At 35.9% G+C, this 57,671-nt stretch carries 48 protein-coding genes and 4 pseudogenes (1 of these 52 running past the window's edge); 37 read left to right on the plus strand and 15 right to left on the minus strand.

Going from position 1 to position 57,671, the window contains the following annotated elements; all coding sequences use genetic code 11:
• A pseudogene (locus ES676_RS12135) lies at positions 1–215 on the plus strand (transposase); the annotation flags it as partial.
• 221 nt (positions 216–436) lie between these two features.
• Here the strand turns inward: ES676_RS12135 and ES676_RS12140 are convergent.
• Positions 437–1,515: pseudogene (locus tag ES676_RS12140) on the minus strand (IS3 family transposase).
• A 306-nt stretch (positions 1,516–1,821) separates the two neighbouring features.
• Positions 1,822–2,781 carry an NAD-dependent epimerase/dehydratase family protein gene (locus ES676_RS12145; protein ID WP_148370598.1) on the minus strand — a complete coding sequence of 320 codons (960 nt, stop codon included), beginning with the start codon at positions 2,779–2,781 and terminating at the stop codon, positions 1,822–1,824.
• Positions 2,782–2,934: 153 nt separating this feature from the next.
• Between ES676_RS12145 and ES676_RS12150 the strand changes: the two genes are divergently transcribed.
• Complete coding sequence (locus tag ES676_RS12150; protein ID WP_148370599.1) at positions 2,935–3,471, plus strand: hypothetical protein; 537 nt, start codon at positions 2,935–2,937, stop codon at positions 3,469–3,471.
• Positions 3,452–4,039, plus strand: a complete 588-nt coding sequence (locus ES676_RS12155; RefSeq protein WP_148370600.1) for a nuclear transport factor 2 family protein — start codon at positions 3,452–3,454, stop codon at positions 4,037–4,039. Before ES676_RS12150 ends, ES676_RS12155 begins: the two co-directional genes overlap by 20 nt.
• A 13-nt stretch (positions 4,040–4,052) precedes the next feature.
• Here ES676_RS12155 and ES676_RS12160 read toward each other — a convergent pair.
• Positions 4,053–4,979: pseudogene (locus tag ES676_RS12160) on the minus strand (multicopper oxidase domain-containing protein); the annotation flags it as partial.
• A gap of 204 nt (positions 4,980–5,183) precedes the next feature.
• Between ES676_RS12160 and ES676_RS12165 the strand changes: the two are divergent.
• The 3 genes from ES676_RS12165 to ES676_RS12175 all read left to right on the plus strand — a co-directional run bounded on the left by ES676_RS12165 (position 5,184) and on the right by ES676_RS12175 (position 8,478).
• Positions 5,184–7,277, plus strand: coding sequence for a M13 family metallopeptidase (locus tag ES676_RS12165; RefSeq protein WP_148370601.1), 2,094 nt, complete (start codon positions 5,184–5,186; stop codon positions 7,275–7,277).
• 106 nt (positions 7,278–7,383) lie between these two features.
• Complete coding sequence (locus ES676_RS12170; RefSeq protein ID WP_148370602.1) at positions 7,384–8,163, plus strand: alpha/beta fold hydrolase; 780 nt, start codon at positions 7,384–7,386, stop codon at positions 8,161–8,163.
• A gap of 57 nt (positions 8,164–8,220) precedes the next feature.
• Positions 8,221–8,478, plus strand: a complete 258-nt coding sequence (locus ES676_RS12175; protein WP_148370603.1) for a hypothetical protein — start codon at positions 8,221–8,223, stop codon at positions 8,476–8,478.
• A 57-nt stretch (positions 8,479–8,535) separates the two neighbouring features.
• On the opposite strand, the gene thiL is transcribed toward ES676_RS12175, so the two are convergent.
• Positions 8,536–9,582, minus strand: a complete 1,047-nt coding sequence (gene thiL, locus ES676_RS12180; RefSeq protein ID WP_148370604.1) for a thiamine-phosphate kinase — start codon at positions 9,580–9,582, stop codon at positions 8,536–8,538.
• Positions 9,583–9,782: 200 nt separating this feature from the next.
• On the opposite strand from thiL, the gene ES676_RS12185 reads away from it, so the two are divergent.
• The 15 genes from ES676_RS12185 to ES676_RS12255 all read left to right on the plus strand — a co-directional run bounded on the left by ES676_RS12185 (position 9,783) and on the right by ES676_RS12255 (position 24,168).
• Positions 9,783–11,183: a choice-of-anchor B family protein gene (locus ES676_RS12185; RefSeq protein WP_170234458.1), complete on the plus strand. Its 1,401-nt coding sequence runs from the start codon at positions 9,783–9,785 to the stop codon at positions 11,181–11,183.
• Positions 11,183–12,517 (plus strand): hypothetical protein, encoded by a 1,335-nt coding sequence (locus ES676_RS12190; RefSeq protein WP_148370605.1) that lies wholly within the window; start codon positions 11,183–11,185, stop codon positions 12,515–12,517. The genes ES676_RS12185 and ES676_RS12190 overlap by 1 nt, the downstream gene beginning before the upstream one ends.
• Before the next feature lie 4 nt (positions 12,518–12,521).
• On the plus strand, positions 12,522–13,295 hold the full coding sequence (locus ES676_RS12195) for an MbnP family protein (protein WP_148370606.1): 774 nt from the start codon (positions 12,522–12,524) through the stop codon (positions 13,293–13,295).
• Between the two features lie 6 nt (positions 13,296–13,301).
• Positions 13,302–14,366 carry a cytochrome-c peroxidase gene (locus tag ES676_RS12200; protein WP_148370607.1) on the plus strand — a complete coding sequence of 355 codons (1,065 nt, stop codon included), beginning with the start codon at positions 13,302–13,304 and terminating at the stop codon, positions 14,364–14,366.
• A 107-nt stretch (positions 14,367–14,473) separates the two neighbouring features.
• Positions 14,474–14,803 (plus strand): HesB/IscA family protein, encoded by a 330-nt coding sequence (locus tag ES676_RS12205; RefSeq protein ID WP_148370608.1) that lies wholly within the window; start codon positions 14,474–14,476, stop codon positions 14,801–14,803.
• 24 nt (positions 14,804–14,827) lie between these two features.
• Complete coding sequence (gene sufB, locus ES676_RS12210; RefSeq protein WP_148370609.1) at positions 14,828–16,276, plus strand: Fe-S cluster assembly protein SufB; 1,449 nt, start codon at positions 14,828–14,830, stop codon at positions 16,274–16,276.
• Between the two features lie 37 nt (positions 16,277–16,313).
• A complete protein-coding gene (locus ES676_RS12215; RefSeq protein ID WP_148370610.1) occupies positions 16,314–16,676 on the plus strand; it encodes a hypothetical protein in 363 nt (120 codons plus the stop codon).
• The gene (gene sufC / locus ES676_RS12220) at positions 16,663–17,415 is read left to right on the plus strand and encodes a Fe-S cluster assembly ATPase SufC (protein WP_148370611.1); all 753 of its coding nucleotides are present in this window, start codon (positions 16,663–16,665) and stop codon (positions 17,413–17,415) included. The genes ES676_RS12215 and sufC overlap by 14 nt, the downstream gene beginning before the upstream one ends.
• Before the next feature lie 76 nt (positions 17,416–17,491).
• Positions 17,492–18,805, plus strand: a complete 1,314-nt coding sequence (sufD, locus tag ES676_RS12225; protein WP_148370612.1) for a Fe-S cluster assembly protein SufD — start codon at positions 17,492–17,494, stop codon at positions 18,803–18,805.
• Between the two features lie 201 nt (positions 18,806–19,006).
• Positions 19,007–20,221 carry an aminotransferase class V-fold PLP-dependent enzyme gene (locus ES676_RS12230; protein WP_148370613.1) on the plus strand — a complete coding sequence of 405 codons (1,215 nt, stop codon included), beginning with the start codon at positions 19,007–19,009 and terminating at the stop codon, positions 20,219–20,221.
• Positions 20,222–20,827: 606 nt separating this feature from the next.
• The gene (locus ES676_RS12235; RefSeq protein ID WP_170234459.1) at positions 20,828–21,610 is read left to right on the plus strand and encodes an META domain-containing protein; all 783 of its coding nucleotides are present in this window, start codon (positions 20,828–20,830) and stop codon (positions 21,608–21,610) included.
• A gap of 65 nt (positions 21,611–21,675) precedes the next feature.
• Entirely contained in the window at positions 21,676–22,101 is a 426-nt protein-coding gene (locus ES676_RS12240; RefSeq protein WP_148370615.1) for a SufE family protein, read from the plus strand.
• 67 nt (positions 22,102–22,168) lie between these two features.
• The gene (locus ES676_RS12245; protein WP_148370616.1) at positions 22,169–22,495 is read left to right on the plus strand and encodes a DUF59 domain-containing protein; all 327 of its coding nucleotides are present in this window, start codon (positions 22,169–22,171) and stop codon (positions 22,493–22,495) included.
• 151 nt (positions 22,496–22,646) lie between these two features.
• Positions 22,647–23,153 (plus strand): DUF2480 family protein, encoded by a 507-nt coding sequence (locus tag ES676_RS12250; protein WP_148370617.1) that lies wholly within the window; start codon positions 22,647–22,649, stop codon positions 23,151–23,153.
• 85 nt (positions 23,154–23,238) lie between these two features.
• The gene (locus ES676_RS12255; RefSeq protein ID WP_148370618.1) at positions 23,239–24,168 is read left to right on the plus strand and encodes a DUF3078 domain-containing protein; all 930 of its coding nucleotides are present in this window, start codon (positions 23,239–23,241) and stop codon (positions 24,166–24,168) included.
• Positions 24,169–24,332: 164 nt separating this feature from the next.
• Here the strand turns inward: ES676_RS12255 and hflX are convergent, their stop codons facing one another.
• On the minus strand, positions 24,333–25,556 hold the full coding sequence (gene hflX, locus ES676_RS12260) for a GTPase HflX (RefSeq protein WP_148370619.1): 1,224 nt from the start codon (positions 25,554–25,556) through the stop codon (positions 24,333–24,335).
• A gap of 79 nt (positions 25,557–25,635) precedes the next feature.
• Between hflX and ES676_RS12265 the strand changes: the two genes are divergently transcribed.
• Positions 25,636–26,601, plus strand: coding sequence for an endonuclease/exonuclease/phosphatase family protein (locus ES676_RS12265; RefSeq protein ID WP_148370620.1), 966 nt, complete (start codon positions 25,636–25,638; stop codon positions 26,599–26,601).
• 66 nt (positions 26,602–26,667) lie between these two features.
• On the opposite strand, the gene ES676_RS12270 is transcribed toward ES676_RS12265, so the two are convergent.
• Entirely contained in the window at positions 26,668–27,000 is a 333-nt protein-coding gene (locus ES676_RS12270; protein WP_148370621.1) for a single-stranded DNA-binding protein, read from the minus strand.
• Positions 27,001–27,579: 579 nt separating this feature from the next.
• On the opposite strand from ES676_RS12270, the gene ES676_RS12275 reads away from it, so the two are divergent.
• The gene (locus ES676_RS12275; RefSeq protein ID WP_148370649.1) at positions 27,580–27,927 is read left to right on the plus strand and encodes a hypothetical protein; all 348 of its coding nucleotides are present in this window, start codon (positions 27,580–27,582) and stop codon (positions 27,925–27,927) included.
• Positions 27,928–27,945: 18 nt separating this feature from the next.
• On the opposite strand, the gene ES676_RS12280 is transcribed toward ES676_RS12275, so the two are convergent.
• From ES676_RS12280 to ES676_RS12290, 3 genes are all read right to left on the minus strand, one after another.
• Complete coding sequence (locus tag ES676_RS12280; RefSeq protein ID WP_148370622.1) at positions 27,946–28,413, minus strand: CBS domain-containing protein; 468 nt, start codon at positions 28,411–28,413, stop codon at positions 27,946–27,948.
• A gap of 219 nt (positions 28,414–28,632) precedes the next feature.
• Positions 28,633–29,925 carry an aminopeptidase P family protein gene (locus tag ES676_RS12285; protein WP_148370623.1) on the minus strand — a complete coding sequence of 431 codons (1,293 nt, stop codon included), beginning with the start codon at positions 29,923–29,925 and terminating at the stop codon, positions 28,633–28,635.
• Between the two features lie 71 nt (positions 29,926–29,996).
• Positions 29,997–30,581 carry a Crp/Fnr family transcriptional regulator gene (locus ES676_RS12290; RefSeq protein WP_148370624.1) on the minus strand — a complete coding sequence of 195 codons (585 nt, stop codon included), beginning with the start codon at positions 30,579–30,581 and terminating at the stop codon, positions 29,997–29,999.
• Positions 30,582–30,702: 121 nt separating this feature from the next.
• Here ES676_RS12290 and ES676_RS12295 point away from each other — a divergent pair, with 121 nt between their 5' ends.
• The 10 genes and pseudogenes from ES676_RS12295 (at position 30,703) to ES676_RS12340 (ending at position 43,958) form a co-directional block, all read left to right on the plus strand.
• Positions 30,703–33,543 carry a WD40/YVTN/BNR-like repeat-containing protein gene (locus tag ES676_RS12295; RefSeq protein WP_148370625.1) on the plus strand — a complete coding sequence of 947 codons (2,841 nt, stop codon included), beginning with the start codon at positions 30,703–30,705 and terminating at the stop codon, positions 33,541–33,543.
• Between the two features lie 103 nt (positions 33,544–33,646).
• The gene (locus ES676_RS12300; protein ID WP_148370626.1) at positions 33,647–34,321 is read left to right on the plus strand and encodes a succinate dehydrogenase cytochrome b subunit; all 675 of its coding nucleotides are present in this window, start codon (positions 33,647–33,649) and stop codon (positions 34,319–34,321) included.
• Between the two features lie 14 nt (positions 34,322–34,335).
• On the plus strand, positions 34,336–36,348 hold the full coding sequence (locus ES676_RS12305) for a fumarate reductase/succinate dehydrogenase flavoprotein subunit (RefSeq protein WP_148370627.1): 2,013 nt from the start codon (positions 34,336–34,338) through the stop codon (positions 36,346–36,348).
• Between the two features lie 8 nt (positions 36,349–36,356).
• Entirely contained in the window at positions 36,357–37,103 is a 747-nt protein-coding gene (locus ES676_RS12310; protein WP_148370628.1) for a succinate dehydrogenase/fumarate reductase iron-sulfur subunit, read from the plus strand.
• A 77-nt stretch (positions 37,104–37,180) separates the two neighbouring features.
• Positions 37,181–38,275 carry a hypothetical protein gene (locus ES676_RS12315; protein ID WP_148370629.1) on the plus strand — a complete coding sequence of 365 codons (1,095 nt, stop codon included), beginning with the start codon at positions 37,181–37,183 and terminating at the stop codon, positions 38,273–38,275.
• An 18-nt stretch (positions 38,276–38,293) separates the two neighbouring features.
• Positions 38,294–40,306: a CRTAC1 family protein gene (locus tag ES676_RS12320; protein ID WP_148370630.1), complete on the plus strand. Its 2,013-nt coding sequence runs from the start codon at positions 38,294–38,296 to the stop codon at positions 40,304–40,306.
• 82 nt (positions 40,307–40,388) lie between these two features.
• Positions 40,389–40,610 (plus strand): annotated as a pseudogene (locus tag ES676_RS12325) (succinate dehydrogenase/fumarate reductase iron-sulfur subunit); the annotation flags it as partial.
• 94 nt (positions 40,611–40,704) lie between these two features.
• Entirely contained in the window at positions 40,705–41,655 is a 951-nt protein-coding gene (locus tag ES676_RS12330) for a M28 family peptidase (protein WP_246130361.1), read from the plus strand.
• A 13-nt stretch (positions 41,656–41,668) separates the two neighbouring features.
• Positions 41,669–43,438, plus strand: coding sequence for a MutS-related protein (locus tag ES676_RS12335; RefSeq protein ID WP_148370631.1), 1,770 nt, complete (start codon positions 41,669–41,671; stop codon positions 43,436–43,438).
• A gap of 10 nt (positions 43,439–43,448) precedes the next feature.
• The gene (locus tag ES676_RS12340; RefSeq protein ID WP_148370632.1) at positions 43,449–43,958 is read left to right on the plus strand and encodes a hypothetical protein; all 510 of its coding nucleotides are present in this window, start codon (positions 43,449–43,451) and stop codon (positions 43,956–43,958) included.
• Positions 43,959–44,106: 148 nt separating this feature from the next.
• On the opposite strand, the gene ES676_RS12345 is transcribed toward ES676_RS12340, so the two are convergent.
• Positions 44,107–46,197 carry a S46 family peptidase gene (locus ES676_RS12345; protein WP_148370633.1) on the minus strand — a complete coding sequence of 697 codons (2,091 nt, stop codon included), beginning with the start codon at positions 46,195–46,197 and terminating at the stop codon, positions 44,107–44,109.
• A gap of 189 nt (positions 46,198–46,386) precedes the next feature.
• Between ES676_RS12345 and ES676_RS12350 the strand changes: the two genes are divergently transcribed.
• Both ES676_RS12350 and ES676_RS12355 read left to right on the plus strand, forming a co-directional pair.
• Positions 46,387–46,884 carry a hypothetical protein gene (locus ES676_RS12350; RefSeq protein WP_148370634.1) on the plus strand — a complete coding sequence of 166 codons (498 nt, stop codon included), beginning with the start codon at positions 46,387–46,389 and terminating at the stop codon, positions 46,882–46,884.
• A gap of 1 nt (position 46,885) precedes the next feature.
• A complete protein-coding gene (locus ES676_RS12355; protein WP_148370635.1) occupies positions 46,886–47,668 on the plus strand; it encodes a nitrilase family protein in 783 nt (260 codons plus the stop codon).
• Here ES676_RS12355 and ES676_RS12360 read toward each other — a convergent pair.
• A complete protein-coding gene (locus ES676_RS12360; RefSeq protein ID WP_148370636.1) occupies positions 47,652–49,262 on the minus strand; it encodes an Ig-like domain-containing protein in 1,611 nt (536 codons plus the stop codon). The two genes, ES676_RS12355 and ES676_RS12360, sit on opposite strands and share 17 nt — an antisense overlap.
• 97 nt (positions 49,263–49,359) lie before the next feature.
• Positions 49,360–50,037, minus strand: coding sequence for a ComF family protein (locus ES676_RS12365; RefSeq protein WP_148370637.1), 678 nt, complete (start codon positions 50,035–50,037; stop codon positions 49,360–49,362).
• Positions 50,038–50,207: 170 nt separating this feature from the next.
• Between ES676_RS12365 and ES676_RS12370 the strand changes: the two genes are divergently transcribed.
• Together ES676_RS12370 and ES676_RS12375 are read left to right on the plus strand one after the other, a co-directional pair.
• Positions 50,208–51,134: a hypothetical protein gene (locus ES676_RS12370; protein WP_148370638.1), complete on the plus strand. Its 927-nt coding sequence runs from the start codon at positions 50,208–50,210 to the stop codon at positions 51,132–51,134.
• Positions 51,135–51,199: 65 nt separating this feature from the next.
• Positions 51,200–52,741 carry a glycine--tRNA ligase gene (locus tag ES676_RS12375; RefSeq protein WP_148370639.1) on the plus strand — a complete coding sequence of 514 codons (1,542 nt, stop codon included), beginning with the start codon at positions 51,200–51,202 and terminating at the stop codon, positions 52,739–52,741.
• Between the two features lie 87 nt (positions 52,742–52,828).
• On the opposite strand, the gene ES676_RS12380 is transcribed toward ES676_RS12375, so the two are convergent.
• The 3 genes in view from ES676_RS12380 to ES676_RS12390 are tightly spaced (at most 10 nt apart) and all read right to left on the minus strand, a layout consistent with a single transcriptional unit that may run on beyond the window.
• On the minus strand, positions 52,829–54,802 hold the full coding sequence (locus ES676_RS12380) for a heavy metal translocating P-type ATPase (protein ID WP_148370640.1): 1,974 nt from the start codon (positions 54,800–54,802) through the stop codon (positions 52,829–52,831).
• Between the two features lie 10 nt (positions 54,803–54,812).
• Positions 54,813–56,027, minus strand: a complete 1,215-nt coding sequence (locus ES676_RS12385) for an efflux RND transporter periplasmic adaptor subunit (RefSeq protein WP_148370641.1) — start codon at positions 56,025–56,027, stop codon at positions 54,813–54,815.
• Between the two features lie 9 nt (positions 56,028–56,036).
• Positions 56,037–57,671: the 3' portion of a CusA/CzcA family heavy metal efflux RND transporter gene (locus ES676_RS12390; protein ID WP_148370642.1), read on the minus strand. Its footprint extends 2,703 nt past the window's final position; the window shows 1,635 of its 4,338 coding nt (coding positions 2,704–4,338); the start codon falls outside the window, past its right edge; it ends in the stop codon at positions 56,037–56,039.

Genomic DNA, 57,671 nt, shown 5'->3' on the forward strand with positions numbered 1-57,671 from the left:
ATAACGAAGTAGAAAACTCAAATTTTAAGTCCTTCAATACCATTGCAAGGTCTATATAAATTCATTACAAACCAATTTTGAATTATTTTAACAACAGGAGCACCAATGCTTCCGCGGAATCTTTTAATGCAAAAATCAAAGAGTTCAGGTCGATGTTTAGAGGCGTAAGAGATGTTAAGTTTTTCTTGTTTAGACTTACTAAATTATATGCCTAATTTATGTCACTCCCCAAAAATATTCCTTGATCCCATACTATACCACAGGCAACAAAGAGAAAATTGCTGTCGCGAATTGCAGGTTGGTGTCTAATTATAAAGGATTACTGTTTAAGGCGCTTAAAGGGGCCGTATGGACTACCTAGTAAATTTGCGACTATTTTTTTAAGCTACATTTTTAATAATTGCTTAAATTTTATTTCCATTTCTAGTGGTGAGAGCTATCCTAAACTAGAATGTAACCTTTCTGTATTGTACCACTGAATATAGTCTTCAATGGCAGCATATAATTGATTATACGATGTGAATTTAAATCGATGTAGCCATTCGTATTTAATTGTCTTAAAAAAAACTTTCAGCTACAGCATTGTCCCAGCAATTCCCCTTTCTACTCATACTTTAAGTTACAGAGATTTGTCATTTTGTTTGAGGCATACTGAACTCCTCTATCCGAGTGAAAATTAAAGTTATTACTAATATTTCTTGTTTTTCGAGCTTCAATCCAAGATTACTGTGTTTTGAGTGGTCATATCTTCACTCAGAGACCATTCAATAATCTCTCTGTCAGCGAGATCTATAATGGTTGTTAAATAACTCCAGTCGTCATTAACTCGAATATAAGTGATATCAGACACCCATTTTACTCCTAATTTTAGACTGTAAAAACCTCTATTTAATTCATTTTCAGCAATTAAGTAGTGATGGTTAGAATCTGTTGTAACTACAAATTTTCTTTTTAAAACACTTCTTAAACCCATTTCTTTCATCAGTAATCCGATGTAAGAACGGGAGTAAATCAAGCCTTCTCGTTTTAGTTTTTTTTGAATACTACAGCTACCATAAACTTCTCGACTATGCTCAAAAATAATTTTAATCCTTTCTTTTAGGCGCGTTCTAGGCGTTTTACAAAACAGAATGCTTTTGTTTTTAAACTAATAATAGTAACCGTTTTTGCTAACTTTCATAGATTTACACATCTTTTCAACTGGATATATATCAATATTATCTAAAATGAATTGATATCTTATAAGTCGCTCTTGGAGATTTGATATTAAGAGGAGAAAACATCGTTTTCTGGTTATTTGCTTATCGCCTTTTTTAAGATGTCACGCTCCATTATTACATTCTTTAATTCCTTCTTTTTTGAAAAATCTCCGGATTTCAACTTGTATTTGCGTTTCCAACGTCCAACGATACTCAGACTTAAACCTTAATCCTTACTAACTTGTTTTGTCTTAATGCCAGAATTTAATAGTTCTACTATCATAACTTTAAATTCATTATCATCCTTTTTTAACATAAATCAACTATAAGTTCATAACCTGATAAAAAACGTCACATTAAACGTAGACACTCCAGTGCTGCAATTAACAAAATGAAGCGCTCAGCCAGAGCCTAATTAAAGAGTCATTTAATAGTCTATTTCGATTTAAAGAACATTTATAGAGGGCTCTAAATTTTCACACACACACACACATCAAACACCCCAAACTTAACTAATGAGAAAGATCTCTCGCGGGCACATAAAACACGTTCACTATAAGGCAAAAAAAAAGATGATTCTTTCAAATCATCTTTTTCGTTATGTTATAATAAGGCGTGCCTTTTAAGCTTTTTCGCTAATAAGCTTTTTAAGCTGCATTAGCATCTCTTTAGTGGTCGCATCTAAATCAAAACTGTGATTCCAGTTCCAGTCTTCGCGAGCAGACGAATCGTCGATGCTTTTTGGCCAAGAATCTGCAATTTGTTGTCTGAAATCTGGTGAATAACTTATGGTAAACTCAGGGATATGTTTTTTAATCGATTCTGCCATCTCTACTGGAGTAAAAGACATCCCAGCTAAATTATAAGACGAGCGTATTTTTATCGCTTCAGGTTTAGCGTCCATAATGTCTATGGTTGCTTTTATAGCGTCTTCCATATACATCATTGGTAACTTAGAGGTTTCATTCAAGAAACAATCGTACGTTTTATTTTCTAAGGCTTTATGGTAAATTTCAATAGCATAATCTGTAGTTCCTCCGCCAGGTAATGTTTTCCAGCTAATTATACCAGGATAACGGATGCTGCGCACGTCTACACCATATTTTTGGTGATAGTATTCACACCAACGTTCGCCAACTTGTTTGGTAATTCCATAAACAGTTGTTGGTTCCATAGACGTGTATTGTGGCGTGTCTTCTTTTGGCGTTGATGGCCCAAAAACAGCGATACTAGACGGCCAAAATACTTTATTAATAAATTTAGCTTTCGCTAAATCAAGCACATTAAAAAGAGTTGTCATATTTAAATCCCACGCTTTGTTAGGGTACTTTTCTCCAGTAGCACTTAACATTGCTGCCATTAAATAAATCGTGTCGATAGCATGTTTTTCTACGCAAACATTTAGAGAGGCGTAATCCATAGCATCTACAATTTCAAAAATCCCAGAATTAACCAATTCAACATTACTGTAGTTAATGTCGCTAGCAATAACATTATCATCGCCGTGAATTGCTCTCAGTTTATACGTTAACTCAGATCCTATTTGGCCACAGGCACCAATAATTAATATTTTTGAAGGCATAGTTTAAATGTTATGTTTTAGGAGTGCAAAAATACTAAGATTATTATTCATGATAAAGCGGTTTAACAATAAAAGATGCTCTTAAAGTTTTAGTAAAAAAAGAAACTTAAACTTATGAATGCAATATATTTGTAAATCAAAACAATACCCAGAATGAAGTTTTTATATCCGTTATTTTTTTTTGCTATCCTATTGTCTTGTAACTCTAAAATAGAGCAGACAAATAATCTAGAGGCTACTCAAATCCATACGACTGCTATTACCACGCAGGATATCACGGCTCTTAAATATGTAGATTACGGTGTCGATAAAAAGGCGAAAACTACTTTAGATTCTTGGCAGGCGTACAGCGATGTGTCTCGGGCGATTACTCAAGTTAAAATTGCCGACGTTTCTTTTTTTACTGCCGATGAGGCGTTATTTATGTCTACTGTAAAAGAATTAGTATCGACGATTCCAGAGCAAATAAACACCGATCCCATACAAGCAAGGATTCTAGCGCTTACGACAAAAATGTACAAGTTAGAAGAAATGCTAAGCTTAAAAACAACGCTGAAAAAAGATAAATTAACCAGTTTAAAAGAGGTCCTGCAAGCCTTCTCTTATTTAACACTTCAGGTGAATAAAAAATATGAAAAGGAAGCGCAAAACATCATAAAACCAGTTTTTAATGAGATCGAAACGGAATAATAAAGTAGCGCTATTAGCGATTTTACTCCTAAGTTTTTCTTGTAATAAGGAGGTTAAGACAGAGGTCGAAAATCAAAATGAGGAAAGAATTCAACGTACAACTGAAGTTTCCGAAGTAACAATAAAAGAAACCGTAAATACAACCATAAACTTATGGCATAAGGCCGCTGCTGAAGCTAATTTCGATGCCTTTTTTAATGTAATGACTTCAAATGCTGTGTTTATTGGTACCGATGCTTCCGAAAATTGGCAAGTAAAGGGCTTTAAAGCGTACGCAAAACCACATTTCGAGAAGGGTAAAGCCTGGAGTTTTACACCTATAGAGCGCAACGTTTACGTGTCTAAAGACCAACAAACCGTTTGGTTTGATGAATTGTTACACACGCAAATGAAAATTTGCCGTGGTTCTGGGGTGTTAACACGAGAGGATAACCAATGGAAAATTGCACATTACGTGCTGTCTATAGCTATTCCTAATCCCATAGTAAAAGACGTTATCGCGCTTAAAAAAGAGTCGGATAGTTTATTGGTTAAGCGATTACTAATTAATAAATTAAATGCGAGATAATGCGTCTTTGTTGTTAAAATCGGGCTGAAAGCCCTCCGCCGGCTCCAAAACGGTTATCGTAGCTTGCCATCAATGAAAAGTTACGCGATAAGTAATATTCAAATCCTGCACTCCAAGTCGTTTCATTTGTAAAACTGTCTTCCGCCGCAAGGTTGTCCACCCAGCCAAAATCAACTTGGTACTTATAGGTGCCGAAAACAGCAGTTCTTGGTAAAATGAGTATTTCACGACTTAAACTAATCTGGGGCCTTAACTTACTGTCCATACGAACATCAAGGTTAAAAAGATAAGGGGTTAAATATCTAATTCCTGCAATAGCAGTTGTAGACACTTCATCTAAGCTATCTTCCGTTTCATTTTCAATAGTAACACCGCCAAAAACCCTTAAATAATCGTGTAGATATCTCTCGTAAGTGACTTCAGCTTCAAGATTTTTGTTCCATCCATATTCTGCTCCCACATTAAATTGGTTACGAATATTAGAAGCTGTAAAGTTAAACGCACTCATATGTGACGCCACATCCAATATGGCCCACGAATAATACTTATCAGCTTCCGAAATTAAATGTTTTAAAGGATAGTCGTCTAGGCGTTCATCTCGTGGTGTATCGTAACTAATAACTCTAGCCATTCCGCTCATCATATGGTAAAGGACATGGCAATGAAAGAACCAATCGCCATATTCGTTACCATAAAACTCTATCGTAACTTCTCCCATGGGTGGTACATTTACGGTATGCTTCAAGGGCGAATAGTCTCCATTCTTATTAAGGACTCTAAAAAAGTGACCGTGCAAATGCATCGGGTGATGCATCATCGTAAGGTTGTTTAAAGTGATTCGTGTTATCTCTTTTTGATTAATTTTTATTTTATCGGTTTCTGAAAGTGGTACACCATTAATACTCCAAATATAACGGTTCATATTTCCAGTTAGGTTTAGTGATTTATTTGCAGAAAATTAAATATTTTTTCTTGATGTATTCTCAGCTAATTGATATAAAGTAAAGGAAAAAGCAAAGATGATGCGTAATTAAGACTTGTTTTTTTGTTAAAAATAAATCCTTTCGTGTTAATTCATTGCATAATTACAAATTTACTAAGTAGATTACAGGCTTATAAACCAATACGGAAACTTTTAATAATTATGAAAAAACTTACTCTATTAAGTGCTGTCGCAATTTTTAGTGTCGTGGCGTGTAAAAACGAGCCCAAGAAAGAAGACACAAAAGATTTAGCGAAAGTTGAACAAGTACCGGGAATTAATCTAGATTTTATGGATAATTCTGTAAAACCAAACGATGATTTCTTTACTTATGTAAACGGAAAATGGATTGAAAACAATGCTATTCCAGACGACAGAACCACTTGGGGAAGTTTTATGGAGTTACGTCAAAAAACGGACGAAGATGCATTAGCAATCTTAAAATCTGCCATGGCTGAGGATAGCGATCCAAATAAAATTGCAGTTACTGCAGGATCAGATCAAGAAAAGGCGGTGTTTTTGTTTCAAACAATAATGGATACAAAATCTAGAGACAAGCAAGGTATAGCGCCTGTAAAGCCAGAGTTAGAACGTATTGAAAAGATTAAAAATATCAGCGATTTAGAAGCTTATTTAATAGAAATGGAGCCTCAAGGTGGTGGTGGTTTCTTTGGTTTCTATGTGTATGCAGATGCTAAGGATAGTAATAAAAACGCGGCGTATTTAAGCCCAGGGAGTTTAGGACTTCCTGATCGTGATTATTACGTAAAAGACGATGCAGATTCTAAAGAAAAGAGAGAAGCTTACGTTGCTCATATTACAAGAATGTTACAGTATTTAGGAGATACAGAGGAACAAGCGAAGCAGCAAGCTGAAAGTATTTTAGCTTTCGAAACACGCCTTGCAGAACCAAAATTAGATAAGGTAGCCTTACGCGATAGTCGTAAAACATACAACCCAACGGCAGTTGCCGATTTACAAAAAATGGTGCCAGCAATCAATTGGGATACTTATTTTGAAGGTATTGGAGCTAAAGAATTAGATACGGTAATTGTTAGAGAGACTAAATACATGAAAGCGCTACAAAATGTGCTAGCCGAAGAAAATGTAGACCAGTGGAAAGCGTATTTAAGATGGAATGCTTTCAATGGCGCGGCAGGAATGCTAAGTACAGAAATTGAAAAAGCAAATTGGGACTTCTATGATAAAACGCTTAACGGTGCTAAAGCGCAACGTCCATTAGAAGAACGTGCCTTAGGAACCATTAATTGGACTATCGGTGAAGCGTTAGGAAAGTTGTATGTTGAGAAAAAATTCCCTGCAGAAGCGAAAGTAAAAGCAGAAAAAATGATTAGTAATGTTATTCTTGCTTTTGAAGAGCGTATTAAGAATTTAGACTGGATGAGCGAGGAAACAAAAACAAAAGCCATCGAAAAATTACAAGCAACTACGGTTAAAATAGCCTATCCAGATGAATGGAAGGATTATTCTCAGTTAGAAGTAAAAAGTGTTGAAAACGGTGGTACATACTTAACAAATATGAATAACGCATCTACTTGGAGCTTTAAAGAGAATTTAGATAAATTAGGAAAGCCTGTTGATAAAACAGAATGGGGAATGGCGCCACAAATTGTAAATGCTTATTTTAATCCAAGTTATAACGAAATTGTTTTCCCAGCGGCGATCTTACAACCACCATTTTATAATTATACTGCAGATGATGCTGTGAATTATGGTGGTATTGGAGCCGTAATCGGACATGAGATTTCTCATAGTTTTGATGATTCTGGGGCGCGTTACGATAAAAATGGAAACCTTAATAACTGGTGGACAGACGGCGATTTAAAGCAATTTGAAGGTTTAGGAAAAAGTTTAGCTGATCAATATAGTGCTATCGAAGTGTTGCCAGAAACGTTTATTAATGGTGAATTTACTTTAGGTGAAAACATTGGTGATTTAGGTGGTGTTTTAGCGGCTTACGATGCTATGCAAATGAGCTTTGAAGATAATGGAAGACCAGAAAAAATTGATGGTTTTACAGCAGAACAACGTTTCTACTTAAGTTGGGCTACCGTTTGGAGAACAAAAATGAGAGACGATGCCTTAAAAACAAAAATTAAAACCGATCCGCATTCTCCAGGAATGACAAGAGCGGTACAACCGTTATTAAATGTTGATACGTTTTACGAAGCGTTTAATATTAAAGAAGGTGATACAATGTACATTGCACCAGAAAATCGCGTTAGAATTTGGTAAAATGCAACAATAAATATAAGAATTTAAAAGCAGCTCGTCGAGCTGCTTTTTTTATGTTATACTTTTGTCGTAAATAGGTTTACATTTTGAAAATTATAAACAACGTATGACTATAAATTATAAAGGCGCTGCTCTCTACTTTAAAGTGGAAGGACAGGGTAAACCCATTGTTTTGTTACACGGTTTTTTAGAAGATAGTTCTATGTGGGACGATTTAATTAAACCCGCATCAAAAACCAATAGGGTAGTGGCCATCGATTTATTAGGACACGGTAACACCGATTCTTTAGGATATATACATACAATGGAAACTATGGCTGCGGCCGTAAAAGCAATTTTAGAGTATTTAGAAATTAAAGAAACGGCGTTTATTGGTCATTCTATGGGAGGGTATGTTGCTTTAGCCTTCGCTAAATTATATCCCGGGCACGTAAAAGGGGTGTGTTTGTTAAATTCAACTTTTCAACCGGATAACGAACACAGAAAAGCCTTAAGAACCCGAGCAAATAAGATGGCTCAACAAAATTTTGAAGCCTTAATAAAAATGAGTTTTGCGAATTTATTTAGTGCAGAGAGTAAGATTGCGCTCGGAGTAGAATATAAGAAAGCTTTAAAAACAGCTCTAAAAACATCGCCTCAAGGGTACATGGCTGCCAACGAGGGCATGAAGTGTCGCGAAGATTTTTCGGTGTTTTTTGCTAAAGCAACGTTTAAAAAACAAATCGTATTGGGAGAAAAAGACACGCTTTTGGACCTCAATTTTATTTTAGAATATGCTAAAAAGAACACTATTGATACCGCTGTTTTTTCTGAAGGACATATGAGTCATATAGAAAATAAGGTCGAATTTCTAATAAAATCAATGCATTTCATCGAAAATATATAGCTTTTTGCCGATTATTTGCTTCCATTTACTTAGTTTTAAAGTCCCAAAACTAACTAAATGAGCAATTTACACCGAAAAAAATATTTTGTACCGCAATTGTATTGTAACCTTTTTGGACATCGCTATCAGGTGTCTAAGCAAATCACAGCGTATGTTAATGAGTACAAATGTTGCCACTGCAAAAAAGAATTAACCACAAACTCGAAAGGAGGCTTAACCGAATTAACTTCAAAATTTAGAGAAATAAATTCCGTTTTAGAAAATATTCACTACAGGCGTCAATTAAAATTAAACCAGACACCTGTAGATAAATAGAAGGAATTCTTCGGGCTGCAAACTAGCAAGATTGTACAAACGTAAAAGGCATTATAATTATTCCTTAAAGGTCTTCCATCCTTGAGCTTGAAGTTGTATTTTAGTTTCTCCACGAGTTACTAAATGCGCCCCAGCACTTTCTTCGGTGATATAACCAATAACTGTTAAATTAGGATTGGCTTTAATTTTTGGATAATCTTCCTGAGAGATGGTCATTAACAACTCATAATCTTCACCGCCATTTAAAGCAATAGTTGTGCTGTCGATATCAAATTCTTCACAGGTAGAAATAACTTGTGGATCTAAAGGTATTTTATCTTCATATAAATCGCAACCTACTTTGCTTGCTTTACAAAGATGTAGAATTTCTGAGGATAAACCATCGCTAACATCAATCATAGAGGTGGGTTTAACGTCTAAATCTTTTAATAAATCAATAATATCTTTTCGTGCTTCCGGTTTTAATTGACGCTCCATAATATAAGTGTAAGCATCTAAATCGGGTTGGTTATTTGGGTCCACTTTAAACACTTCTTTCTCGCGTTCTAAAACTTGTAGTCCCATATAAGCGCCACCAAGATCGCCAGAAAGCACTAATAAATCGTTTGGTTTTGCGCCACTGCGGTAAACTTCTTGACCTTTTTCGACTTCACCAATAGCCGTTACAGAAATCATTAATCCAGAATTAGATGATGTTGTATCGCCGCCTACGACATCGATATTGTAAATCTTTGATGCGGTTTCAATTCCAGCATATAGCTCTTCTAAAGCTTCCAATGGAAAACGATTAGAAACGGCAATCGATACCGTAATTTGTGTTGCTTTTGCATTCATAGCATACACATCAGATAAATTTACAACAACGGCTTTATATCCTAGATGCTTTAAAGGCGCATAGCTTAAATCAAAATGCACGCCTTCAACTAATAGATCTGTAGTAACAACAATGTTTTTGTTTTCAGGATTAATAACTGCCGCATCGTCACCAATACTTTTAACGGTAGATTCGTGTTTAACGTCAAAATTCTTAGTTAAATGCTCGATTAAAGCGAATTCTCCGAGTTCACTTAAAGGTGTACGTTGTGGGTTTTTGTCTTCTATCATAAACGCAAAAATAATAAGCCTATATTTAAGTAGCGCCTATTCTTGTTCTTTTTGTGAATTATTTAATGTATTAGTTATTAAACGGTTGTCGATTTTAACATAAATTCTAATTAAGTAACCTTTTTAAAATATTAATTTCGCAATAGTCACGCCTAAAAACAGTTAAAAGAGTAGCTAATTGGCGTTAAAACAAATAAATAATGAAATACGGGTATAGATCTTTATGTTTTTTAATGCTTTGCGTAGCTTTTGTAACGCTCGAAAGCTGTTCGGACGAATCAACGGATGCTTTGGTAGAAACGACTGGTATTAACACTGGTAGTGATGCCGATAGCGATAATGATGGCATTGCCGATGCTGAAGATAATTGTCCTACAATCGCAAATCCAGATCAAACTGATGCCAATAATAATGGTGTGGGAGATGTTTGTGAGTCGTCTGCTGAATCGTTATTTCCTTGCGAGAATGGTTTTGCTGGCATTTATCCGTGTAACGATTACGATTTATTAGCGCATATAAGTACGGAAATACTAAGTGGAGAGAGTGATATTGATGGAAGTGATATTTGGGGCTGGACAGACGCTACAACAAATAAGGAATATGCTTTAGTGGGTCTCGAAAACAGTACTGCCTTTGTAGATATCTCTATTCCTACAGCACCCATTTTTTTAGGCCGATTAAATTCTAATTCAGGAACAAATTTTTGGAGAGATGTAAAAGTCTTTGATGATTTTGCGTTTATAGTAGCCGATGGTGTGGGAGATCATGGTATGCAAATCTTTGATTTATCCAGATTAAGAACGGTTACCAATCCCCCAGAAACATTTACGGCCGATGCTATTTATACCGGTGTAGGCAGTTGCCATAATATTGTTATTAACGACAGTGAGGGCGTAGCGTATTTAGTAGGGTGCAACTCTGCCAATGGTGGCGGCCCTATTTTTGTGGATGTTTCAAATCCATTAAATCCTACCTTTTTAGGCGAATATACTGCTTCAGGTTATACACACGATGCGCAAGTAATAACGTATAACGGGCCAGATACCGATTATTCTGGCAAAGAAATTTTAATTGCTAGTAATGGAACTAGTGGCAGCGGTACGAATAAAGTGGTGATTGTAGATGTCAGCGATAAGACCAATCCGGCATTAATTTCAGAGATAACGTATCCGCAAGCTGCTTACACCCACCAAGGTTGGTTTACCGACGATCAACGCTATTTTATTTTAGGTGATGAGTTAGATGAACAAAATTTTGGAGTAAACACGTCGACCTTTATTTTCGATTTTGCAGATCTAGATAATCCTGTATTGTCTTCAAAGTATACCGCGCAGTTTGATGCTATCGATCATAACGGTTATGTTAAAGGCAACGAATTTTACCTCGCTAATTACCGTGCGGGATTGCGTGTTTTTGATATTACCAATATTTCTTCACCTACAAACCCGATGACCGAAGTAGGATATTTCGATACCTATCCCGATAACAATAACACGGGGTTTAACGGCGTCTGGAGCATTTATCCATATTTTAATAGTCAGAATATTATTATAGGTGATATTGAAGGGGGCTTATTTATTGTGAGAAAAAGTAGTTTATAATGTGTTTAAAAAAAATAGTGTTTTTATGTGTTGCGTTAGGGTTTATAATGAGCTGTTCTAAAGATAGCGACATCGTAAAGGGCGCACCCAATACCGTGTCTGAGATTTTTGCCGAAGTAACCACAATTGGAGGGTCTAAAAATGAAAGCGGCCAAAGTGTAATTTCTACCTCCGATGGCGGTTATGCTATTCTAGGATTTACCCAAAGTATGGATGGGGATGTAATAGGAAAGCAAAACGAAAGTTACGATTATTGGGTATTAAAATTCAACGCTAATAGTGAGTTACAATGGCAAAAAACGTTTGGTGGAAGTAATGGAGATAAAGGCTTCGATATTATACAAACGCAAGACGGCGGTTATGCGCTTATAGGGTCGAGTTTTAGCAACGATCAAGATGTGTCTGTAAATAACGGGGCAGAAGATTTTTGGTTCGTAAAACTAGAGGCTTCTGGCGCTTTATCGTGGGAGCAATCTTATGGTTATTCGGGTGTGGATTCTGGGTTATCCGTGATAGAGACCACCGATGGCGGATATTTTATTACCGGCGTTTTAGATGTGTCAGCCTCTGGTGGCGAAGGGAATTCGAAAGGGATTCAGCATGCCGGAGGTGATTTCTGGGGATTAAAACTAAATGCCTCGGGAGTGGTGGAATGGCGCAAATATTATGGCGGATTTTTTACCGATACGCCTTACGGTGTGGTCCAAACGGATGATAACGGTTTTATACTTGTTGGTTCTAGCGATAGTGCAGATACGGATATCTCAAATAATATAGGCGATTACGACTTTTGGGTGGTTAAAATTTCTGAAACTGGCGTTTTAGAATGGGAGAAATCTTACGGAGGTACAGAGATAGATGAAGCGCGAGCCATTGTGAAAACACCCGATGGTAATTATGTAATTGCTGGCGATACCCGAAGTTTTAATACCGATGTATCGAGCAATAATGGTCTGGCAGACCTCTGGCTTATTAAAATAACACCTAATGGAAACTTACTTTGGGAAAACACCCTTGGTGGTGGTAGTTTCGATGTCGCTCGCGATATTAAAAACACAGAGGACGGCGGATTTTTATTAGCAGGAAGCTCACGAAGTTCCGATGGAGATATTACACAAAATAATGGGCAAAATGACGCGTTAGTCGTAAAAGTAAATAGTCAAGGGCAATTACAATGGCATAAAACTGTGGGTGGTAATAATATCGATTTTGCCTATGGTGTTGCCGAGTTAAATAATAAGACTATTATTGTTGTTGGTGAATCGTCAAGCAGCGATCAAGATATTAATGAAAACAAAGGGTTTACCGATCTTTTGCATTTTAAAATAGATTAAAAAAATGAAAAACAGTTATACTTTATTGTTATTGGTTTTCGTCGTCTTTTCTTCTTGCGGAGATGATTTAGATGATAATTTAAAAGCTTCAGCAGCAACGCAATTTAAGTTCACTCATCAGTGGAACGCGCTTACTGTGAGTAGTGCCGATTTCAATACGTTACAATTCATAAATGCCAATGGCGAGGAGTTAAGTGTTGAGCGGTTACGTTATTTAATTTCAGAAGTCACATTTACAAGAGGGAATGGAGAGGATATCGTAATCGACGGTCATCATTTAATAGATGTTACTGAAGATTCAGGGTTAACCTACACGCCCGAATTAGAAATTCCGACAGGGTTTTATACAAACGTTTCCTTTACGTTTGGTTTAAATAATGAAGCTAATATGCAGAATTATATTGATTTAAATTCGGTATCTTTTAACGTGCCCGAGATGCTAGGTGGAGGTTACCATTATATGCAAATGGATGGAAAGTTTGTAAATTCGGCGGCGGAAGAAATGGGGTATAATTACCACGCTATAAGGGCGGTAGATAATGTTGGGTCCAACCCAACGTTTCCACAAGACACTTTTTTTACCGTCAATTTAGGGGCGGTAAACATTGCAAGTGAGACTATTGTTGAAGTTAAAATGAATATTGCAGAATGGTTTAGAAACCCGAATGTATGGGATTTAAACGTATTAAATTCGGTATTAATGCCTAATTCTGAAGCGCAAATACTAATGAGTGAAAACGGACAATCTGTATTTTCTCTAGGAACTGTAACACCCTAAATAAAAATGAAACGTTTAAGTGTACTTGTGTTGTTAGTTTGTTTAGCGTGGTCTTGTTCTAAAGATGATGCAGCGGCGTATGAGGCTGTTTCAACACCATTGCCCTTAAAAATACCACCTGTATTTAAGGAAAACTTACTCAGCCCGATTATTCCAAATAGCAATCCGCAAACTATAGAAGGCGTTGCTTTGGGCAAAAAATTGTTTTTCGACCGCATTTTATCGGGAGACGAAACACAATCGTGTGCGACGTGCCATTCGCCGCAACACGCGTTTTCAGACAGCACACCAACAAGTGCAGGAATAGATGGTGATTTTGGTACGCGTAATGTAATGCCGTTATTTAATTTGGCTTGGAATTACGGCGAACGTTTCAATTGGGACGGTAGCGAACTCAGTATCGAGCGTCAGGCGTTAACTCCCGTTCAAAATCCTATAGAAATGCATAGCAATTGGGACGACGTCGTTTCGAAATTAAGTAATCATTCGGAATATCCTACTTTGTTCGAAAACGCGTTTGGTGCTTTTCCTATTACAAAAACGCTAACTACAAAAGCATTAGCACAATTTGAACGCACATTGATTTCAGGAAATTCAAAATTCGACAAATATCTTTTAGGTGACGCTACTTTAACGCCGCAAGAACAAAATGGGCTTCACGTTTTTATGGACGAAGCCCGAGGCGATTGTTTTCACTGCCACGGGAGTCCTAACAATCCATTATGGACTGATAATATGTTTCATAACAATGGATTAGATTCTAGTTTTGCCGATTTAGGTTTGGGGGCGACTACTGGAAATCCTAGTGATAATGGTAAATTTAAATCGCCTTCCATTCGCAATTTGGCCTACACAGCTCCCTATATGCACGATGGTCGTTTTGAAACTATCGATGAGGTTATAAATCATTACAGTCAAGGACTTCAAAATTCTTCATCTATAGATCCCTTAATGAAAAAAATAAATCAAGGTGGCGTGCAATTAATACCTCAAGATAAAACCGACTTAAAAGCCTTTCTTCTCTCGCTTTCAGACCCTTCTTTTCTTAATAATCCGGAGTTTATTAACTAATAAGTTTTGCCTATTTGCCCATAGGCTAATATAATGTTACTAAGTATTGTAACGCGGGACATATATCGTATATTTGTAGCCTATTTAGATTAATTCTAATACAAATTATGATAAAGGTTTCTGAAACAGCTAAGAAAAAAGTCGTGCAACTAATGTCGGAAGAAGGTTTTGACTACACAAAACATTACATACGTGTGGGTGTTAAAAGTGGTGGTTGCTCTGGTTTATCATACGATTTAAAGTTTGATAAAGAGCAAATTGAAGAGGATAAAGTATTTGAAGATAACGGCGTAAAGATTATCGTCGACAAAAAAAGTTTTCTATACTTAATCGGGACTACACTGGAGTATTCTGGAGGTTTAAATGGAGCAGGCTTCGTTTTTAATAATCCGAATGCGAACCGAACGTGTGGTTGCGGAGAATCATTTTCATTATAACATTTAAAAAAGAAAGATTGAATTATGTCGAAGTATACTGAAGACGATTTAAGAGAAGAATTAAAAACCAAGGAATATGAATATGGTTTTTATACAGATATAAAATCTGAGACGTTTCCTGTTGGCTTAAATGAAGACGTTGTACGCGCTATTTCTATGAAGAAAGAAGAGCCACAATGGATGACTGATTGGAGACTGGAGGCTTTTAGGGTTTGGCAAGAGATGGAAGAACCAGAATGGGCTAACGTGCATTACGAAAAGCCAGATTTTCAAAACATTTCGTATTATTCAGCGCCAAATAGTAAGCCTAAATACGATAGTTTAGATGAGGTAGATCCTGAGTTGTTAGCTACTTTTGCTAAGTTAGGAATCTCTCTAGACGAGCAGAAAAAATTATCTGGTGTTGCTATGGATGTGGTGGTAGACTCAGTGTCTGTTGCTACAACATTCAAGAAAACTCTAGGAGAAAAAGGTATTATATTTTGCCCGATTTCTGAAGCAATTAGAGAGTATCCAGAACTAGTAAAAAAATACTTAGGAACAATCGTTCCGCAAAAAGACAACTTCTATGCGGCGTTAAACGCTGCAGTATTTAGTGATGGCTCTTTTTGCTATATACCAAAAGGGGTGAAATGCCCAATGGAATTATCTACGTATTTTAGAATTAACCAAGCCGGAACAGGCCAGTTTGAAAGAACTTTAGTGATTGCCGACGAAGGAAGTTATGTGAGTTACTTAGAAGGTTGTACGGCGCCAAGTAGAGATGAAAATCAATTACACGCTGCGGTTGTAGAGCTTATTGCTTTAGACGATGCTGAAATAAAATACAGTACGGTACAAAACTGGTACCCAGGAAATGCCGAAGGTAAAGGGGGTGTTTTTAACTTTGTGACCAAAAGAGGATTATGCGAGAAAAACGCAAAAATTTCTTGGACACAAGTAGAAACAGGAAGTGCCGTGACTTGGAAATATCCAAGCTGTATTCTTAAAGGGGATAACTCGATAGGAGAATTTTACTCGATAGCAGTAACAAACAATTACCAACAAGCCGATACCGGAACAAAAATGATTCACTTAGGTAATAATACTAAGTCGACTATTATTTCTAAAGGAATCTCGGCAGGTAAATCTCATAACTCCTATCGTGGTTTAGTGCAAGTGAGCCCAAGAGCACAAAATGCCCGTAACTTTTCACAATGTGACAGTTTATTAATGGGTAATGATTGTGGAGCACACACTTTTCCGTATATAGAAGTTAAAAATAAAACGGCGCAAGTAGAGCACGAGGCAACAACTAGTAAAATTGGTGAAGACCAGCTGTTTTATTGTAACCAAAGGGGTATCGATACAGAAAAAGCCATTGCATTAATTGTTAATGGGTTTAGTAAAGAGGTGCTAAATAATTTACCAATGGAATTTGCTGTAGAAGCGCAAAAACTATTAGAAATTAGTTTAGAAGGATCTGTAGGATAATAACGGGCAAAACAAGTAGTGCTTAAATAGAAATACAATGAAAAAAATACTTCTTTTATTTATAGGTCTTGCTTTACTAAGCTGTAAAGAAACGACATTGTTTGAAGGCGAGTATATATATTATGCAGATGCAGCCGTGTTACAAGTAGGAAATAATGCTATTTACGGGGTTATTTTAAACGAAAAAACAAAAGAGTTAAACGCGCAAGCTAAAAGCTTTAAAGAGGCACCTACCGATGGCGTTTTAGTGCAAGTAAGAGGATACATTGTACCAAAGCCGGAGGGTGAAGAAGGCTGGCCAAATAGCATAGAAATTAAAGAAATAATTAGCGTTAAGAAGCAAAATTCAGATCTTAACAAAGCAGTAATTTTAGAACAAAAAGGATATGTTGAAGATTAAAGACTTACACGCAAGTGTTGAAGGTAAACCTATATTAAATGGTATTAACTTAGAAGTTAAGACTGGAGAAGTACATGCTATTATGGGACCAAACGGTTCTGGTAAAAGTACATTAGCTTCAGTGATAGCTGGTAAAGAGGAATACGAGGTAACTAAAGGTGAGATTATTTTAGAAAACGAAGATATCGAAGAGCTTTCAGCAGAAGAAAGAGCGCATAATGGTATTTTCTTATCTTTTCAATATCCAATAGAAATACCGGGTGTTTCTGTAACAAACTTTATAAAAACAGCCATCAACGAAACACGTAAAGCTAAAGGCTTAGGCGATATGCCAGCAAAAGATATGCTTAAAATGATTCGTGAAAAATCTGAGCTTTTAGAAATTGATAGAAAATTCTTATCACGTTCTTTAAATGAAGGGTTTTCTGGAGGTGAGAAAAAACGTAACGAAGTGTTCCAAATGGCAATGTTAGAGCCAAAATTAGCCATCTTGGATGAGACGGATTCTGGTTTAGATATCGATGCGCTTCGTATTGTAGCAAATGGAGTGAATAAATTAAAATCTAAAGATAATGCCGTAATAGTAATTACGCACTACCAAAGATTGTTAGAGTATATCGTTCCCGATGTTGTACATGTATTATATGAAGGTAGAATCGTGAAATCTGGAGGAAAAGAGCTAGCGCATGAGCTAGAAGAAAAAGGTTACGATTGGATTAAAGAAGAAGTAAACGCGTAAAACTTAGTGCGTAGTTATAGAGTAATGCGTCCTTAAAACGACTGCAAACTGAACAACGACTAAAGACATAACAACAATGGATTTAAAAGAAAAATTGGTATCATCCTTTTTAGCATTCGAAGAAAGTATCGATGCACATTCGCCTGTGCACGATATTAGAAATGAAGCTATAAAGACCTTTGAAACCCAAGGCTTTCCTACTAAAAAAGAGGAAGCTTGGAAATATACGTCGTTAAATGCTATTTTAAAACACGATTATAGCCTGTTTCCAAAGCAAGAGAATGCTATAGAGTATAAAGACATTAAAGAGTACTTTTTAGACGATATCGATACGTATAAAATTATTTTTATCGATGGTAAGTACTCCTCTCATTTATCGCAAACAACGCATGACGGAATAGATGTTTGTTTAATGTCTTCGGCATTAAATAAACCGAAATACAGACAAATAATCGAAAACTATTTTAATAAAATAGCTACGAAAGATAGTTTAACGTCTTTAAATACAGCTTTTTCTAGTGAAGGAGCCTATATTCATATTCCTAAAAATAAACTGGTAGAAAAGCCAATTCAAATTATACACTTTTCTACGGGTAACGAATCGGCATTAATGTTACAACCACGTAACTTAATTGTTGCGGATGAGAACTCAGAAGTACAGATTTTCGAGCGTCATCAAAGTTTAACCGATAACCCTGTGCTAACTAATAGTGTTACAGAGATTTATACGGCAAAACGTGCAATTGTAGATTATTATAAACTACAAGACGACAATAGTAACGCCTCGTTAATTGATAACACATTTGTAAACCAAAAAGATCAAAGTCACTGTTTAGTACATACCTTTTCTTTTGGAGGAAAATTAACGCGTAACAACCTTAATTTTTACCAAAATGGTGAGCGTATAGACTCAACGATGAAAGGCATCACTATCATCGGTGATAAGCAACATGTCGATCATAACACATTAGTGCATCATATTGAACCAAACTGCGAAAGTCACCAAGATTATAAAGGTGTTTTCGGAGATAGTTCTACGGGTGTATTTAATGGTAAAATTGTAGTTGAAAAGCGAGCACAAAAAACCAATGCGTTTCAATCTAACAATAACATTTTGCTCAGCGATAAAGCGTCTATTAATTCGAAACCGCAACTTGAAATTTTTGCAGATGATGTAAAATGTTCTCACGGATGTACTATTGGACAATTAGATGAGAGTGCTCTATTTTATATGCGATCTCGTGGTATTCCAAAAAAAGAAGCAAAAGCTTTATTAATGTATGCGTTTAGTAATAATGTTCTGAGTTCGGTAAGGATTCCAGAATTAAAACAACGTATTACAAATTTAATAGCTAATAAATTAGGTGTAAATATTGGTTTCGACTTATAAAAAACACTAAATAATAGTATTTAAAAAAGCCGTTTCTATTCTATAGGAATGGCTTTTTTTCTTTAAAAATGAAATTCTTAATCAACGAGGCGATATTGCCTAAAGGATCTGAAAAGATGAAAAACGTTTCGTATTTTTGTATAAACGTTAAGACTCACGCTTCTTTAACGGCAATTAAACAACGTATTACACATTAAAGTTATGCTAAAAGTAGACCACATAAGAAAAGATTTCCCAATACTTTCACGTCAAGTAAACGGTAAACCTTTAGTTTATTTTGATAATGCTGCAACGTCTCAAACGCCACAACAGGTTATAGATGTTATTGTAGATTATTATAGCAACTACAATGCTAATATTCATAGAGGCGTACATACTTTAAGTCAAGAAGCAACCGATAAATACGAGGAGGCTCGTAATACGGTACAGCGCCATTTTAACGCAAAACATAACTACGAGATTATACTTACTGCGGGTACCACAGAAAGCATCAATTTAGTGGCCTATGGGTTTACTACATTGTTAAGTAAAGGCGATGAAATTATAGTCTCAGCTTTAGAACACCATAGTAATATCGTGCCTTGGCAAATGCTTTGCGAGCGCACAGGAGCGATTTTAAAAGTGATTCCAGCGAACTTGGACGGTGAGTTAATCATGAACGCCTATGATGATTTATTGTCAGATCGTACCAAATTAGTCCTTGTTAATCATATTTCTAATGCCTTAGGAACGATTAATCCTATTGAATATATTATTAAGAAAGCCCACGATTTCGGAGCAGCTGTTTTGATCGATGGGGCGCAAGCGTGTCCGCATCTTATACCCGATGTTCAAGCTTTAGATGTCGATTTTTACGTTACCTCTGCGCATAAAATGTGTGGTCCAACGGGAGTTGGGATGCTTTACGGTAAGGAAGAGTGGTTAACTAAATTACCGCCATATCAAGGTGGTGGGGAGATGATAGATCAAGTAAGTTTTGAAAAAACCACGTATGCTGGATTACCTCATAAATTTGAAGCAGGAACACCAAATATTTGTGGTGTTATCGCTTTTGGAGCCGCCATCGATTATATGAATGCGATTGGTTTTTCAGAGATTGCAGAATACGAACACGAATTACTGGATTACGGAACTAAAAAGCTTTTAGAAATTGAAGGCTTAAAAATCTATGGAACAAGTAAAAATAAGACGTCTGTTATTTCCTTTAATTTAGAAGGTATTCATCCCTACGATGTGGGCACTTTATTAGATAAAATGGGGATTGCTGTAAGAACGGGGCATCACTGTACGCAGCCTATTATGGATTTCTTTAAGATTCCAGGAACCGTAAGAGCGTCGTTTGCGTTTTATAATACAAAATCAGAAATTGATGTATTAGTGGAAGGTGTAAAAAAAGCAAAAATGATGTTGATGTAACCTTATTTATAGTTTAACTAAATATTGCTGCCGTTTACAAAAAGGATTCTTCTTCCTTTGGGAGATAAAGTCGAAATCCTAGACTATTTTCTGTTTTACTAGCTTTAAGTGGGGTCTTAAACGTATCTCTTCTAAAGATTAATAGACGAATAATTACAACCAAATCTGTTTAGAGATGATTATACCTGTATTGAATTACAATCGGCTTAAAATCAATAATGTGAGTCTCATTAGTACGTGGAAACGCAAATAAACAGTAATAAAGCGTCTGCCTTTATTTACGGAGGTTTTTATTGAATCACCCACGATCTTACTGTTTTTCTTTAATATGCTCGTTGTAAAATTTAGTAATTCAGCGGAGAAGGACTTAACAATTTTGTCTAAAGTTATAGTCAATTTGGATACTATAGTGCATAGTAAAACAAAACCTAACCACTATTTATGTAATTATTTTGAACTAAATTTAAATTTTATCTTTAATTTTAGCTAGACAAGGTTTAAAACGACATCATACGTAATTTTAGCCTTTCTAAGTTATTTAAGGAATCTGTGAACTGTGGCTTTGTTTTTGTAATGTTATATACTATTCATCAAACACTAAAAACTATGAAACTAATAACTCTATTAATAACTGTTTTTCTACTTAATTGTGGCGGAGCGAATAACGGAACGGTAATGGCCGAAAAAACGAATAAATTAACCTCAGGACCGTTTACGGTTTCTAAAGTAAACGGCGACGCTTATAGCAATTTAACCGTAGAGTTCGATACTCAAACCCAAAAAGTTTCAGGATTTTCTGGTTGTAATCGATTTTTTGGAGACTATACTGTAAATGGAAACCAATTAAATTTTGGTGCCTTAGCTACTACTCATAAAATGTGTAGCCCAGAAGACAACATTAAAGAGCAGCATTTGCTTAAGGCTTTAGCTGAAGTAAATGCGTTTGATATTTCGGGCACTACTCTGCAATTAAAAAATAATGAGGCCACCGTGTTAGTTGCAGAGCAAAAAAGCGACAATAAAATAGCACAAAGTGAAAACCCTAGTGTAGACTATTCTGAGGTCTCTAGAGGTAGTTATAAAAATATAGCTATCGATAATAAACGGCTATCTTGGGTCAATGAGCGCAATGCGAAAGCACAGACCTTAACGCTTAACGATACAGAATGGGCGCGAGTACTAGAATTAGTAAATGCTATAGATTTAAGTACGATTCCGGAGTTAGAAGCGCCAAGTAAAGCACACCAATACGACGGTGCCGCAATTGGAAGTTTAACGGTGATTAAAAATGGTAAAACGTACCGTTCTCAAGCGTTTGATGCCGGTAACCCGAATACCATTCTGGCCGCTGTTATTGAAAAAATGATAGGGTTAACAAATAACAAATAATAGGAGTTTTACAATTGTAATGCTTAATTTTGTAATCTATAAGTACGAATATTTAATCGATAAAAATGCAGACTATTAAAGAAATACAAGAAGAGATTATTGATGAATTTTCAATGTTTGAAGATTGGGAAGAACGGTATCAATATATGATTGATTTAGGTAAAGATCTTCCGTTAATTGAAGCGCAATATAAAACCGAAGACAATATTATAAAAGGATGCCAAAGTAAAGTTTGGGTACATGCCGAATTAAATAACGACACGATTGCTTTTACTGCAGATAGTGACGCTATTATAACTAAAGGAATTATAGCCATTTTAATTCGTGTGTTTTCAAACCAACATCCAAGTGCCATTCTTGAAGCCAATACCGATTTTATAGATGCCATAGGTTTAAAAGAGCATTTATCTCCTACGCGTGCTAACGGATTGGTGAGTATGATAAAGCAATTAAAAATGTATGCAATAGCGTACCAAACACAATTAAACTAATTTATTTTAATTACCACAGATATATTAAATACTGCTTTCAAAATTACGGAAGTTTAAAAAGAGAATAATGAGCGAAACAACTATAGATACCCAAGAATTAGGAGAGAAAATTGTAAAGGTTATAAAAACCATTTACGATCCTGAAATACCAGTAGATATTTACGAACTGGGTTTAATTTACGATGTTTTTGTAAGTGAAGATTACGATGTTAAAGTTTTAATGACATTAACCACGCCGAACTGTCCAGTAGCCGAATCATTACCAATGGAAGTGGAAGAGAAAATAAAGTCTATAAACGAAGTGAAAGATGCTGAGGTAGAAATTACTTTCGACCCGCCTTGGACTCAAGAATTGATGAGTGAAGAAGCAAAACTAGAATTGGGGATGCTTTAATGTCAATGCAATCTTAAAATAATGCAATACGTCGCGCTATAAATAAGTTAAGCGTATTGCTTATTTATTACATAAAAGACTTAACAACAAACAGAGTTTAATTTTAAAATAAACGTTTACAATATTACGTTATTTTAACTCATACTAGAATATGGCAGAAGAGATTATTAACCGCGTGGCAAATAGTAAGTTGGTAGTATTCGATTTAGAAGATTACTACCCAAAAGGAAAACGTACACTTTTCGATATTAAGGATTGGTTGTACGAAGGGTTTGTGCTTCGTGAAAAGGAGTTCCGTGAATCTGTTAAAAATTACGATTGGGCGCAGCACCAAGACGAGTATGTTGGCCTTATTTGTTCTAGCGATGCTATTGTGCCAGCTTGGGCATTTATGCTTATGACTTTTGCTTTAGAACCTTTTGTAAAACGAACAGTTTTAGGAGACTTAGACGCTTTAGAAACGCAATTATACCAGGATATTATTAAAGATATCGACGTGGAAACGTACAGAGATCAGCCTATAATTATTAAGGGGTGTTCTAAAAAACCAGTACCAACCGCAGCTTATATTATGCTCTCTCAAGCATTAAAACCAGTAGCAAAGTCTATATTATTTGGCGAGGCGTGCTCGTCGGTTCCCTTGTATAAAAGAAGATAATTTTTAATTGGGCACTTTTTTTATTAAATTTAGTGGATTAAGCGAACTATAAAAAGTAGTTTTGTTCCTTCAAAAAACTAAAAAGATGAAAAAATGTATTCTATGCGCAGCATTTGTATTTGGAATGGCTGCAATGCAGGCTCAAACTAAAGAAGACTTAAAATCGCAAAAATTTGAAAAACAAGCGGGAGCCAATGCGTTACAAGCAGAAGCTGATGCTTTACAAGCTCAAATTAATGCGCTTCCAGGATGGCGTATTGGAGCCTTTGGAACCATTGGTGGGAGTTTTTCTGAATTTAATAATTGGTATTCTCAAGGGACTCCAAATAACAGTTCGGCGAACTTAGGTTTTACTGTAAACGCCTTTGCCAATTTAAAAGAAGACACCTTTTTTTGGAGAAATGCTTTAAATGTAAATTTAGCGTGGGTAAAATTAGACGATAAGGACGACCCAACCGATAGTAGCGAATTTAGGGAAGCAACCGATGTTTTTAATGTTTCATCTTTATACGGCAGGAAGCTAAGTGAAAAATTCGCAATCTCAACTTTAGGAGAATACCGGACAACTTTACTTAACAATTTTAACGATCCTGGGTATTTAGATGTGGGAGTTGGGGGTACTTGGACGCCGATTGAAAATTTATTTGTTGTTATGCATCCTTTAAACTACAACTTTGTGTTTAGCTCTGGGGATACTGTTTTCGAATCGTCTTTAGGGGCTAAAATTGTAGCAGATTATACGAGACAGATTGGTAAGATTAACTTTAAGTCTAACCTCTCTTTATTTTATAGCTATAAAGATGCTGATTATTCTAACTATACTTGGATTAATTCTTTTTCTTACAAATTATGGAAAAAGATTGGCCTTGGTTTCGATTTTGGTTTAAGACAAAACAAGCAGGAAGCTTTAAATTATGCGCTTGCTAATGCGGTTGCTCCAGCGAGTCCAACGTTCGATACCGTGGATAACGAATTACAAACGTATTGGTTATTGGGTTTGAGTTATGCTTTTTAAGTAGAACCAAATTATAATAAAACGACATTAAAAAACGCGATACCTATTTAAAAGTATCGCGTTTTTTATATGCGTTAAGGATGGAGGCATTGTTGAAGCTCTCCCGATTTTTATCGGGAAGCGACTGCCGAGAGCCTGACCTATAGGGTAACGCCCAACGTATTTTATTCTTCTTCCTCTGAAGCTTCGTAATCGGGATATAGAAAATGATTGTATGGAAAACGCGTTACGTGAATATCGCGAACTTCGTCGTAAATACGTTTCTTAAATTCTTCGATATTGCTTTTGTTTAATGCAGAAATAAAGAGAGCGTTATTTTCGCCCACACGATTCATCCACGTGCGTTTCCATTCGGCTAGCGAGTAGTGCTCTTCGCCACGCTCTGCAATAAGATCGGTCTCATCGAAAGGTTCTGCAGTATATGCGTCAATTTTATTAAAGACCATAATAATAGGTTTATCGCCACTGTCAATTTCTCCTAAAATTTTATTAACAGAGGCAATATGCTCTTCAAAATTAGGGTGAGAAATATCAACCACGTGCAATAATAAATCGGCTTCGCGCACTTCGTCTAGCGTACTTTTAAAGCTTTCGATTAATTGCGTTGGTAGTTTTCTAATAAAGCCCACAGTATCGGTTAATAAAAACGGTAGGTTTTGTATTACCACTTTACGAACCGTCGTGTCTAGGGTGGCAAAGAGCTTGTTTTCGGCAAATACTTCGCTTTTACTTATGGTATTCATAAGTGTAGATTTCCCAACGTTAGTATAACCTACAAGGGATACACGCACCATTTGGCCACGGTTACCACGTTGTACAGACATTTGCTTGTCGATAACTTTTATCTTGTTTTTTAATAACGAAATACGGTCTCTTACAATACGTCTATCGGTTTCGATTTCTGTTTCACCAGGACCACGCATTCCAATTCCCCCTTTTTGTCTTTCGAGGTGAGTCCACATTCCTTTTAGTCGTGGTAATAGGTACTGACATTGTGCGAGTTCAACTTGTGTTCTTGCATAGCTGGTTTGTGCGCGCTGAGCAAAAATATCTAGTATTAAATTGGTACGGTCTAAAACTTTGCAATTTAATATTTTACTAATATTTCGTTCTTGGGCTGCCGATAACTCGTCATCGAAAATAGCAGTACCCACATTGTTGTCTTCAATAAATTGTCTAACGGCTTCCATTTTACCAGTTCCTATAAAGGTTTTAGGATTTGGTATTTCCATTTTCTGAGTAAAGCGTTTTAACACCTCACCACCTGCGGTATACGTTAAGAATTCTAACTCGTCCAAATATTCTTGAGACTTATCTTCGTCTTGGGTTTTGGTAATTACTCCTATTAAAACTGCTTTTTCTAAAGCGATATCTTTTTTTTCTAACATATATTAATTTAAAGTACAAAGTTACGTAAATGAAATCAGATTAATTTCTCTATTTTTAAAGCCAATAAATACCCGTCTCTTGAGATTAAACGCTTTTACAACTAAATTAAAGAAATATACCATTGCATTTTACAATATTGAAAACTTATTCGATATTTACAACGATAAGGTCACGCGAGAGAACGATGCGCTGCAAAATGCAACCCGTCGTTGGACTGTTAGAAGATACCAAAATAAAATTAGAAAACTGTCGTTTGCCATTTCTAATATTGGTAAAGAAGAAGCCGGAATTCCACCAGTAATTATTGGTCTCGCCGAGGTTGAAAATGAGGCGGTTATAAACGATATGGTTTCCTTAGAGTATTTAAACGGATATAACTATAAATGTATACATTACAATTCTCCCGACGTGCGTGGTATAGACGTGGCATTGCTTTACAATGCAGACATTTTTAAAGTGGCGTATACCAAAGCCTATAGTTTAACGCTTATCGATGATTTAGGGATGCAAGAATATACGCGCGATATATTGTTGGTTAGTGGGTTACTAGATGGTTTAGAGTTGCATTTAATTGTTAACCATTGGCCCTCGCGACGATTGGGCGATAAGAGTAGCGAATATAAACGGGTTATTGCCGCTAATAAAGTAACGGAGATTATTTCGGAATTAAAAGAAAAAGACCCTAATGCAAAAATAATTATAATGGGCGATTTTAACGACGACCCCTCATCCAAAAGCATTAACCAACTGGTAGAAAGCCATAATTTGTACAACCCTATGGATACTTTGTTAGATCTTAATCGCGGAACAACTATGCATTATGATGCTTGGAATTTGTTTGATCAGTTTTTAATAACGCCGAATTTATTCGAACGTAAAAAGAATGCTTTACGTTTCTATAAAGCCAATATTTTTGATGCCGATTTTTTAAAACAACAGCAAGGAAAAGACGAAGGTAATCCGTTTAGAACCTATGCCGGTAAAAGATATTTGGGCGGTTATAGCGATCACTTCCCAGTGTATATGACATTAACAAAAACATAAGAAAAGCCAGTTGTTATAAACGGCTTTTCCTATGGAATTAAATAATGGAGTTAATAGCAATGGAGGTTATTTACCAAGTAGTAAAAGCTCATTGCAAACCACTTCTGTGGTATAGCGTTTTACGCCTTCTTTATCTTCCCAAGATCGGGTGGTGAGCTTACCTTCTATAGCGACTTCTTTCCCTTTTTGTAAATATTTTTCGGCTATCGCGGCTACATTTCCCCAAGCAACGACATTATGCCATTGGGTATCTGTTGCTTTTTCGCCCTTCGCATCTTTATAATTCTCGTTGGTGGCAATGGAGAATTTAGCAAGCATTTTTCCGGATTCAAGATTAATAATTTCTGGATCATTTCCTAAGTTACCAATTAACTGTACTTTGTTTCTTAACGTATTCATAAGATAAGGTTTTATATATATTGAATCTCATTAGTTCAATTCAACACTGCAAAGATGCGACGCCATCACAGTGTTAATCGGTAATTACTTAATTAATGTCGGTTGTAAATGTTTGTAGTCGTTTGTAAACGAATAAGTTGTATATTTAATTATGATAAAATGCTTGTTTTAGAGTGTCAATAAATTGCTGATAACCCAGATTCAAGAAAAAAGTTTCAGGTGGTTTTTCAAAATTTATTCAGAATGACAGTGAACCGACATAGTATTTTATATCAAAGTCTAAATGAAAACGATATTGAAATTATTAGAAATTTACACGAGAGAATGGATTTGAAAAAATAGAGGGATCATAAGAGCCATAAATTTCACGTTTTTATTTCAACTGAAACACCATAAACCCGGCTTTGAGGTCAGGGAAGGAATTGATAGATACAAAACTGATTAACATAATAAAGAACCACGTTTCTTTTAACGGCTTTACATTTGAGAGTATTAGCGATAACCAATGAATATATATGTGGCTATAGACAATAATAACACAACTGAAGAGGATAACTTTAATTATAAAAAGCGATAATGATGACCAAATTATGCCCGGAATGCGGAGATAAAATAGTAGGTAGAATAGATAAAAAATTCTGTAGTGACGGTTGCCGGAATGCCTACAATAATAAAATGAATAAAGACGGGAAGAACTTAATCCGGAATATTAATAACCGATTGCGTAAAAACTGGCGTATTTTGGAAGAGTCTAACCCCGACCAAAAAACAAAAACCACCAAAACTAAATTAATACAAAAGGGGTTCGATTTTAATTACTTTACTAGTATTTATACCACGAAAGTGGGTACCGTATATTATTTTGTTTACGACCAAGGCTACTTGCCGCTAGATAATGATTTTTATGCGTTGGTAAAAAGAAAATAAAAGCGGAGGCGCTATCTTCTATTTATAGTTTTGCCCTTTTAATTTAATAGCAGCTTTTAAAATATCTTTCTGACTTATTTGTCCGACTAACTTACCCTCTTTTACAATAGGAAACCGTCTTCTCTTAGAATCTAGAAATTGTTTGGCTGCGTCAAATACATTTAGGTTGCCATCTATCGTTTCAATGTTTTTAGCCATATATTTTTCAATACTATCTTCGGTCATTGGTAAATTATGGTAGCGACTTTCACTTATTTGTTTAATGCAATCCCCTTCAGAAATAATACCAACAAGTTCATAGTTATCGTTAACTACAGGGCCACCAGAAATTTTATATTTAATTAAAATGTCGATAACCTCCTCCACAGATTGGCTGGCTTTAAACGTAATGAGATCTGTCGTCATAAAATCACTCACTTTAAACAACTCTTTTTCTATATCTTGATTCTGATCTTTTCTAACACCTTGAAAACTTTTAATACCCATAATGTTTTTTATTTTTAGAATTAACTAAAGCTACTAATTTATTAATAGTTATCCTAATATATTAAGAGTATCGCATTAATAACGCTTTAAGACGACGCTTTTCTTTGTTCTGAGCCTTTAATAACCGGTTTTATAAGGGAGCTTGCTAGTTACTATTTTAGGTATAGGGCAAAAAAAAAGCGAGCGTTTAGCTCGCTTTTTTAAACTATTAGTAGTGTTTTATTTGTTCATTAGCTCTTCAATTTCTTCAGCTTCAATAGGAATATTACCCATTAAATTAAATGGTTCACCACTTTTTTGAACTACAAGATCATCTTCTAAACGAATACCAAAACCTTCTTCAGGAATATAAATTCCAGGCTCTACAGTAAAGATCATATTCTCTTGCATTGGCTCTGCCAAAATACCATAGTCGTGCGTGTCTAAACCAATATGGTGAGAAGTACCGTGCATAAAGTATTTTTTATACGCTGGCCAATCTGGGTTTTCATTCTTTACATCGGCTTTGTCAAGTAAACCTAAACCTAGTAATTCGCTAGTCATTAAATGGCCAACTTCAACGTGGTATTCTGCCCAAAGTGTTCCAGGAACTAATAATTTGGAGGCGTCCTTTTTTACTCTGTTCACGGCATCGTAAACTGCACGTTGTCGTTTTGAGTATCGACCAGAAACAGGAATCGTTCTACTTAAATCACTTGAATAATTAGCATATTCTGCAGCAGTATCAAATAAAATTAAGTCACCATCTTTACACTCTTTATTATTTTCTACATAGTGTAAAACGTTGGCATTGTTACCAGACGCAATGATTGGTGAGTAAGCGAATCCTTTAGATCTGTTTTTTAAAAATTCGTACATTAATTCTGCTTCAATTTCGTGTTCCCAAACTCCAGGTTTCACAAAATTTAAAACACGTCTAAAACCTTTTTCGGTAATGTCGCAAGCGCGTTGCATCAAATCAATTTCAATTGGATCTTTAACCGCGCGTAAACGTTGTAATATCGGGTTGCTTTTAGCAACACGGTGCGCCGGATATTTGTCTTTTAGCCATTTTGTAAAGCGGTCTTCGCGCGTTTCTGTTTCCACATTGGCTCTGTAATGTTCGTTTGTATTGATGTAAACAGTGTCGCACTGTGTCATCATTTCGAACATTATTTTTTCCATATCTTTTAACCAGTATACGGTTTTGATGCCACTAGTCTCTAGAGCGGCTTCTTTGGTTAGTTTTTCACCTTCCCAAACGGCAATATGTTCGTTTGTTTCTGTTAAGAATAAAACCTCGCGATGTTTTGGATTTGGACAGTCAGGGAAAAGAACAAGAATACTTTCTTCTTGATCGACACCACTTAAATAAAAAATATCGCGGTGTTGTGCAAATGGCAATGTGCTATCGGCACTAATAGGGTAGACATCGTTAGAATTGAAAACCGCTAAACTACTTGGTTGCATTTTTGCAGCAAAGTTTTTACGGTTTTTAATAAAAAGGGCGTTGTCTATTTGATGGTATTTCATAAATAATGTGTTTTTTCTATTAGCTTTCCAAAATTAAAGAATCGAACACCAATAAACGACGCCATTTGGCGCTATCGTGTATTTTTTCTTATCCTACTCATTTGTCGCGACGAAATCCCTAAAAAGGAAGCGAGATAATGCAGCGGTACTTCTTGTAATAAATTGGGCTCATTGTGTAGTAGTTTTTGGTAGCGTTCTTCGGGCGTGAGTGTTAATAAATCGATGCGGTAATCGTCGATACGGTAAATTTGCTTTTCAATAAGTTTATAATAAAAAGCTTTAAACGCACTATTATTTTTTAATAACGCCGAAAAGTTTTCAGAAGTAATAACCCATAAATCACAATCGCTAATCGCCTTTATATTTTTTCTAGACGGCACGCTGTTCATAAAACTATTTAATGCAGAAGTGGAAGCATTTTTAAGTCCTAAATACGTTGTTTTTTCTTCGCCCAAAACCGTAATAGAATGTTGTAAAACACCAGTATTAATGTAGCAGAAGTATTTACAAATGCGACCTTCTTCTACAAAAAATTCATTTTTTTGAAGCTTTAAATTGGTGAAACATTCTAAAATATCCGGAATGTGATGCTCTAATTCTGAAGCATTAATCACACTTTTTAAAAAGATTACTAGATTATTTTGTGAAGAGTTCATTGTTTAAAGGGGCGTATTACAACTGCTAATAACAAAAATAGAACTATAAAATTAATCTCTATGTTGTTTTTAGCGCAGTTTTTTAAATATTAAGTAATTTTGGTGCTTAAACTATAAAGTTATGATGTTTAGGATATTTTTAATGTTTCTTTTTACAAGTATGTTTAGTGTTTCGGCACAGCAAGTACCAACGACTGCTGATGCTGTTAAGGAATCTTTAATTCAAAAAGAAAAGTTACATAAGCAATCATTAGTCAAAAATTTAGCGTTCGAAACTATCGGACCAAAAGTGATGAGTGGTCGGGTGGTAGATGTAGAGGTGAACCCAGAAAATAATAGTGAGTTTTATGTAGGTTATGCGTCGGGAGGCGTTTGGTACACTGCAAATAATGGGTCTTCTTTTAAGCCTGTTTTAGATTCGGCACCGACTCAAAATGTGGGTGATATTGCTGTCGATTGGAAAACGAAAACCATTTGGGTAGGGACAGGCGAAAATAATAGTTCGCGTTCGTCTTACGCTGGCATTGGTATTTTAAAATCTACAAACCAGGGGGTAACTTGGGAGAATATGGGGTTGAAAGAGTCGCATCATATTGGGCGCATTATTATTGATTCTAATCATCCGGAGACCGTAATCGTTGGTGTAACGGGGCATTTGTACTCCAATAACAAAGAGCGTGGTATTTATAAAACTACGGATGGCGGTACGACTTGGGAACAAAAACTATTTATTAACGATTCCACAGGAATTATTGATATCGATAGTCCTTTAAATAATACAAAGATTTTATACGCCTCGTCTTGGACGCGGGATCGAAAAGCATGGAATTTTAGCGGAAGCGGTACCGGTTCGGCCATTTATAAAAGTAATGATAGTGGTGAAAACTGGAGTAAGGTTACTGTAGCAAATAGTGGGTTTCCTGTTGATGATGGTGTGGGAAGAATAGGTTTAGCGGTTTTTAATGAAGATATCGTGTATGCGTTGCTAGACAATCAAAACCGTCGTCCGCCTGGAGATGCAGATATTAATAACAATAGTTTTAATACAATGGGGCCAAAAGCGATGCCTGGTGAAGATTTTTTGAAATTATCTGATAAAAAAATTAATGCATTTTTAAAAACAAATGGTTTTCGCGAAAAATACAGAGCCGAAAATGTAAAGCAAATTATTAGAAGCGGATTGGCGAAACCTTCAGAATTGACCAATTTTTTAAAGACAACAAATGCGATGCTTTTTGAAACGCCGGTAATTGGTGCTGAGGTGTATAAAAGTATTGATGGTGGAAAATCGTGGGCCAAAACACATAATAACTATATCGATGATCTGTATTACAGTTATGGTTATTATTTTGGTGAAATTAGAGTCGATTTGCAAGACGAAAATGGCATTTATGTACTCGGCGTTCCTATTTTAAAATCTAAAGACGGTGGCAAAACTTTCAAAAACATTAGTCAGGAGAATGTGCATGCCGATCATCAAGCGTTGTGGGTAAGCCCAAATAAACAAGGGCATTTAATTGATGGAAATGATGGGGGCTTGAATATGAGTTACGACGATGGTGCGACTTGGGAAAAGCTAAATGTAAATGCTGTGGGACAATTCTATGCTATTAACGTCGATAACCAAACGCCGTATAATGTGTATGGTGGTTTGCAAGATAACGGGGTTTGGTTTGGGCCGCATAACGCGAAACACGACAGAAGCTGGAACCAAAGCGGACATTATCCTTGGGAAGGCATAATGGGTGGTGATGGAATGAAAATTGAAATCGATAATAGAAATCCAGATATTATTTACACCGGCTATCAGTTTGGGAATTATTATCGAATCGATCGCGAAAAAGAATCGCAAACGTATATTCAGCCCAAACCTGAAGAAGGTGGAGAACCGTATCGTTTCAACTGGCAAACGCCAATTTTATTATCGCAGCACAATCAGGATATTTTGTATTTCGGCGGGAATAAAGTGATGCGTTCGTTAAATCAAGGAACGGATTGGGACGTTATAAGCCCAGATTTAACGCAAGGTGGGAAAACAGGAAATGTAGCTTACGGTACGCTCACAACGATGAGCGAATCGCCTTTTCAGTTTGGACTGATTTATACGGGTAGCGACGATGGTTTGTTACACGTAACTAAAAACGGAGGGGCTACTTGGAAACTTATAAATAATACGTTACCAAAAGATCTTTGGGTGAGTAGAGTGGTGGCTTCAAAATATAAAAAAGAACGCGTGTATGCGACTTTGAATGGTTATAGATTTGATGATTTTAAAAGTTATGTATATGTCTCGGATAATTACGGGGAAACGTGGAGCGCCATAAATAGCAATTTACCAGTGTCGGCGGTAAACGTTATTGTTGAGGATGAAAACAGTGCGTCTATAATTTATTTAGGTACCGATAACGGTGCGTATGTAAGTTTTAATACCGGAGAATCTTGGGAAGCATTCGTAGAGAATTTACCTGCCGTTGCTGTGCATGATATGGTTATTCATAAAGAATCTAATGATTTATTACTGGCTACTCACGGAAGGAGTATTTACAAAACGAATGTTAGTCAGCTTCAAAAAATGACGGCGGACAGTTTACAAAATGAGGTGGTTATATTTCCTTTTAAAACGGTTAAACATTCGCCACGCTGGGGCGATTCTTACAGTCAGTGGTCCAATACAATCACGCCCGAATTAGAGATTGCTTTTTATTCCCATGAAGGAGGTGATAAAGCGATTACTATTTCTTCAAAAGGAGGAAAAGTAGTAAAAACGATATCTAAATCAGTAGATAAAGGGTATAATGTGTTGACTTATAATTTAAGTATTTCAGAAAAAATAAGAGCGAAATTATTGAAAAAAGACACGTCAATATCTATAGAGAAAGCAAAAAATAACTATTATTATTTACCTAAAGGAAACTATGTTGTGAAGATAGATGGTGCAAAGGAGACCTTTGTAATCGAGTAGTTTCTTACTTAAACCTATTCTAAATAATATTTTAAAGAGAATATAAATTTTTATACTTCTCGATGTACCTTATCTTTGTATAACAAATAATAACTTCAAAATAATGAGCGGGATTTTAAATTCGTCAATAGGAAGAAAGTTTGCCATGGCACTTTCGGCATTCTTTCTAATGGTCTTTTTATTACAACATTTTACAATTAATTTACTATCTGTTATTAGTGAAGACACTTTCAATAACGTTTCTCATTTTATGGGAACATTCTGGTTGGTACAATATGTATTACAACCAGTTTTAATTTTTGGTGTGATTTTTCACTTTATAATGGGTTTTGTTTTAGAGGTAAGAAACCGTAATGCGAGACAAATTAGCTATGCTAAAAACAATGGAAATGCAAACTCAACTTGGATGAGTAGAAATATGATTTGGAGCGGGTTAGCTATTTTAGCTTTCATTGGTCTTCATTTTTACGATTTTTGGTTGCCAGAAATAAACACAAAGTTTATTGAAGGTGATATGTCTGGACTACTTCCAAATGGGGAGTATAGATATTTTGAAGAGCTTCAGCATAAGTTTGTAGATGTTTGGAGAGTAGTATTATACTGTATCGCGTTTGTGTTTTTAGCATTACACTTACTCCACGGGTTTAGTTCTGCATTTCAGTCTACAGGAGCAAACAACAAATACACAAAAGGATTACAAGGTTTTGGAAAGGCCTATGCAATCATAATTCCGTTAGGTTTTGTATTCATAGCATTATTCCATTATTTTAATCACTAAAAACTCATCTAAAAATGGCTTTAGATTCAAAAACACCTCAAGGTCCAATTGCAGATAAATGGACAAATTATAAAAATCATATTAACTTGGTTAACCCAGCTAACAAGCGTAACATAGATGTTATTGTTGTTGGTACAGGTTTGGCCGGAGGTTCTGCTGCTGCAACTTTAGCAGAGCTTGGTTATAACGTAAAAGCATTTTGTTTTCAAGATTCTCCACGTCGTGCGCACTCAATTGCAGCACAAGGGGGGATTAACGCAGCAAAAAACTACCAAGGAGATGGAGATTCTACTTACAGATTGTTTTACGATACTGTAAAAGGAGGTGATTACCGTTCGCGTGAAGCTAACGTGTATCGTCTTGCTGAGGTTTCAGCAAATATTATCGACCAATGTGTGGCGCAAGGGGTTCCTTTTGCCCGCGAATATGGTGGTTTACTAGATAACCGCTCGTTTGGTGGTGTTCTTGTTTCAAGAACATTTTATGCTGCTGGACAAACAGGTCAACAATTATTATTAGGTGCTTATTCTGCTATGAACCGTCAAATCGGTCGTGGTAAAATTAAAATGTACAACCGCCACGAAATGTTAGACGTGGTTGTTGTCGATGGAAAAGCACGTGGAATTATAGCACGTAACTTAGTTACTGGAGAAATTGAACGTCACTCTGCACACGCAGTTGTTCTTGGAACTGGTGGTTATGGTAACGTATTCTTCTTATCTACCAATGCGATGGGAAGTAACGTAACAGCAGCATGGAAAGCGCACAAGCGTGGGTCTTACTTTGCAAACCCGTGTTACACACAAATTCACCCAACATGTATTCCAGTCTCTGGCGATCATCAGTCTAAACTAACGTTAATGTCTGAGTCGTTAAGAAATGACGGACGTATTTGGGTGCCAAAAAACATGAAAGATGTCACAGCAATTCGCGAAGGCCGTTTAAAGCCAACAGAAATTGCTGACGAAAATAGAGATTACTACCTAGAGCGTCGTTACCCAGCATTCGGTAACTTAGTACCTCGTGATGTAGCCTCTCGTGCAGCCAAAGAACGTTGCGATGCCGGTTACGGTGTTAATGCTACAGGTGAAGCGGTATATTTAGATTTTGCAACGGCAATACAACGTTACGGAAAAGAACAAGCGACAGTGAAGCATTTAGATGCTAACGATAAAGCGCTTATTAAAAAATTAGGACAAGAAGTTGTAAAAAATAAATACGGAAACTTATTCCAGATGTACGAGAAAATCGTAGATCAAGATCCGTACAACACACCAATGATGATTTATCCTGCGGTGCATTATACAATGGGTGGTCTTTGGGTAGATTATAATTTAATGACTACCGTTCCTGGATTGTACGCTATTGGAGAAGCTAACTTCTCTGATCACGGAGCAAACAGACTTGGAGCTTCAGCATTAATGCAAGGTTTAGCCGATGGTTACTTCGTGTTACCGTACACTATTGGAAATTATTTGTCTGATGATATTCGTACCGGACCAATTTCAACGGAAACACCTGAATTTGTGCAAGCTGAAAAAGAAGTGAAAGAGAAAATTAATTTCTTTATCACTAATAAAGGGAGCCATTCTGTAGATTATTTCCATAAGAAATTAGGAAAAATCATGTGGGATAAAGTTGGGATGTCTAGAAACGTTACAGGTTTAACAGAAGCGATTTCTGAAATTAAAGCCCTTCGTGAAGAATTTTGGAAAGAAGTAAGAGTACCAGGAACTAACGAAGAGTTTAACGAGCAATTAGCAAAAGCAGGTCGTGTAGCAGATTTCCTAGAATTAGGAGAATTGTTTGCAAAAGATGCTTTAGATCGCGAAGAATCTTGTGGAGGTCACTTTAGAGAAGACTCTATAGAATTAAGCGGAGAACAAAAAGGAGAAGCAAAAAGAGACGATGAGAATTATGCTTACGTTGCGGCTTGGGAATACAAAGGAGAACCAAGTGCTGCTGTATTACACAAAGAAGAATTAGAGTTTAAGGATATCGAATTAAAACAAAGAAGTTATAAATAAGGAAAGCTATGAATTTAACGTTAAAAATATGGCGTCAAAAAAACGCTAACGATAAAGGAAAAATGGTCGATTATCAAATTGGCGATATTTCTGGTGATATGTCTTTCCTTGAAATGTTAGACTTATTAAACGATCAATTAATAAATAAAGGAGAAGAGCCCGTAGCATTCGATCACGATTGTCGTGAAGGAATTTGTGGTATGTGTTCTCTATATATAAACGGTGAAGCGCACGGACCAGATAGAGGTGTAACAACTTGCCAATTACACATGCGTATGTTTAAAGATGGCGAGACGATTTTTATCGAGCCATTTAGAGCAAAAGCATTTCCAGTAATAAAGGATTTAGTTGTCGATAGAAGTGCTTTCGATCGTATTCAACACGCAGGGGGCTTTATTTCTGTAAATACCTCTGGTAACACGATTGATGCTAACACGATCCCTGTTAATAAACACGATGCCGACGATGCCTTTAGTGCAGCGACTTGTATTGGTTGTGGTGCGTGTGTAGCAAGTTGTAAGAACTCTTCAGCGATGTTATATCTTGGAGCAAAAATATCTCAATTTGCTTTATTACCACAAGGTAAAATTGAAGCCACAGACCGTGTTTTAAACATGGTAAAACAAATGGACGAAGAAGGTTTTGGTAACTGTACCAATACTGGAGCTTGTGAGGTAGAATGCCCGAAAGGAATTTCGTTAGAAAATATTGCACGTTTAAATCGTGAGTATTTGTCAGCCACTTTAAAAGGGTAAATTTTATTTTTTGTTGTAGTATATTTTTCATTTAAAATATATAAATTTCTTATATTGTGTTAGAAATTTATATTAAAATGAAAAATATACCAACATTAAAGTTAATTATTCTTTATTTTTTAACTGTTTTATTATCATGTTCTAATGATGAAAGCAGTGAAAATTATACGCCTTCAGTATCTCCAGTAAACTATAATTTGGAGGCCTTTCCGTACAATACCTTATCCGACTATAATTTATTTGAAGGGGATTTACAAAATCAAAAGCCAGTCTTAGGCGTTATACCTTACAAACCTATTTCCTCTCTTTTTACCGACTATGCTAAAAAGAAAAGATTTCTTTGGATGCCAAATAACACCTCCGCAAATTTTGTTTCAGATTATGAGATTTTAGATTTTCCAGTTGGGACAATTCTTGTAAAAACATTTTATTACAATAACGTATTACCTTCTAATACTACCAAATTAATAGAAACTAGACTTTTAATTAAAAAGCCGTCAGGATGGATTTTTTCAGAATATGTCTGGAATGAAGATCAAACAGAAGCCTTTTTAGATAACACAGGAAGTACGGTTAATATAGAGTGGCTAGAAGAAGGTGTAAGTAAATCTACAAATTATAGACTCCCTTCAGAATCAGAGTGTAGAACATGTCATAAAATTGGTAATGTACCTTTTCCTATAGGTGTAAAGCCGCAAAATCTAAATTCAGCGTATCCTTATCCACAAGAAGGAGCGATAAATCAATTGCAAAAGCTAATAATTGAGGGCTATTTAAACCCTGTAGATTATTCAAATGTAAATACAGTGGTGGATTGGAAAGATTTATCTAAACCACTTCAATTAAGAGCAAGGTCTTATTTAGATATTAATTGTGCACATTGTCATTCAGAGAATTCTCACTGTTCATACAGACCAATTAGGCTTTCATTTCACGACACCGAAACTTCTGAAGCTAATTTAGGAATATGTGTTGTACCAGATGAAGATGTAAATAGCACCTTAACACATGTTATTTCGCCAGGGAGATCTGAAAGATCTGTACTCTCTTATAGAATGAACTCAACAGAAGAAAGCACCAAAATGCCGCTTATTGGTAGAAATTTAGTAGATGATCAAGCTATTAGTTTAATAAATGACTGGATAGATGAATTAACACAAACCTGTGAATAAAGACTAACCACTATAATTATGAAAAAAATCACTTTACTCTTAGCCCTGATTTTCAGTACTACTATTTACTCTCAAGACAGCTGTTCTAGTCCACAGGCAATTACTTCTGGATTGTATACTGTAACTGCAATAGACGGTACAGAAGGTGTAACGTTAGTGTGTACAGGTGGCCAAAATGCTGTAAATGCGGAATGGTTTACCTATACGCCTTCAAATAACTACACGGTAACAGTAACTACAGACTTAGCAATAAATACGGGAGGAGACACAAGGTTTCACGTTTATACAGGAACTTGTGGCGCACTAGTTTGCCACTCTGGAGACGACGATGGAGGTTCTGGTTTCTTGTCCGTAGCATCATTTAATGTTCTCGCAGGAGAAACATACTTTATAGTTTTTGATAACCGATGGGAGTCTGATGGTTTTGATTTTCAATTAACCGAAGCGCCTTATATAGAACCCTTAGTTTCTTTTGTGTCAACCCCAATTGCAAGTACGGGTACTTATAGAAATTGTGTAGTAGATATGAATGGTGATTTCTTGGACGATGTCGTTGCGATTAGTGAAACAAACATAAATATTAACTTTCAACAAGCCTCAGGAGGATTTACAGTTCAAAATTTCACAACTACAAACGCCAATTTTTTACCAAGCTGGAGCATTGCAGCAGGAGACATAGACGATAATGGCTATAACGATTTAATGTATGGCGCGGGGAGTGGTGTAACCTTTATGAAGGCTAATAGTGATGGAACAGGCTACTTAGAAACGTCTGGACCAGAATATGTTTTTTCTCAACGAACAAACTTTGTAGACATTAATAACGATGGTTATTTAGACGCTTTTGTTTGTCACGATGTTGGACCAAATCAATTCTATTTAAATGATGGAAATGGTAATTTATCTCATAATCAAGGTGGTTTAGGGGATTCTCCAAGTGGTGGGAATTATGCATCTCTATGGACAGATTACGATAATGATGGGGATGTAGATTTATTTATTTCTAAATGTAATGGAGGGGGAGCGTCTGCATCTGCAAGATACAATCAACTACATCAAAATGACGGTTTTGGTAACTTTACAGATGTAAGTGTTGCCGCTGGCTTGTACGATCCCATTCAAACATGGTCTTCGGCTTGGGGAGACTTTGATAACGATGGCTGGATGGACGTTTTTGTTGGTGCTAGTACTTTTGTAGATGGCGCACATAAATTAATGCATAATAATCAAGATGGAACGTTTGCAGATATTACAAGTGGTTCGGGTATAGACATATTTACCGATACCGGAATAGAACATATTACTCACGATTTTAATAATGATGGCTATTTAGATATTTTCTCGGCTGGAAATAAAATCCTGATTAATAATCAAGATTTAACTTTTACCGAAACAGATGTTTATTTTTCTGTTGGCGCAGTGGGCGATTTAAATAACGATGGTTTTCTAGATGTTTTTAATAGCAATGGTAACTGGTATAGGAACGAAGGGAACTCCAATAATTGGATAAAAATCAACACGCAAGGAGATGTAAATAATCCAACAGGAAGTAATTTAAATGGTATAGGTGCAAGAGTAGAAATACAAAGCGCATTAGGTACACAAATTAGAGAGGTTAGATCGGGAGAGGGTTTTAGATACATGAGCTCACTAACAACACATTTTGGTATAGGCTCAGATACGGCAGTTACACAAATTAAAGTAACATGGCCTTCTGGCTTGGTAGATGTGGTAGTTAATCCTGCTATAAATACTACAATAACACTCGTTGAAGGCACAACTTTAAGTGTAGATGAATTTTCAAGCAAAGACATAGTTGTTTATCCAAATCCAACAAAAGAGGAAATTTTTGTAAAAAACCATAATTTAAGTGATACTAAAGTAATTATTCATAATATCAATGGGCAACGTGTTTTTAATTTTAAGAAAGAGAAAAACAGTATTAATATAAAGAATTTACCAACAGGCACCTATATTTTGACCTTACAGCAGGGTGCTAAACTATATCAACACAAAATTATTAAGGAATAATTTGTACTATTTTTTTTATGTATTATGTGTTCTATCCAATACCAAATTATATAGTCAGAATATAGATTTGCATAATAGTTGAGTATTAAATGTTGGTACAAAAGTATCTCAGTTTGCTTTATTACCAAAAGGTAAAATTGAAGCCACAGACCGTGTTTTAAATATGGTAAAACAAATGGACGAACAAGGTTTTGGTAACTGTACCAATACTGGAGCTTGCGAGGTAGAGTGCCCGAAAGGAATTTCATTAGAAAATATTGCACGTTTAAATCGTGAGTATTTGTCAGCCACTTTAAAAGGGTAATAATTATTGGGTAACACCACCATTTTGAAATAAAAAACCCTAAGCATTTTGCTTGGGTTTTTTTATTTAATTTAGCAATTATTAATTTATCACTATGAAGACTCTTAAACTTTTTATGGCACTTACCGTAAGCGTTATTGCGCTGTCGTGTCAATCGCAAACACGAGATCAACAGACAACGACGGTTCAGGAATTGAAACCAATAACAAACTATGGTTTTACTATCGATTCAGTATTAAAACACGTTAAAACACTCTCTTCTGCTGCTTTTGAAGGCAGAAGAACAGGAACGCCTGGCGCTTTAAAGGCTAAACAATATATTATAGAAACCTTTGATGCGTTAGATGTAAAACCTCTTTTGGAAGATTTTGAGCAACCGTTTACATTCACAACGGGGTCAAAAACATATAATGCTGTCAACGTTTTAGGACTTATAGAAGGAACACAATACCACGACAAATACGTTGTAATATCTGCACACTACGATCACGAGGGCATTAAGAATGGAACCATTTATAATGGTGCCGACGATAATGCATCTGGTGTAGGTGCTTTATTTGCTTTCGCGGAATATTTTAAAACTAATCCACCACAACACAATGTTATTTTGGCTGCTTTTGATGGTGAAGAACTCGGGCTAAAAGGGGCTTACTATTATGTCGATAACCCTATTATAGAATTGAATAATATCGTACTAAATTTAAACTTTGATATGATCTCTCGTAGTGATAGTCACGAATTATTTGCCGTCGGAACACGCTATTCAGAAGTATTAAAAGAGACGGTAGAATCTTTTGAAAACCTAGGCAAAGTCAATTTGGTTATAGGACACGAAGGTTTAGATAGTACAGATAATTGGACGAATTCTAGCGATCAAGCAGCTTTTCATAATAAGGGAATTCCGTTTATATATTTTGGCGTTCCAGACCACAAAGATTATCACGAGCCTACCGATGTTTACGAAAATATAGATCAGCAATTTTTACTAGATGCTGTTCAAACCCTATTATCTGTTTTTACACAATTAGATACTAAACAGTTATAACTTTATTAAGATTATGGTACACGACAGCACATTTTATACTACTAATTTAGAAACTTATAAAGCGGAGGTTTCGTCGCTTTATAAAAAACTAACGGCGTTAAGTACGGCGCGGTTACTGGTGTTTATTGCCACAGGAATTGCTGTGTATTTTACGTTTGGTATGTGGCAAGTATCAGCAGGAGTCGCCATTTTAGGCCTCGCTATATTCTTATTTCTGCTTAATAAACATAGCAATCTTAAAACGCAGCACCACTTAAAAAAAGCATTAGTTGCTATAAATAAAAACGAATTAAAGATAGCTTCGGGCGATTTTTTTGATAAAAAAGAAGGTGCTGCATTTCAGGATACGAACCACCAGTACAGTTTAGATATCGATTTGTTTGGTCGCGGTTCCTTTTTTCAATTTATAGATCGCACGTCGACTCCCGATGGGGCGTTAACATTAGCAAACGCATTAAAAGCAAATGTTATTACAGACATAACTAATCGACAAGACGCTGTAGAAGAGTTAAGTGAGAAAGCGCATTGGCGACAACATTTTCAAGCCACAGCACAGCTAATTAAAACAGAAACCGAACTGTCTACCATAAAGCACTGGTTACATAGTCAGCAGTCCTTCTTACCTAAAATAATGCGTTGGCTGCCTAAAGCCTTTTTATTAGCTTCTCTTATTATTTTTGGGTTAGCTTTTACAGGAGTTATTGGTATTCAATTCATCGGGTATTGGTTATTTGCGGGTTTGATTGTAACTGGTAAATATTTAAAAAAGATTAATGTTTTGGCTTCAAAAGCCGATAAAATAAGAGATACCTTCAGGCAATATTCGGTATTGTTAAAAGCTATTGAATCTGAAACGTTTACTTCAGATTTACTTCAACAGAAACAACGACAAATTCGGTTAAAAGACGAAAAAGCGTCTGCTATTTTAAACTCTTTTTCAAAATCTCTAGATGCTTTAGATAATAGAAATAATCTTATTTCGGCAATTTTTGGGAATGGTTATTTTATCACCGACATAAAAAACAGTTATGCCATAGAGAGTTGGTTAGAGAACTACAAAGGTTTGGTCGACGATTGGTTTGAAGTGGTCTCGTTTTTTGATGCTTATAACAGTTTAGGAAATTATGCGTTTAACCATTCGGGGTTTGTATTTCCTGAAATCGTTAGCGAAGAAAGGACAACGAAAGTGGCGAATTTGGGTCACCCAATGTTAGATGATAAAAAACGTGTAGATAATACGTTCGAGATTACTAACGAGCAGTTTTTTATTATTACCGGAGCGAATATGGCCGGAAAAAGCACGTTTTTAAGAACGGTTTCTCTACATATCGTTATGGCGAATATGGGCTTACCGGTTTGTGCGGAGTCTAGTCGTTATGTACCGGTAAAATTAATTACGAGTATGCGTACTAGCGATTCGTTAACCGATGATAGTTCTTACTTTTTTTCTGAATTAACACGCTTAAAATACATTGTAGACGCTATCGAAACCGATAAATATTTTATTATTCTGGATGAAATCTTAAAAGGAACTAACAGTACGGATAAAGCGATTGGTTCGCGAAAGTTTGTTGAGAAATTAGTAGCTAGTAATGCCACAGGAATTATTGCTACGCACGATTTAAGTTTATGTGAAATTGAAAAAACGCTACCTGAAGTTAAAAATTACTATTTCGATGCGCAAATTATAAACGACGAGCTGTATTTTGATTACACCTTTAAAAAGGGGATTTGCCAGAATATGAATGCGAGTTTTCTATTGAAGAAAATGGAAATTGTCTAAAAATTAAATTATGAAAAACATATTCGTTTTAAAATTAGTAACACTATTTGCTGTATTGTTGTTTCTTTCCTGTGGAAGCAAAGAGAAAGTAATTACTCCAAACGGCATAGTGTATGAACTAAAAGGAAGTAAATTCTATAGCAATGGAGAAGAGATAACGGAGGAGTTATCGCGGGAAAAGAAATCAGAGATTAATGAGATTCTAAACAATAGAATTGAGTTCGAGAAAAAGGCTGAAAAGTTAAAAAAAGAATTGGAAGATGCGCAAAATAAAGCTGCAAAAGCATTAAAGAAAGCAGAAAAAGAACAGAAAGCGCTAGCTAAAAAAGTGAGAAGAAAGGACGATGCGAGAAAAGACTTTTTTAAAGTAAGAGATAAGCTAAAAAAGCAAAATGAAAAATATCAAAGACTAATAGGCAAAGGTAAATTGTCTCCCGATGATATTAACGGATGGGAAAAAACTATAAAAAAGCTAGAGAAAAAAGTGCAAGATGCAGAGCAAAAATTAAAGCGCTACTAATAAAAATGAATGAAGTATACCAAAGAGACAGAAGTTATTAAAAATTTCTAGGAGTTGTAAGTAAGTATTAGTTAAAAGCAGCTAGTAGAGAATAATAGGATAAAAAAATGGGCTAACGTTTAACGCTAGCCCATTTTTAATTTAATCTTTATTTTTTCTTTGGGTGTACCAATTTCATTTCGTCAATTAAATGTTTTGCGCCAGCAAATTTGTCAATTATAAACAGAATGTAACGCGCATCTACCATAATATTTCGACAAATTTCGGGGTCGTAATTCATATCACTCATTGTCCCTTCCCACACGCGGTCGAAGTTTAAACCCACTAAGTTTCCTTCGGCATCAATAGCAGGACTCCCAGAGTTCCCTCCAGTAGTATGGTTTGTTCCTAAAAAGCAAACCGGTACTTTTCCGTTTACGTCTGCGTATTGTCCGTAATCCTTAGCCTCATATAATTCTAATAATTTTTTGGGTACATCAAACTCATAATCTCCAGGCACAAATTTTTCAATAACACCATCTAAATAGGTTACAGGCTCGTAATACACGGCATCTCTTGGCGAGTACCCTTTAACTTGACCATAAGTAACTCGCAATGTACCGTTCGCATCTGGAAAATAACGTGCGTCTGGCAGCGCTTCCATTAAGGCCGTCATATATTTTGTTTGTAACGCAGAAATCGCTAAGTTTTTTTCTTGGAACTCAGGGTCAATCGTGTTGTAAAATTCTTCAATAAGTGGCTTAGCATATTTGTAAGCGGCATCTTTATTTAGTTTTTTAAGAACGTCTTTTTGCTTTCCGTTTAATAATTTTAACGCATCATCTAAATTGGTAAATGCTGTTTTATCATAAATGGAGGCGGCAACGGTAGTCGTGTAAAAAGGCATCACGTTTTCAAAAACACCTTTATCTACAGCAACGTCGTAGTTTTTATGAATGCCTTTTAAGGTGCCTTCTAGAGATTCTTTTGCTTTGTCAAAAAGTGCTGGTTTTTCGATAATAGCACGTTCAAATTGATACGCTCTAAGGGTCATTTGCATTAACTCGTTAGTCACGATAAACACTTCAATAAAGTTTCTTCTTTTAATATTTACTTCGGCGAAATCGTTATATAATTTCTCGAATTCAGGTAAAATTGTAGCATATTTACTTTCTAACGCTTTTTGTTTTAAAGCCGCTGTAAATTCAGCTTCAAACTCACGCCTTTGAGAAATGGCGTTACTTTTTTCAATTCCTAAATTTTCACCAACCCACTTTTTCCAAGCATTGGCAATACGTGCTTGCTTAGAAGCATATTTTATTCTTACCTCATCGCTTTCTTGCATTTTAGCATCGATAACTTCTAATGCTCCTTCGCGAATTTCAATATTACTCGGGTTAAATTCTTTTGTAATATGCGCGATAGCAACTGACGGTAAATACTCGTTGGTACGACCAGGGAAACCAAAGACCAATGTAAAATCACCTTCTTCAACACCATCTAAAGAAATTGGTAAAAAGTGTTTTGGTGTGTAGGGCTTGTTGTCTTTGCTGTATTCTGCAGGACGATTATTTTTGTCAGCATAAATTCTAAATAGAGAAAAATCTCCTGTATGTCTAGGAAACACCCAGTTATCTGTATCACTACCAAATTTACCAATACTTGTTGGTGGCGCACCCACTAAACGGATATCGTTAAAACGTTCTGTTACAAATAAAAAGTACTGATTACCTTCGTAAAACGACTTGATTTTAGTGTCTTGCCAGTCTTCTTTTGCGACTGTTGCTTCGTAGGTGTTACTATTTTTTGAAATAGCCGATTGTCTTTCAGTAGACTTCATACTATCGGTTACGCCAGCCAAAACTTGCTCGGTAACATCCTCAATTCTTACAATAAACTCGATATATAGACCTTCGTTAGGAAGTTCTTCATCTAAATTCATTGCCCAAAAACCATCTTTTAAATAATCGTTTTCTAAAGTCGAGTGCGACTGAATTTGGCTAAAACCACAGTGGTGATTCGTTAATATTAAACCTTGATCGGAAATAATCTCACTGGTACAACCACCATTAAAATGACCAATCGCATCTTTTAAGCTCGAATTATTAACATCGTAAATATCTTGAGCAGAAAGTTTACTACCAAGATTCGTCATTTCGGTTTCGTTCATCCCTTGTAAAAGCGAAGGAATCCACATTCCGCCTTGTTGAGCAGACACTTGAACCGTAATAAAAAGTAAGAGGAATTTTAAGAATTTCATTATATATAGATTTAAAGTATCAAATATAAAAAATGAAGTCATCATTCTCATCCTTTTTGCTATATTAAAAGGTGTAAAAGCCAGTTAGAGTCCTCTTTTTATCGAAGAACTTTAAAATGGTAATTAAAATCAGACTCTTATTTAGTGGGATTTAAGTAGTAAATTTGATAATAACTAAAATTAAAACGTATGAAATCTTTAAAAATTATAATAATTATGCTATTTCTATGTGTTGTAAATATAGGTTTAGCACAAGAAGTAGAACACAACAGAGAAACCTATGTTGTTTCTGGAGGGGCTGTATTTAAAGCGGGGATAAATGTAACTGAAACCTTGTCGGAGGTCGATAAAAAGTCTATTTTCTCGCAATTAAAGACTAATAAAAAACGCATAAAAAAGAACGAAAAAGCAAGAGGTAAAGCGGCTAAGCAAGCAAGAGCGACCGAAAAGAAATTAAAACAAAGTGAAAAAGCGTTAAAAAAGGAACAGAAATTAATTAAAGCGAAAGAAAAAGCCCAATCGAAATTAAAGAGCGTTCAATCGGATTTGCAAAAACAACAAAAGAAATTCGATAGACTAAAACGTAAAGATAAACTCACTCCGGATGCGACTATGAAGTTTGAAAAAAAACTTTTAAAATTGAAGGAGAAAGTGCTCAAGGCGCAATCAAAATTGAAAAGGATATAAAATGTCTGACACTTTAAAAATAGTAACGATTCAATCGGATTTGGTTTGGGAGAACCCCGAACAGAACCGAGAACAATTCGGAAAAAAAATAAAGGCCATTGCCGAGTCTGTAGATATTATTGTATTGCCAGAAATGTTTACGTCTGGTTTTACAATGCATCCCGAACACGTGGCCGAAACAATGCACGGTAAAACTATAAAATGGTTGCAAGCGTTGGCAAAAGATAAGGACGCTGCTATTACAGGTAGTTTGGTGATAAAAGAAACCGATGCTTTTTACAATCGCATGGTTTTTGTGCATCCCAATGGCGATATTGAGATTTATAATAAACGCCACACGTTCACTTTGGCTGGCGAAGAAAAGGCGTATTATAAAGGCGAGAAACAATTGATTGTCTCTTATAAAAATTGGCGCATTTGCCCTTTGGTATGTTACGATTTGCGTTTTCCTGTGTGGGCAAGAAACACGCAAAATTACGACGTTTTAATTTACGTTGCGAATTGGCCAAAAGTAAGAATTAAGGCGTGGGATGTTTTATTGCAAGCGCGAGCCATAGAAAATATGAGTTATTGCGTGGGCGTTAACAGAGTTGGGTTCGACAATAAAAATAATGAATACTCTGGTCATACGGCGGTCTATAACGTGCTAGGTGAAAAACTATCTGAAACCTTACAGAATATAGCGACCACCGAAATGGTGACTTTATATAAATGCCACATCGAAAAAAACAGACGTCATTTAGGCTTCTTAAAGGATAGAGATAACTTTAATCTAATAATGTAAACGTTACAATTTCGTCCCAACCCGATCGTCCTTCAATAGGCTTGTCGGAATAACTTACACGTTCTGGTTGTATGCCTTTTAAGTAATTTCCGGTGTCGTATATGCCATTTTTATTACGGTCGTAAATGGCACGCAAATAATAGGTGTTCGCGTCTAGAAATTCAAAATCTACAGGTTTAGGCTCCGCAACATAAGCTTCAGCTTTTACGTCGCCTTCTTTGTTGGTTAGTTGCAGAATAACAGGGTACTCAGCGTTAATTAAATTCACCCGAATATTGGCATATTTATTCACTGAAAGTGTTCGCAAACCGTAATTTAAAGTGTCGTTTTTGTTGTCGAAGAAATCTGTAATGGCTCCCGGTAAAATTTCCACTATGTATTTATTGTCTTCTGTTTTATCGAAACGGAAACTATACTTATTTTGCAAACTGTCGAAAGATTTTTTAAAAGGGACAACTACCGAATCCTTATCGCGAATAGTCATTTTTTGTTCATCGAAATTTGTAAACGGAATAGTTGCAGATACGCTAAAATCTTCGTTATACTTAATAACATTCTTTGGGAACGAAGAGACAACAAGTGTATCTCGGCTACTGTCTCTATTTCTAACAGTAAAAGTGTCGACAATCGTCTTGTTGGTGATTGTAAAGACTAAAGAATCGAGTTCTAATTTCGGATTGTAAAAATAATTTAAGGTATCCTTACCTTCTTCTTTAAAAAAGCGCGACTGGTAAGTGTCAGGCACATTAGTAAGTAGCGCGATGTCTACATCGTTGTAATCGCCTTCAAAACCAAAGATTATTTTCTCACCCGAGACCAATTTTGGTCTTGCCGCTTTATAATTTAAAACCTCCGCGAATAAATTCAATTTGTAAAAAGCAGAGTCGCTAGGTACCGATATAGATGTTTCATAAAATGCGATTTTATCCGTTTTCTGCTGAAATTTATTATCGCTATTTGCATCTTTTAAGGCCCGTAACATATAAGTTCCAGCTTTTACGTTTTCAATTGTGAAATTAGTGGTGCTATCTAAGGTGTTTGTAATGTAATCTGGGGTTCTTTTTAAAATAAGAGAATCAGAATACGCATCATTTACTTCATATAAAACGACAGAAACAAAAGTGTCCGATTCGTAATTTATAGCGTTTTTAATACTTCCTTTTACGGTTAAAGAATCGATATAATCGCCTGTCGATAAGACATATCTGTAATAGGTAAATGGGTTCTCTTCGTTATTATCCACAATACTATTCCCGAAATTAAAAGCATACGTTGTATTCGGTTTTAAGGTATCGTTAATTTTTATGGTAATGTATTTACTAGCGCTTCCTAAAGGTGTGATTTCTGGCGCAGTATCCATTGGGGGAGAAATAATAAGTTGCTTTGATAGATTTTTAATTTTGATGTACTCGTTAAAGTAAATTTTAATCTCTTTTGCTTTAAAATTTGTAGAATAGTTCGCTGGGAAAGATCTAACTATTTCTGGCGGAATACTATCTATTTCTCCGCCACTTGGCGAACCACGATTCGCGCAACTAGCAATAATTAAACCAATAACGGCTACAAAAAGGAGGTTATATAAACGAGTGTGCATACTTAAATTTAAATGTTTAGCAAATTAACAACTTATTTATTAACTAACGAAAAAGCACGTTATTTTCTATGGGTGGTTTATGCGCTATTTAATAGCGCTAGGCAATAGCCATTGTCGCGATGCTAACTTTTACATTTGTGGCCTTGTTTAGCGCTATAACACAAGCTTCTAAGGTGGCGCCTGTGGTAATAATATCGTCAATTAAGAGAATGTGTTTGTTATTTAATTTATGGGTGTTGTGCAAGGTGAATAATTCTGTTTTATCATTCCAACGCGCAAATCGGTTTTTGTTTACTTGCGATTTGGTGTCGGTTGTTTTTAGTAATACGTCATCGCAATACGTGGTGTTTAAAGCGAGGGCTAAATGTTTTCCAAAACGCTCCACTTGATTATAACCTCTTTTTCGTTTTTTACGGTTGTGCAAAGGCACAGGAATAATAAGGTCTACAGAGGCATAATGCTCTATAGATTTCAACTCTTCCCCAAGCCAATCGCCTAAAAACAAACCAATGTCTTCTTGTCCTTTGTATTTTAACTGATGTAATAGTTTTTGTACAATTCCTTTTTTAGTAAAACGCAGTAATGCTGTTGCGCGTTCTACTTTTACCCGACCATAAAACATTTTTTCCACAGTTGGGTCGTTGGTTTTATGAAAGTTTGTAACAGGTAATTGGTGTCGGCATTTTGTGCAAAGATGGAGCTCGTTGTCGTTTAAAATTGAGGTGCAGGTATAACACACCTTAGGAAAAATTAAATCTAATACGGAAGTGAGCATAGGCAATACTATTTTTTGAACGCTTCATTCGACGTGCCAGATAAAGTGTTTCTTTTTCAATTTAATAAAAAATTCGCACTCTTTTAACAAGTTTTTAACCGTTTCATCGAATATAAAATGGAATTTCTCTGATATTTTATAAGTTTACACCTATTAATAGCACATTTTTTATGATAGTTAATCCTCAATTTTTTAATTATAGGATAATTATAAGTTCGTTAGTTATAGCAGTGGTAATATTAAGCGGTTTCGCTTATGTTAATTATGGTAATCAAAAACAAGTACAGACGTTTATTGAGCAAGAGAATACACTTATTGAAAATGAATTGTCTGAAATGCTTAGCCGTTACGATGTTCTAGAAATAGAAAATGGCACTATAAAATCACAATTAAAAGAATCCAGAAGAAAGTTGCAGAGCATTCTAGATTCTGTAAAATCGCTAGAACCCAATGCAGCTTTAATTTCTCGGTACAAGGCACAGCTTATAAAACTCAAGTTGGAAAACGCGAGTATACTTACTCTTGTTAAAAATTTAGAGAAGGAAAACGATTCTTTATTAGTTACAAATAAAAAGGTAGAAACATCGTTAGCACAAACAAAAACGCGCTTAAAACGAAGCGCGATAACCGCTATAACTTTAAAAAAACAAAATAACACATTAGAAAAAAAGAATGGCACTCTCGAATATCAATTAGTGGAAGCAAAGCGTATCAGAATTGTAAATATGAATGCTGAGGGTGTTAAACGTATTGCCAGAAATAGAATTGTAAATACAAGGCGGGCATCGAAAATTAAAAATATTCATGTTAGTTTTACAATGCAGGCTAACAAATTTGCCGCAAAAGGCGATAAGAATATTTATATACAAGTGCTTGATCCGCAAAACAATATTGTATCAAATAAAGCGGAAGTAAATTTTAATGAAAAATCTTTAATTTATTCCCGTAAAGAAGTGGTAGATTATCGTAACAATGATCTGGAGGTCTCTACGTTTATTGACATTAATAAAGATAAAGACTTAGTAAAAGGCACCTATTTTATAAGTGTTTTTTATGACGTCGAACTAATAGGTAGTACTAGCATGGAATTAAAATAAAAAAATCCTTATAATTTTACCAAAACCGTTCCATTAGTTTGGAGCGGTTTTATACTTTTGTACTTATGGCAAATCAAGACGATAAATTTAAAAAAGTAATCTCTCATGCTAAAGAATACGGTTACGTATTTCAAAGTAGTGAAATATACGACGGCCTGAGCGCTGTTTATGATTACGCACAAAACGGAGTAGAGTTAAAGAAAAATATACGTGACTATTGGTGGCGAGCAATGGTGCAAATGCACGACAATATTGTAGGTTTAGACGCCTCTATATTAATGCATCCCACCACTTGGAAAGCGTCCGGCCACGTTGATGCGTTTAATGATCCGTTAATTGATAATAAAGATTCTAAAAAGCGGTATAGAGCAGATGTTTTAATTGAAGACTATTGCGCCAAAATAGAAAATAAAATAGATAAAGAAGTGGCCAAAGCAGAAAAACGTTTTGGTGAAACTTTTGATAAAGCCGAATTTGTTTCGACAAATCCGCGAGTTTTAGGGTATCAAGAAAAAATCGATACAATCTTAAAGCGTATGGGAGAATCTTTAGGGAATGAAGATTTAGCCGATGTAAAAGCATTAATAGAAGAGTTAGAAATCGCAGATCCGTTAACGGGAAGTAAAAACTGGACAGAGGTGAAGCAATTTAATCTGATGTTTGGCACTAAGCTTGGTGCTTCTGCAGAACATGCTATGGATTTATATTTACGCCCAGAAACAGCTCAAGGTATTTTTGTTAACTTTTTAAATGTTCAGAAAAGTGGCCGAATGAAAATTCCTTTCGGAATAGCACAAACCGGAAAAGCGTTTAGAAACGAAATTGTAGCACGACAGTTTATTTTTAGAATGCGTGAGTTTGAACAAATGGAAATGCAGTTTTTTATTAAGCCAGGCACGCAAAAAAAATGGTTCGAGCACTGGAAAGAAACGAGAATGAAATGGCATAAATCACTGGGTTTAGGCGAAGAGAATTACCGTTTCCACGATCACGAAAAATTAGCGCACTACGCAGATGCTGCTACCGATATTGAATTTAAATTTCCATTTGGGTTTAAAGAATTAGAAGGGATTCACTCGCGTACAGATTTCGATTTAAAACAACACGAAGAATTTTCTGGTAAGAAATTACAGTATTTCGACCACGAAGAAAACGCGAGTTACACGCCTTACGTTTTAGAAACGTCTATAGGTTTAGACCGTATGTTTTTAGCTGTTTTTTCTAATGCATTACAAGAAGAAGAGTTAGAAAACAATACAACGCGTACCGTTTTAAAATTACCAGCGGTATTAGCGCCATTTAAAGCAGCGGTTTTACCATTGGTTAAAAAGGATGGATTACCAGAAGTTGCGCAACAAATTGTTGACGATTTAAAATGGGATTTTAATATCGCTTACGATGAAAAAGATGCTGTTGGAAGACGTTACCGTCGTCAAGATGCTAACGGAACACCATTATGTATTACCGTAGATCACGACACCTTAAACGATAATTGTGTTACGGTGCGCTATAGGGATACAATGGAACAGAAACGGGTTAAAATTGAAGAGCTTCACGATATAATTAAACAAGAAGTTGATGTTAAAACATGGTTACAAAAAATGTAATAACCTGGTCATTTTATAAAGTAAAAAACACCCAAGCTATCGTTTAGTTTGGGTGTTTTTTTTACCAATAGTTATAAAAAGATATGCTTACTTAATATCAAATCGCAATAAACGCAAGGCGTTAATAACAACTAATAAGGTGGAGCCCTCGTGTATTATAACGGCAATTCCAATGTTAGCAAATCCAAAAAGAGTTGCCGGAACCAGAAACGCAACAATACCCAGACTAATCCACAGGTTCTGTTTTATAATTTTTTTCGATGCGCGACTCAAAGCGATAACAAAAGGAAGTGCTTCAATCTTATCAGACATTAATGCAACATCTGCCGTTTCTAAGGCGACATCGCTTCCAGCGGCTCCCATTGCGATACCAACGGTGCTATTCGCCATTGCCGGAGAATCGTTCACGCCATCGCCAACCATAGCAACTTTGTTGTTATTCGCCTTTAATTCTTGAATCGCTTTTACCTTATCTTCAGGTAATAAATTGCCTCGAGCTTCTGTTAATCCTATTTGTTTTGCAATGGCATCACCCACATTTTGGTGATCGCCAGTGAGCATTACCATTTTTTTAATCCCAATACGTTTTAGATGTGCTAAGGTGCTTTTTGCGGTGTCTCTCGGCACATCCATAACACTTAGTAATCCAATAATTTCGTTATTAAAAGCAACAAGCATTACTGTTTGCCCGCCAGTTAACAAGTTGTTGCTTTGTTGTTGTACGGCTTCAGATACTAATATATTATGACCTTGCATCAAAACAGTATTACCAATATAAACGGATTGATTATTATAAATAGCTTCAATACCTTTTCCTTGAATGGCTTTAATTCCAGAGGCTGAACCTGTTTCCGTTAAGCTGTACTGTTGTTTTAAGTCCTTGGAAATGGCTTTTGCTAAGGGATGATTACTTAAACTTTCAACGTCTAAAACTAACTGCAGAAAAGTGTTTTCATCATAATTATTTAAAGCCATGGCGTGAGTTAACTTCGGTTTACCTTCTGTTAAAGTTCCTGTTTTATCGAAGGCTATGGTATCTAAACTTCCTAAGTCTTCCAAAGCACGACCTCCCTTTATTAACACTCCTTTTTTTGCTGCTCGGGCGACACCACTAAGCACAGCGCTTGGTGTTGATATGGCTAAAGCACATGGGCTGGCAGCCACTAGAACCGTAATGGCACGATATAAACTATCATTAAAGGATTCGTCTATAACTAAATAGGCAAAACACAGTGTGATTACCAAAATAATAACGGTAGGCACAAACCACTTTTCAAAGCGTTTTGTTAAGCGTTGTGTGGGTGATTTGTGTGTTTCAACTTCACTCACCATTTTAACCAATCTTGAAATTGAAGAATCTTCGCTTAACTTTAATACCTTTACTTCTAAAGCGCTATCTCCGTTTATCGTCCCTGTAAAAACAATATTTACGGCATCGATGTCATTAAAGTCCGGTAAGGCTTCAGAGTTTATTATAAATGTTTTGTCGACCGGCATACTTTCACCGGTAATAGAAGCTTGATTGATGCTACTGCTGCCTTTTATTATTACACCATCGGCCGCAATTTTGGTGTTTGGTTTAACGACGATAGTATCATTTATGCGAAGCTCTTCAATGGGTACTTCTTTTAATGATTTTCCTTTTTTTAGTAACGCTGTTTTGGGCGATAATTCGCCAAGCGCTTCAATAGACTTCTTCGCTTTGTTCATCGCATAATGTTCTAAAGCGTGTCCTAAACTAAACAGAAATAGAAGTAACGCGCCTTCGGCCCAACTTCCAATATAAGCTGCTCCAATAGCGGCAGCGATCATTAAGAAATCAATTTCGAACTCTCCTTTTTTAATTTTTTCAGCGGCTTCTTTGAGCGCGAATACACCGCCAAAAAAGTAAGCTAAAATGTAACAGCTTAGTGGCAGCCATTCGTTTACAGAGGCTAAATAAGAGAGACCAAAACCAAGTCCTAAAAGCACACCGCTCGCTATTGAAAAATACAGTTCAGTTTGTTCTCCTAAAAATCGGTTATGATTGTGAGTGTTTTCGGTGTGTTTACGTTCTTTCATACGATACGGATTAATGTGAATGCTCTGCGTCTCCTTTTTTCAACTCTGAAATTAAGTAATAAGCACCACTTTGCGCCACTAAAACCGAAGATTTTTGTTCGTTTTTAAATTGAAAAGAAGAATAACCATTTACGGTGTTTTTTATGATAACTTCTTCTGGCGTAAATTTCCATATAGTCTCGTTTACTTTCTTAGCCACAAAAACATAAGAGTACGCACCATCTTGAAAAACTGCCGATTCAGCTATTGCTTTTTCGGTAGTGTTTTTAGTTATAATTTGCGCATTAACATACATTCCAGGTATTAATTTTTTGTCTTTATTTTCAATTTCAGCGTGAATATGTAAGGCTTTCGGGCCGTCTTCAAATGCTTTCCCTACCGAATATATTTCTGCTGTAAGTTCTGTGTTTCCTAAAGATTCCACTTTAAACCGAACGGTTTGTCCGTTCTTAACTTTTGTAACATCTTTCTCATAAACCATTAAATCCAAATGAATATGTTCGGTGTTTACAATATCCATTAAGGCAGTTTGTGGCTGGGAAAATTGCCCTGTTTTTACAAAAACTTTTTCGATATAACCATTTATTGGGCTGTGTAAGGGTGCAGATTCGGAAATGTTTCCTGCTTTTACACGTTGTGGCGATAAACCTAATAATCGCAGTTGGCTTTCGTAACCTTTTGCTAAACCAGATGTGCTGTTATAGGTCGATTTCGCTTGCTGATAATCGCGACCCGAAGCGACGCCTTGATCGTATAACGTTTGCTGACGTTTAAAATCTTGTTCTAAAAAAGACAACTTATTTAAAGTTTGAAGATAATCGGTTTGAATAGTAATAATATCAGGGTGGGTGATATAGGCAACGACCTGACCTTTTGTAACGTAATCTCCTTCAATAACTTTAATTTGGCTAATATTAGCGCCAATCGTTGTTGTGATTACCGCTTCATTTTGCGGCGGAACACCAAGAGTACCGTTCACTTGGATAAAACCACTCATATTTCGGTTTGAAATGGTATCGATGGTAATATTTAAGTCCGCAAGTTGCGTTGACGATAATTCAATATGATCAGACTGTTCGTCGTCTGCGTGTTCGTCAACTTCAGGCGATATTTGCGCATTCGTCTTATTTTCGGGAACAGAATGGTTTTCATCTGAAGAGTTTTTACAGCTTAAACTAATAAGTAAAAGCAATAAAATACCGTAAGTTTTATAGAGTGTTTTCATAGTGTTTTGTTATTGATTTGACATAAAGAAATCCACAGCAATCGTACTCATTAAATACGATTCTAGAATATTCCAAGTATTAATTTCTAATTCGGTAGCGTCTTTTAAGGTTTGAATAAATGCTATATAATCCATTGCGCCTTCTTTATACGATAAGGTGGCACCTTCTCGTTGTTCGATGGCCAGCTGAAGGGCTTCCGTTTTATAGAAATTCCAATTGTTTTTGTTTAGTGTGTACTCAGAAACAAGATTGGTATATGTGGTATTTAAGTCATTTGTTTTTAGTCGGTTTTCTTCTTGAATAATCTGAGATTGTAATTGCGCAGCTTTTGATTTTCCTTTCGCGACATTAAAAATTAAAGGAATTTTTAACCCAATTTGAAAGCTATTAAAACCGGTTTGTCCTGCGACCTCTTGAAAACCATATTGCGCCGATAATTTAGGTAAATAACTGGCTTTTTGGACTGTCGTTTTAGCATTAGCAACCGCCAATTGCGCCGTCCATTGTCTTAATAATGGATGCGATTTTAAAGTGCTGTCTATTGTTAAATCCAAGCGCTCTAATTCTGAAATTGCTATCGTCTTAATGCTATACGACGTAGCGCTAAATAGGTGTTGGTTGAATTGTTCCAACGCCATTTTATAATTGTTATACGCGACGCGTTTTTGAATGCTAATAAGTTTGCCTTGATTGCTCGTGGCATTATATTCTAATTTTGAAATAGCTTCGGTTTCGTAGCGTAACGTTAATGCTTTTTCAAGCCCAGAAAACGTAGAATCGATAGTGGCATAAGAGTCGTAAATACGTTTTGAGATATACGTTTTTATCCACGCTTTTTTGACGGCTTGTTCTACTTGAAGCGCGCTCACTTCATAATTTACTTGTGCCAAAGCAATATTATTTTTTGCTAGTTTTACTTTGGAAGGCCCTTCGAAAATTGCAATTCCCGTTTGTCCAATTCCTAAACGCGTGTAGGTGGCAGGATTGTCATGTCCTATTTCTTCGCCACTTGTAAATAGAGACGTTTCGCCAAAATCCCAAGCCGTCGTTTTTAAAGCTTCCTCTTTTTTTATGCTTAGTGTGGAAGCATTTAATGCCGGATGGTTTGTAGACGCAATACGCACAGCTTCTTCCATAGAAAGCCCCGGCGTGGTTTGCGCAGACCCCGAAAACATACCGAAAACAATAACCAATGAGGCTAATACGGTCTTTGGAGATCTGTTTGATGGTTTTTTATTGGCTTCTCGCGTTTCTATCCATCGGTATAAAATAGGAATAACAAATAGCGTTAATAAAGTTGCTGTTAATAAACCACCAATAACCACTGTGGCTAACGGTCGCTGCACTTCAGAGCCTGATGAGGTGGATAAAGCCATTGGTAAAAAGCCTAACATATCTGTTAGTGCGGTTAGTAAAATGGGACGAATACGTCGTTTTGTACCTTGTTTAATACGTTCTGAAATATCGGTAACACCTTCTTCTTTTAATTCATTAAAACCACTAATTAGTACTAATCCATTTAAAACGGCAACACCAAAAAGGACTATAAAACCAACACCCGCCGAAATACTAAAAGGCATATCCCGAATTAATAATGAAAAAACACCGCCAATAGCTGCTAACGGAATCGCCATATAAATCAT

The organism is Bizionia saleffrena, assembly GCF_008086175.1.
GTDB classification, from domain to species: domain Bacteria; phylum Bacteroidota; class Bacteroidia; order Flavobacteriales; family Flavobacteriaceae; genus Bizionia; species Bizionia saleffrena.

Excerpts from the sequence above, each read along its gene's own strand:
- ES676_RS12165 (WP_148370601.1), top strand. The coding sequence starts at position 5,184 with ATGAAAAAACTTACTCTATTAAGTGCTGTCGCAATTTTTAGTGTCGTG.
- ES676_RS12355 (WP_148370635.1), top strand. The coding sequence starts at position 46,886 with ATGTCTGACACTTTAAAAATAGTAACGATTCAATCGGATTTGGTTTGG.
- ES676_RS12370 (WP_148370638.1), top strand. The coding sequence starts at position 50,208 with ATGATAGTTAATCCTCAATTTTTTAATTATAGGATAATTATAAGTTCG.
- ES676_RS12375 (WP_148370639.1), top strand. The coding sequence starts at position 51,200 with ATGGCAAATCAAGACGATAAATTTAAAAAAGTAATCTCTCATGCTAAA.
- ES676_RS12190 (WP_148370605.1), top strand. The coding sequence starts at position 11,183 with ATGTGTTTAAAAAAAATAGTGTTTTTATGTGTTGCGTTAGGGTTTATA.
- sufB (WP_148370609.1), top strand. The coding sequence starts at position 14,828 with ATGTCGAAGTATACTGAAGACGATTTAAGAGAAGAATTAAAAACCAAG.
- ES676_RS12315 (WP_148370629.1), top strand. The coding sequence starts at position 37,181 with ATGAAAAATATACCAACATTAAAGTTAATTATTCTTTATTTTTTAACT.
- ES676_RS12320 (WP_148370630.1), top strand. The coding sequence starts at position 38,294 with ATGAAAAAAATCACTTTACTCTTAGCCCTGATTTTCAGTACTACTATT.
- ES676_RS12385 (WP_148370641.1), bottom strand. The coding sequence starts at position 56,027 with ATGAAAACACTCTATAAAACTTACGGTATTTTATTGCTTTTACTTATT.
- ES676_RS12295 (WP_148370625.1), top strand. The coding sequence starts at position 30,703 with ATGATGTTTAGGATATTTTTAATGTTTCTTTTTACAAGTATGTTTAGT.
- sufC (WP_148370611.1), top strand. The coding sequence starts at position 16,663 with ATGTTGAAGATTAAAGACTTACACGCAAGTGTTGAAGGTAAACCTATA.
- ES676_RS12215 (WP_148370610.1), top strand. The coding sequence starts at position 16,314 with ATGAAAAAAATACTTCTTTTATTTATAGGTCTTGCTTTACTAAGCTGT.
- ES676_RS12250 (WP_148370617.1), top strand. The coding sequence starts at position 22,647 with ATGGCAGAAGAGATTATTAACCGCGTGGCAAATAGTAAGTTGGTAGTA.
- ES676_RS12185 (WP_170234458.1), top strand. The coding sequence starts at position 9,783 with ATGAAATACGGGTATAGATCTTTATGTTTTTTAATGCTTTGCGTAGCT.
- ES676_RS12305 (WP_148370627.1), top strand. The coding sequence starts at position 34,336 with ATGGCTTTAGATTCAAAAACACCTCAAGGTCCAATTGCAGATAAATGG.
- ES676_RS12170 (WP_148370602.1), top strand. The coding sequence starts at position 7,384 with ATGACTATAAATTATAAAGGCGCTGCTCTCTACTTTAAAGTGGAAGGA.
- ES676_RS12145 (WP_148370598.1), bottom strand. The coding sequence starts at position 2,781 with ATGCCTTCAAAAATATTAATTATTGGTGCCTGTGGCCAAATAGGATCT.
- ES676_RS12280 (WP_148370622.1), bottom strand. The coding sequence starts at position 28,413 with ATGGGTATTAAAAGTTTTCAAGGTGTTAGAAAAGATCAGAATCAAGAT.
- ES676_RS12285 (WP_148370623.1), bottom strand. The coding sequence starts at position 29,925 with ATGAAATACCATCAAATAGACAACGCCCTTTTTATTAAAAACCGTAAA.
- thiL (WP_148370604.1), bottom strand. The coding sequence starts at position 9,582 with ATGATAGAAGACAAAAACCCACAACGTACACCTTTAAGTGAACTCGGA.
- ES676_RS12270 (WP_148370621.1), bottom strand. The coding sequence starts at position 27,000 with ATGAATACGTTAAGAAACAAAGTACAGTTAATTGGTAACTTAGGAAAT.
- ES676_RS12340 (WP_148370632.1), top strand. The coding sequence starts at position 43,449 with ATGAAAAACATATTCGTTTTAAAATTAGTAACACTATTTGCTGTATTG.
- ES676_RS12310 (WP_148370628.1), top strand. The coding sequence starts at position 36,357 with ATGAATTTAACGTTAAAAATATGGCGTCAAAAAAACGCTAACGATAAA.
- ES676_RS12290 (WP_148370624.1), bottom strand. The coding sequence starts at position 30,581 with ATGAACTCTTCACAAAATAATCTAGTAATCTTTTTAAAAAGTGTGATT.
- sufD (WP_148370612.1), top strand. The coding sequence starts at position 17,492 with ATGGATTTAAAAGAAAAATTGGTATCATCCTTTTTAGCATTCGAAGAA.
- ES676_RS12365 (WP_148370637.1), bottom strand. The coding sequence starts at position 50,037 with ATGCTCACTTCCGTATTAGATTTAATTTTTCCTAAGGTGTGTTATACC.
- ES676_RS12175 (WP_148370603.1), top strand. The coding sequence starts at position 8,221 with ATGAGCAATTTACACCGAAAAAAATATTTTGTACCGCAATTGTATTGT.
- ES676_RS12360 (WP_148370636.1), bottom strand. The coding sequence starts at position 49,262 with ATGCACACTCGTTTATATAACCTCCTTTTTGTAGCCGTTATTGGTTTA.
- ES676_RS12380 (WP_148370640.1), bottom strand. The coding sequence starts at position 54,802 with ATGAAAGAACGTAAACACACCGAAAACACTCACAATCATAACCGATTT.
- ES676_RS12205 (WP_148370608.1), top strand. The coding sequence starts at position 14,474 with ATGATAAAGGTTTCTGAAACAGCTAAGAAAAAAGTCGTGCAACTAATG.
- hflX (WP_148370619.1), bottom strand. The coding sequence starts at position 25,556 with ATGTTAGAAAAAAAAGATATCGCTTTAGAAAAAGCAGTTTTAATAGGA.
- ES676_RS12255 (WP_148370618.1), top strand. The coding sequence starts at position 23,239 with ATGAAAAAATGTATTCTATGCGCAGCATTTGTATTTGGAATGGCTGCA.
- ES676_RS12200 (WP_148370607.1), top strand. The coding sequence starts at position 13,302 with ATGAAACGTTTAAGTGTACTTGTGTTGTTAGTTTGTTTAGCGTGGTCT.
- ES676_RS12300 (WP_148370626.1), top strand. The coding sequence starts at position 33,647 with ATGAGCGGGATTTTAAATTCGTCAATAGGAAGAAAGTTTGCCATGGCA.
- ES676_RS12335 (WP_148370631.1), top strand. The coding sequence starts at position 41,669 with ATGGTACACGACAGCACATTTTATACTACTAATTTAGAAACTTATAAA.
- ES676_RS12275 (WP_148370649.1), top strand. The coding sequence starts at position 27,580 with ATGACCAAATTATGCCCGGAATGCGGAGATAAAATAGTAGGTAGAATA.
- ES676_RS12235 (WP_170234459.1), top strand. The coding sequence starts at position 20,828 with ATGAAACTAATAACTCTATTAATAACTGTTTTTCTACTTAATTGTGGC.
- ES676_RS12345 (WP_148370633.1), bottom strand. The coding sequence starts at position 46,197 with ATGAAATTCTTAAAATTCCTCTTACTTTTTATTACGGTTCAAGTGTCT.
- ES676_RS12330 (WP_246130361.1), top strand. The coding sequence starts at position 40,705 with ATGAAGACTCTTAAACTTTTTATGGCACTTACCGTAAGCGTTATTGCG.
- ES676_RS12240 (WP_148370615.1), top strand. The coding sequence starts at position 21,676 with ATGCAGACTATTAAAGAAATACAAGAAGAGATTATTGATGAATTTTCA.
- ES676_RS12245 (WP_148370616.1), top strand. The coding sequence starts at position 22,169 with ATGAGCGAAACAACTATAGATACCCAAGAATTAGGAGAGAAAATTGTA.
- ES676_RS12350 (WP_148370634.1), top strand. The coding sequence starts at position 46,387 with ATGAAATCTTTAAAAATTATAATAATTATGCTATTTCTATGTGTTGTA.
- ES676_RS12150 (WP_148370599.1), top strand. The coding sequence starts at position 2,935 with ATGAAGTTTTTATATCCGTTATTTTTTTTTGCTATCCTATTGTCTTGT.
- ES676_RS12230 (WP_148370613.1), top strand. The coding sequence starts at position 19,007 with ATGCTAAAAGTAGACCACATAAGAAAAGATTTCCCAATACTTTCACGT.
- ES676_RS12195 (WP_148370606.1), top strand. The coding sequence starts at position 12,522 with ATGAAAAACAGTTATACTTTATTGTTATTGGTTTTCGTCGTCTTTTCT.
- ES676_RS12155 (WP_148370600.1), top strand. The coding sequence starts at position 3,452 with ATGAGATCGAAACGGAATAATAAAGTAGCGCTATTAGCGATTTTACTC.